The sequence below is a fragment of the Microbacterium sp. NPDC078428 genome (assembly GCF_044542535.1).
Lineage (GTDB): Bacteria > Actinomycetota > Actinomycetes > Actinomycetales > Microbacteriaceae > Microbacterium > Microbacterium limosum.
Genome location: NZ_JBITUP010000007.1, coordinates 1 through 57671 on the forward strand (window position 1 = coordinate 1; position 57671 = coordinate 57671).

General features: G+C 72.1%; 41 protein-coding genes (1 of these 41 running past the window's edge). 13 read left to right on the plus strand and 28 right to left on the minus strand.

The window, feature by feature from the left end; translation table 11 throughout:
• Positions 1-133: 133 nt before the first annotated feature.
• From ACIGCK_RS12525 to ACIGCK_RS12595, 15 genes are all read right to left on the minus strand, one after another.
• The gene (locus ACIGCK_RS12525; RefSeq protein WP_396666482.1) at positions 134-1750 is read right to left on the minus strand and encodes a S8 family serine peptidase; all 1617 of its coding nucleotides are present in this window, start codon (positions 1748-1750) and stop codon (positions 134-136) included.
• Positions 1751-1771: 21 nt separating this feature from the next.
• Positions 1772-2824, minus strand: coding sequence for a hypothetical protein (locus tag ACIGCK_RS12530; protein ID WP_396666484.1), 1053 nt, complete (start codon positions 2822-2824; stop codon positions 1772-1774).
• Positions 2825-2889: 65 nt separating this feature from the next.
• Entirely contained in the window at positions 2890-3318 is a 429-nt protein-coding gene (locus ACIGCK_RS12535) for a hypothetical protein (RefSeq protein WP_396666486.1), read from the minus strand.
• Positions 3315-4760, minus strand: a complete 1446-nt coding sequence (locus ACIGCK_RS12540; RefSeq protein WP_396666488.1) for a DUF5684 domain-containing protein — start codon at positions 4758-4760, stop codon at positions 3315-3317. The genes ACIGCK_RS12535 and ACIGCK_RS12540 overlap by 4 nt, the downstream gene beginning before the upstream one ends.
• Positions 4757-7234, minus strand: a complete 2478-nt coding sequence (locus ACIGCK_RS12545; protein ID WP_396666489.1) for a transglutaminase domain-containing protein — start codon at positions 7232-7234, stop codon at positions 4757-4759. Before ACIGCK_RS12545 ends, ACIGCK_RS12540 begins: the two co-directional genes overlap by 4 nt.
• The gene (locus tag ACIGCK_RS12550) at positions 7231-8574 is read right to left on the minus strand and encodes a DUF58 domain-containing protein (RefSeq protein WP_330170447.1); all 1344 of its coding nucleotides are present in this window, start codon (positions 8572-8574) and stop codon (positions 7231-7233) included. The genes ACIGCK_RS12545 and ACIGCK_RS12550 overlap by 4 nt, the downstream gene beginning before the upstream one ends.
• Positions 8571-9536, minus strand: a complete 966-nt coding sequence (locus tag ACIGCK_RS12555; protein WP_330170448.1) for a MoxR family ATPase — start codon at positions 9534-9536, stop codon at positions 8571-8573. Before ACIGCK_RS12555 ends, ACIGCK_RS12550 begins: the two co-directional genes overlap by 4 nt.
• Before the next feature lie 64 nt (positions 9537-9600).
• Positions 9601-15576, minus strand: a complete 5976-nt coding sequence (locus tag ACIGCK_RS12560) for an Ig-like domain-containing protein (RefSeq protein ID WP_396666490.1) — start codon at positions 15574-15576, stop codon at positions 9601-9603.
• Positions 15573-16712 (minus strand): protein kinase, encoded by a 1140-nt coding sequence (locus tag ACIGCK_RS12565; RefSeq protein WP_396666492.1) that lies wholly within the window; start codon positions 16710-16712, stop codon positions 15573-15575. The genes ACIGCK_RS12560 and ACIGCK_RS12565 overlap by 4 nt, the downstream gene beginning before the upstream one ends.
• 167 nt (positions 16713-16879) lie before the next feature.
• On the minus strand, positions 16880-17554 hold the full coding sequence (locus ACIGCK_RS12570) for a spermidine/putrescine ABC transporter substrate-binding protein (RefSeq protein ID WP_396666494.1): 675 nt from the start codon (positions 17552-17554) through the stop codon (positions 16880-16882).
• 51 nt (positions 17555-17605) lie between these two features.
• Complete coding sequence (locus tag ACIGCK_RS12575; RefSeq protein WP_396666496.1) at positions 17606-18100, minus strand: hypothetical protein; 495 nt, start codon at positions 18098-18100, stop codon at positions 17606-17608.
• Positions 18101-18116: 16 nt separating this feature from the next.
• Positions 18117-19121 (minus strand): ABC transporter, encoded by a 1005-nt coding sequence (locus ACIGCK_RS12580; RefSeq protein ID WP_396666498.1) that lies wholly within the window; start codon positions 19119-19121, stop codon positions 18117-18119.
• Between the two features lie 98 nt (positions 19122-19219).
• A complete protein-coding gene (locus ACIGCK_RS12585; protein WP_396666500.1) occupies positions 19220-19885 on the minus strand; it encodes a hypothetical protein in 666 nt (221 codons plus the stop codon).
• Positions 19886-20012: 127 nt separating this feature from the next.
• On the minus strand, positions 20013-23885 hold the full coding sequence (locus ACIGCK_RS12590) for a DNA-directed RNA polymerase subunit beta' (RefSeq protein ID WP_396666502.1): 3873 nt from the start codon (positions 23883-23885) through the stop codon (positions 20013-20015).
• Positions 23886-23932: 47 nt separating this feature from the next.
• Positions 23933-27427 (minus strand): DNA-directed RNA polymerase subunit beta, encoded by a 3495-nt coding sequence (locus tag ACIGCK_RS12595; RefSeq protein WP_396666504.1) that lies wholly within the window; start codon positions 27425-27427, stop codon positions 23933-23935.
• 306 nt (positions 27428-27733) lie between these two features.
• Between ACIGCK_RS12595 and ACIGCK_RS12600 the strand changes: the two genes are divergently transcribed.
• The gene (locus ACIGCK_RS12600) at positions 27734-30379 is read left to right on the plus strand and encodes an ATP-binding protein (RefSeq protein WP_396666506.1); all 2646 of its coding nucleotides are present in this window, start codon (positions 27734-27736) and stop codon (positions 30377-30379) included.
• Positions 30380-30385: 6 nt separating this feature from the next.
• Here the strand turns inward: ACIGCK_RS12600 and ACIGCK_RS12605 are convergent, their stop codons facing one another.
• On the minus strand, positions 30386-31975 hold the full coding sequence (locus ACIGCK_RS12605) for a 5-oxoprolinase/urea amidolyase family protein (RefSeq protein ID WP_396666508.1): 1590 nt from the start codon (positions 31973-31975) through the stop codon (positions 30386-30388).
• Complete coding sequence (locus ACIGCK_RS12610) at positions 31969-32724, minus strand: LamB/YcsF family protein (protein ID WP_396666510.1); 756 nt, start codon at positions 32722-32724, stop codon at positions 31969-31971. Before ACIGCK_RS12610 ends, ACIGCK_RS12605 begins: the two co-directional genes overlap by 7 nt.
• Positions 32725-32765: 41 nt before the next feature.
• Here ACIGCK_RS12610 and ACIGCK_RS12615 point away from each other — a divergent pair, with 41 nt between their 5' ends.
• From ACIGCK_RS12615 to ACIGCK_RS12625, 3 genes are all read left to right on the plus strand, one after another.
• On the plus strand, positions 32766-33632 hold the full coding sequence (locus ACIGCK_RS12615) for a fused MFS/spermidine synthase (RefSeq protein ID WP_330170460.1): 867 nt from the start codon (positions 32766-32768) through the stop codon (positions 33630-33632).
• A 94-nt stretch (positions 33633-33726) separates the two neighbouring features.
• Positions 33727-34254, plus strand: a complete 528-nt coding sequence (locus ACIGCK_RS12620) for a hypothetical protein (RefSeq protein WP_330170461.1) — start codon at positions 33727-33729, stop codon at positions 34252-34254.
• Between the two features lie 34 nt (positions 34255-34288).
• Positions 34289-34777 carry a SprT-like domain-containing protein gene (locus ACIGCK_RS12625; RefSeq protein ID WP_330170462.1) on the plus strand — a complete coding sequence of 163 codons (489 nt, stop codon included), beginning with the start codon at positions 34289-34291 and terminating at the stop codon, positions 34775-34777.
• A 36-nt stretch (positions 34778-34813) separates the two neighbouring features.
• Here ACIGCK_RS12625 and ACIGCK_RS12630 read toward each other — a convergent pair whose 3' ends face one another.
• Positions 34814-35452, minus strand: coding sequence for a 2-phosphosulfolactate phosphatase (locus ACIGCK_RS12630; protein ID WP_396666513.1), 639 nt, complete (start codon positions 35450-35452; stop codon positions 34814-34816).
• Between the two features lie 67 nt (positions 35453-35519).
• Between ACIGCK_RS12630 and ACIGCK_RS12635 the strand changes: the two genes are divergently transcribed.
• Positions 35520-36026, plus strand: coding sequence for a hypothetical protein (locus ACIGCK_RS12635; RefSeq protein WP_396666515.1), 507 nt, complete (start codon positions 35520-35522; stop codon positions 36024-36026).
• Positions 36027-36083: 57 nt separating this feature from the next.
• Here the strand turns inward: ACIGCK_RS12635 and ACIGCK_RS12640 are convergent, their stop codons facing one another.
• Positions 36084-37055: a diacylglycerol/lipid kinase family protein gene (locus tag ACIGCK_RS12640; RefSeq protein ID WP_396666516.1), complete on the minus strand. Its 972-nt coding sequence runs from the start codon at positions 37053-37055 to the stop codon at positions 36084-36086.
• 149 nt (positions 37056-37204) lie between these two features.
• Here ACIGCK_RS12640 and ACIGCK_RS12645 point away from each other — a divergent pair, with 149 nt between their 5' ends.
• Positions 37205-38659: a DUF6421 family protein gene (locus ACIGCK_RS12645; protein ID WP_396666518.1), complete on the plus strand. Its 1455-nt coding sequence runs from the start codon at positions 37205-37207 to the stop codon at positions 38657-38659.
• A gap of 45 nt (positions 38660-38704) precedes the next feature.
• A complete protein-coding gene (locus ACIGCK_RS12650; protein ID WP_396666519.1) occupies positions 38705-39772 on the plus strand; it encodes a threonine aldolase family protein in 1068 nt (355 codons plus the stop codon).
• 8 nt (positions 39773-39780) lie between these two features.
• Here the strand turns inward: ACIGCK_RS12650 and ACIGCK_RS12655 are convergent, their stop codons facing one another.
• The 6 genes from ACIGCK_RS12655 to ACIGCK_RS12680 all read right to left on the minus strand — a co-directional run bounded on the left by ACIGCK_RS12655 (position 39781) and on the right by ACIGCK_RS12680 (position 46503).
• Entirely contained in the window at positions 39781-42090 is a 2310-nt protein-coding gene (locus tag ACIGCK_RS12655) for an FdhF/YdeP family oxidoreductase (RefSeq protein ID WP_396666520.1), read from the minus strand.
• Between the two features lie 132 nt (positions 42091-42222).
• Complete coding sequence (gene fmdA, locus ACIGCK_RS12660) at positions 42223-43482, minus strand: formamidase (protein ID WP_396666521.1); 1260 nt, start codon at positions 43480-43482, stop codon at positions 42223-42225.
• A gap of 35 nt (positions 43483-43517) precedes the next feature.
• Positions 43518-43808, minus strand: a complete 291-nt coding sequence (locus ACIGCK_RS12665) for an FmdB family zinc ribbon protein (RefSeq protein WP_396666523.1) — start codon at positions 43806-43808, stop codon at positions 43518-43520.
• A gap of 25 nt (positions 43809-43833) precedes the next feature.
• Positions 43834-44466 carry an AmiS/UreI family transporter gene (locus tag ACIGCK_RS12670; RefSeq protein ID WP_396666524.1) on the minus strand — a complete coding sequence of 211 codons (633 nt, stop codon included), beginning with the start codon at positions 44464-44466 and terminating at the stop codon, positions 43834-43836.
• A gap of 538 nt (positions 44467-45004) precedes the next feature.
• Complete coding sequence (locus ACIGCK_RS12675) at positions 45005-45838, minus strand: helix-turn-helix domain-containing protein (protein WP_396666526.1); 834 nt, start codon at positions 45836-45838, stop codon at positions 45005-45007.
• 20 nt (positions 45839-45858) lie between these two features.
• Positions 45859-46503: an NUDIX hydrolase family protein gene (locus tag ACIGCK_RS12680; RefSeq protein WP_330170472.1), complete on the minus strand. Its 645-nt coding sequence runs from the start codon at positions 46501-46503 to the stop codon at positions 45859-45861.
• A 110-nt stretch (positions 46504-46613) separates the two neighbouring features.
• Between ACIGCK_RS12680 and ACIGCK_RS12685 the strand changes: the two genes are divergently transcribed.
• From ACIGCK_RS12685 to ACIGCK_RS12710, 6 genes are all read left to right on the plus strand, one after another.
• Positions 46614-47273 carry an alpha/beta hydrolase gene (locus ACIGCK_RS12685; protein WP_396666528.1) on the plus strand — a complete coding sequence of 220 codons (660 nt, stop codon included), beginning with the start codon at positions 46614-46616 and terminating at the stop codon, positions 47271-47273.
• A 203-nt stretch (positions 47274-47476) separates the two neighbouring features.
• Positions 47477-52228 (plus strand): ATP-dependent helicase, encoded by a 4752-nt coding sequence (locus ACIGCK_RS12690; protein ID WP_396666530.1) that lies wholly within the window; start codon positions 47477-47479, stop codon positions 52226-52228.
• Positions 52221-53030, plus strand: coding sequence for a DNA-formamidopyrimidine glycosylase family protein (locus ACIGCK_RS12695; RefSeq protein WP_396666532.1), 810 nt, complete (start codon positions 52221-52223; stop codon positions 53028-53030). The genes ACIGCK_RS12690 and ACIGCK_RS12695 overlap by 8 nt, the downstream gene beginning before the upstream one ends.
• A gap of 175 nt (positions 53031-53205) precedes the next feature.
• Complete coding sequence (locus ACIGCK_RS12700) at positions 53206-53613, plus strand: transferase (RefSeq protein ID WP_396666533.1); 408 nt, start codon at positions 53206-53208, stop codon at positions 53611-53613.
• A gap of 49 nt (positions 53614-53662) precedes the next feature.
• The gene (locus tag ACIGCK_RS12705; RefSeq protein WP_330170477.1) at positions 53663-54394 is read left to right on the plus strand and encodes a LysR substrate-binding domain-containing protein; all 732 of its coding nucleotides are present in this window, start codon (positions 53663-53665) and stop codon (positions 54392-54394) included.
• Between the two features lie 76 nt (positions 54395-54470).
• Positions 54471-55220 carry a GMP synthase gene (locus ACIGCK_RS12710; RefSeq protein WP_396666534.1) on the plus strand — a complete coding sequence of 250 codons (750 nt, stop codon included), beginning with the start codon at positions 54471-54473 and terminating at the stop codon, positions 55218-55220.
• Between the two features lie 12 nt (positions 55221-55232).
• Here the strand turns inward: ACIGCK_RS12710 and ACIGCK_RS12715 are convergent, their stop codons facing one another.
• The 3 genes from ACIGCK_RS12715 to treZ all read right to left on the minus strand — a co-directional run.
• Positions 55233-56057 (minus strand): tryptophan-rich sensory protein, encoded by an 825-nt coding sequence (locus ACIGCK_RS12715; protein WP_396666535.1) that lies wholly within the window; start codon positions 56055-56057, stop codon positions 55233-55235.
• Positions 56058-56112: 55 nt separating this feature from the next.
• Positions 56113-57159: a 2-oxoglutarate and iron-dependent oxygenase domain-containing protein gene (locus tag ACIGCK_RS12720; protein ID WP_330170480.1), complete on the minus strand. Its 1047-nt coding sequence runs from the start codon at positions 57157-57159 to the stop codon at positions 56113-56115.
• 160 nt (positions 57160-57319) lie between these two features.
• Positions 57320-57671: the end of a malto-oligosyltrehalose trehalohydrolase gene (treZ, locus tag ACIGCK_RS12725; RefSeq protein WP_396666536.1), read on the minus strand. The gene runs 1379 nt beyond the window's last position; 352 of the gene's 1731 nt are visible here — the last part of the coding sequence; its start codon lies beyond the right edge, outside the window — the gene reads right to left on this strand; the stop codon is at positions 57320-57322.

The following is a 57671-nucleotide window of genomic DNA, read 5'->3' on the forward strand; positions in this document are numbered from 1 at the left end:
CGTCAAACTCCGCCGCGCCAGCTAACCCGTTTCGCGGGCATTCTCAGATGAGGCACCGAACAACTTTCGCGGGCACCTTGACTTGAGGCACTCCGACGGATGCCGCGTCGACGGGCACACTCACGGCATCCGGTCAGCGAGGCGCGCGCCGCCACGCGCCCGCCGCGGCGAGCAGCAGCCCCGCCCCGGCCAGAAGCGCGCCCAGCGACAGCAGGCCGGGGGCCGTGCCCTCGCCGCCCGAGCTCGCCAGCGACGCCGGCCCCGCGGGAGCCGGAGACCCCGCGACTTCGAAGGCCACCCACGCCCGCACCGTCCCGTCCGCGTTCGTCAGCGCGAGCCGGTGCGCCCCGGGCGCGAGCGACGTCGGCACGCGTACCGATGCTCCGCCCTCGGCGTTCGTCCAGAGCCAGCCGCCCCACACCGGCTCGGAGAAGAACCAGGCCCCGAGCCACGTGTGCGCGGGCAGCCCCGACAGGGTCAGCGTGCCACCGGCCTCCGCGACGGCGGGCGTCGCGACGAGGCCGCCCTCGGTGGCGGACGTGAGCGCGTCCGCCGCAGGGCCGACAGACGGCGTCTGCGGAGCGGCGGGCCGACCCGTGGCGACCGAGAGGGATGCCGCGGGGCCGGCGATCCCGTCGGCGTTGCGAGCGGCCACCTCGACCGCGAACGTCGACTCGGCGGGGAGCCCCTCGATCCGCAGAGAGGTCTCGTCGCCCTCCAGTGTCCAGTCCTCGGCCACGTCGGGATCGGTCCCGCGCAGCGTGACGACGATGTCCGTCGCGCCGGGCACCGGCTCCCACTCGAGGTCGACGGCATCCGACCCGGCCTGCGCCGTGAGCCCGTCGACGGCGCCGGCGGGCAGGTACGACAGGATGGCCGCCGCATCCAGCAGCCCCGCACCGACGATGTCCTCGTACGCCACGCCGGCATCCTCGAGCGGGTTCTCCATCTCGCGCGCCGTCCGTGCGGCGAGCTCATCCAGGTCGGCGGCCGAGGCGCCCGGGGCGTACTCCCGCGCGAGCGCGAAGACGGCGGCCGCGGCAGGAGCGGCGGCGGAGGTGCCGAAGAAGCGGTACTCGGGGCCGTCGGGGCCGACGTCCGGCGATCCGAAGAAGCTCGTGCGCGCGCCGTCCACCGCCGTGAACACCGGTCCGGGCACCATCGCCGGTTCGGGAAGAGGAGCCGACGGGGCGACCACCATGGGGTCGACGAGCTCGAACAGGAGGCGCCCGGGGCCGAGGGAGCTGAACACCTCGGGTCGCTGCGGCGTCTCCCAGTACGCCGCGCCGACCGCGGTCGCGTAGCCGTCGGCCTCATGCCCGTAGGCCACAGGCCCCACGGTGTCGGGGCCATCGCTGCGGTCGTACTCCCGCTCCAGCATGCGCTCCGCCCCGCCGATCACGCCGAACCACACCTCCGGCGTCGCGCCGTCCGCGCGCGTGCGGGCCAGGACGAACTGGTACGAACCGCCCTCCAGCGGAGCGGAGACCGAGAGCCACGACGTGGGCACGAAGGTGTTCAGGAGCGTCGACTCCGCCACGAACTCCGGCTCGGCGTCGTCGGTGTAGAGCTGCAGCACGAGATCGTTCTCGACCTCGTAGATGACCTCGCCCCACCCGAGCACGACCGAGGGGCTGGCCCCGTCAGAGAAGACGACCCTGTCGCCGGCGTCCTCTCCCATCCCGGGGTCGAAGTCCAGGCAGTCGACGACCTCCGCATCCTCGACCTCCACCCAGTCGGGGCACTCCATGCCGCGATAGGCCTCGGTGCGTCAGCCGCTGATCGGCAGACCCTCGCTCGCGGTCCCCTCGGCGCCGACGGCGGTGGCGTTGCCGACGGAGGTGAGATAGTGCACGCCCTGCTGCTGGACCCGGTCGATGGCCCACGACAGTGTGCCCGGCTGGAAGACCGGCTCGCCGTAGAACGAGATGTCGTCGACGATGATGTCGGCGCCCGCGTCCGCGAGGTCGAGGATCGCCTGGGCCATCGTCAGCTCGCTCGTGCCGGCCGCGGCGAACATGAGCCGCGCCCCCGGCGCGATCCCGTGGACGAGCTGCGCCATGGCCCGCCCCTCGTCACTGCCCTCGGCGTCGCCGAGCACCTCGACGTCTTCCTCGTAGCCGCACGGATTTCCCGCGCCGGGCAGCATGCCGAGGAGCACATCGTCCTCGGGCGACGTCGGCTCGTCCCTGGCTCCGTACGAATCGGAGATGATGCCGACGGTCACTCCCGACCCGTCGACCTCGAAGAGCGATCGGGCGAGGTCGGCGGAGAGCGGGGCATCGGACTCGCTCGGGATCGCCCGGCAGGAGTCCGGATCGACCTCGGGCGCCGCGGGACGCGGGCCCTGGCCGAGGACGGATCCCGCGAGGGGGCGCAGATCGACGGTGATCCCCCGCACCCCGGATTGGGCGGCGATGGCCTCGAGGGCTTCGGGCGCGGCATACGCCGCAATGGATGCCGCGAAGGCGAAGGTGCGCTCTATCCGCGCCACGGCGGCGAGGGCATCACGCTGGGCTGCGGTGGGAACAGCGTCGTACTGGACGGTGATGGCGAGACGGCCTTCCTCGTCCCACTGCATGCTCCCGGGTCCGGACGCGGGCATTCCCAGTCCCGCGGCAAGCAGCTGCGGGTCGCTCCCGACCTCGCGCGCCTCCCGCACGATCTGCTCCGCGAGCGTGAGCGTCTGCGGCACGGATGCGGCGTCCTCCTCAGCGGCAGCTGGAGCCACGACACCGACCCCCACGACGGCGGGAACCGCCACCGCCGCGATCGCCAACATCGACCATCCCGCCCACCGGCGCCCAATCATGCGTGCACCCACGCCAACACACGCTAGGGCGCCGGCTCCGGCCTCCGCCCACTCAGGGGGTGACGCTCACCCTTTCTTCACCCTCCGACCAGGACCAGCGCGAGAAGGCCCGCGCTCACCAGGACGATGCCCGACATGCCGAGCCCCAGCCGCACGAGTCGCCGGCGACCGCGCACCCGCACGGCGCGGGCGATGGCGATCGCATCCACCGGCTCCTGCCGTGCGCGACCGGTGGGCCACCGCCCCGTCATCCCCTCCGGGCGCCCCTCGAACGCCGCAGCGGCGGGGGAACGAGGGAGGTCGGCGACCGGCTCGACGGCCCCCGCCACCGGTACGCGTGCGCGACGGCCGTCCCCCGCGCCGTCGGCGCGGGGGCGGACACCGCCCCCCGGGATGCCCCGCGCCCGCGAACGGATCGTGTCCGACATCGACTCGGCCTCGTCCGCCTCGTCCGCCTCGTCCGCCTCGTCCGCATCAGGCTCGCCGGGCGCCCGCACGCGCGTCACAATCCTTCGCGTCGGAGCCCGAACTCGGCATCGCCGAGCAGGAAGCGGTGGGTGACCTCCTGCGACTCACCCGGAGGGACCTCGACCTCGTCCCCGTCCTGAGCGAGGAGGATCACTCCGTTCGTCGAGTAGAGGTCCGTGATCGACCAGACCTCGCCGTGCAGTTCGAGGCGCGCGTGCGTCTTCGACACGGTCCGGGTCTCGTCTGCCAGCGGAACCAGCTGTGCGCCGGGATGATCGGGGTCCTCCTGGGGGCGGCGGCCGAGGACGACCAGCTCGGACGTGAGGCGGACCGGGGCGCCCTGCGGCGTGAGGAGGCTCCACACCGCGCGGCGCCGCGACGCGACGACCGTCTCGTCGAAGACGGACTCGTCGGGGATCTCGGGCGCCGCGTGCTGCGCCGAGACGGATGCGCGCGCGGCGCGCGGCCCGCTCAGGACGGGCGCGCCCTGCACGGCCGACACCTCGGCGGAGCTGTGGGAATCGGTGTCGGAGGACGCGCCGAACTCCGCCGCGTCCGGGCCCCGCCTCGCGTCGATGGGCGCCGCGAGGGGCGACCACGGGTCACCGCTCGTCGACGGAGGGGGCTGTGGCACCTCCCGCACGGGCGGTGCCTGCGGTGCCGCGACGGCGGGGCGCGCGTCGCCGTCGCCGCCGGGGACGGCGCGGATCGGGGCGGCGGGCGGAAGCGCCGGCGGCACGGCCGGACCCTGAGCGGGGAACGTCTGCGTGAACGGTGCTCGCCCGGTGAATCCGGAGCCCGTCTGCTCGGCCGCCGCGGCGGCGTCGGCCTGCGCGCGGCGCATGGTCGAGCGGAAGGCGTGGGCGGGCTCCGACGGCTCGAGCGGTGGCGCCCGGTCGGGAAGCGGCGGAACCGGGGGAACGACCGAAGGATAGCCCGATACGGTCGGCGCCGGCGGCCGGGGAGGCAGTTCGGGGCCCCCGGCCGGTCCGTGACGACCGAAGACGGAAGCGCTGCTCGCGGATGCGGGACCCGTGTACGCGGGCGCCACCCTCCCCTCGAGGTCCAGGCCGGGGTTGGCGTGCCGCAGGGGACCGCTCCCGACGCCGGGCTCGTCCCCCAGCCACCGCGCCGGGCCCCATCCGACGACGGTCGCCCAGACCGGGAAGGCGAGGACGCCGAGCACGGTCATGCCGGCGCCGAACCCGAACGACCGGTTCACCCGCCAGAGAGCCATCGCGAGGACGACCAGGAACGGAACCTGGCCGAGGACGGGCACGAGGGCGAGCAGGGCGAACCATCCCGAGAAGCCGCCGACCTGCAGAACGACGGCGACATTGAGCAGAGGCACCCACGCCGTCCAGGGGTCCTCGCCCACCTTTGCGAACACCGCCTGCAGCGCGAGGCTCGACCACACGTAGACGAGGATGCCGGCGCCCAGCCAGCCGAGGATCAGCAGGAGTGCTGCGGAATCGTTCATGATGTGCGCGAGCCCCCGTGAGGGTGCCGCGTCCTCCTCCCCTGTCGGCGGCCGTCGCGGGAACGCGCGACCGGTTCCACCGGAGCGACCGCGCGAGCGAACGACCTCAACGATACGACTGCACGGAGCCTTCGCCACAGAGTGGCTTCGGCGGCGAAGGCGTGACGCTCGGCATCCACGATGTCCCAGAAGCGCGCCGCCTCGTCGGGCGTGGTCCGCTCACCCGAGAACACCGCGCGATCGGCCCGCTCCGCGAGGGTGGGGGAACCCGCCGTCGCGTAGAGCTCCGCCGTCTCGGCCCGGGTGCGGCGCCCCGGCGCGGGAAGTCCCGCGTCTACGGCGGAATCGACGAACTCGTCCCAGCCCGCCACGATCGCCGCGCCGGGCGGCGCCCGCCGTCGTCCCCGTCTCCTCAGGACCTTCGCGAGTGCGACGAGGAGGAACGGCCCGGCGACGAGCAGCACGACCAGCAGCCCGATCGCAGCGGTCCGCACGACGCCCCACAGCGGCGTCAGATCGACCCCCGCATCGTCGGCGTCGGGGTCGCGGACCACGGTGTCGGTCAGCCCCGCGTCGGGGGGTGCGACCTCTTCGGGCGTCTCCGGCAGCACCACCGTCGGGTTCTCGGGGTCGCGCTGTCTGCTCAGATCGGCGGTCGGCTCGACCCGGTGCTGCGGCGTGACATCGACCGGGATCCACGTCGCATCGGACGCTTGCACCTCGACCCACGCCCTCAGGTCAGACCCGCGGCAGACGCCGCCTTCGCAGAAGGGCGTCCCGTCGCCGGGATCGCTCAGGTGCGTCCCCACGACGATCCGGGCGGGGAACCCCAGTTCTCCGGCCATGAGCGCCACGGCGACCGCGAACTGCTCGTCGTCGCCGACGGCGGCCACCAGGGACTCCCCGGGCCGCGAGGCGGCGCCCTCCCTCTGCAGCAGGGCCCGGAAGAGCGCGTCGATCCTGCTCAGGGAGTGGCCCGCCGCGCTGGGGAGGAACGAGGCTCCGCCCAGCTCGGAGAGCCACGCGGGGGGCACCGCGGCGTCGATCGCGACGGAGTGGCTGAGGTAGCCGCGCTCGCGCAACAGATCGACGAGGGCGACCAGAGCGGCCCCGCCCTCCCCCTCGACGTGCTGCTGCATCCACCTGATCAGGGATTCCGGCGCCGCCACCGAGGGCGCCAGGCCCGGGGAGACCACGTGCGCGAGCGGGGGCGTCGCGGGAACGACGGAGTCGATCCGGTAGGCGTCTCCCGGCTCGAGCGAGCCGCCCGCCACCTGCACGGCGGATGAGGCGCCGGGGCTGTAGTAGAAGCCGTCGCCGAGCGCCGTGGCGCGCGGGCCGTCGAACGCCACGGCGGAGGTCCGTCCGATCGTCGGCAGCCAGATCCCCTCGAGGCCGTCGATCCGCACCTGCGCGGCGACGGCCTCCCCGGCGCCGGCGTCCACGCGGTCGGGGACCCGCACGAAGGCCGCGGACGCCTCCGTCCCTGCGCTCGTGTACTGCACGCCGTCGTAGTGGGAGAGGGTCGCGATGCGCACCCTCTCCGGCTCCCCCCGCAGAGCGGCGACCGTGAACAGCTCCTCGTCGTATGCGGAGTCCGCGAAGAACGCCCGATACTCCGCGAGCGGGCTGATCGCCCGGGACAGCGCCAGGTCGGGCCCGACGCCGGAGCGGAGGACCGTCCGCTCCGCCCCCGCGGCGAGCGCGGGCGTGACCGCGGCCGCGACGATCACGGAGCCCACGATCATCACGGCGCCGAGCCCCATCCGCCGGGTGTCGGAGGCCGATCGCGACCGAGTGAGGCGCACCCCGCTGCCCGCTGCCGCACGACGCAGCGCGCGCGCCCGCTCGTCGTAGTGCTGCCACGCCAGCCACAACAGGCTGGCGATGAGGCCCGCCGCCCCCACCACCGTCTCGCGCGGCGCGGCCAGGGTGATCGGCCCCCACTCCCACGGCGCGCTCGAGACCGTGCGCCCGAACAGCAGACCGAAGGAGACCATCGCCAACCCGATGACGACGGCGAAGGCGGATGCCGGGGCGTGGCGCCAGGCGAAGAGCAGCGCGGCGCAGACGCCCACGAGGAAGACGATCAGGGCGGGCACGAGCAGGTTGCGGTACTGCCCCGCCGGCAGCTCGACCGTCAGCAGGTCCTTCCAGGCCGTGACCGTCCCCGTCACGACGTCCCGCAGGCCCAGGCCCCAGTCCGCCGGAGAGCCCAGGCGGGACGGCACGGCCAGCGGAACGCCGAGCACGAGGACCGCAGTGCCCGTCGCGAGCGTCGTGAGCCACCCGGGCCATCGCGCGGCCCATGCGCCGATGGCGATCGCGGCGCCCGTGGCGGATGCCACCCCGACGAGCAGGAGGAACGCGGGGCTGCGGTACACGGGCCATGCGGCGACCGCCGCGAGTACGGTGAGCACCGCGACGTAGAGCGACCCCGCGACGATCCGCGGGCGTGCGACGGTCCGGTTCATGCCGCACCCCTCAGCATCAGGCTCGCGAGGTCGTCGAGCACCCCGATGGTGAGGACGCCCATGCCGCCGGGTGTCTGCACGCGCGGATGCGCCCGCTCGTCGCATCGGATCACGAGCACCGCCGTGTCGGCGGGGAAGGCCAGCGCCGCGCGCCGCAGACGCGACGGGGTCACCTGCGAACCGCACACGATGATCGCGATCGACAGCGTCGTCTTCGTCTCGGCCGTCAGCCGGCACACGCCTTCTACGGGCATCGTCTCCTCGAGCGTGCGCACGGCGCAGAAGCCGTCGAGGAGCGCGCGGGGGGATGCCGCAGTCAGGTCCCTCACCGCCTGAAGCCTTCCGCGCACGGCGCGCGGGATCTCGGCACCGATCACGACGTCGAGGTCGCGGCCGTCGCGGATGGCACGCGTGCCCAGCGACGCCGCCGCGCTGACGGCGAGCTCGAACTCGTCCGCGTCGGCGAACTCGGCGGCGGCCAGGCCGAGCACGATAGCCATCCGCGAGCGTCGGGACTCCTCGAACTGGCGGACCATGAGCTGTCCGGTCTTCGCGGTGGACTTCCAGTGGATCTGGCGTCGCGTGTCACCCGGGGCGTACTCGCGGATCGCGTGGAACGACATGTCGGCCTCGACCAAGCGCCGCGTCGGATTGCCTTCGAGATCTCGGATGAGCCCCGCGCTCGTCGAGGGCACCGAGACCGTGCGGGGGTGGACGTAGAGGCGGTGCACGTCGTCCCAGGCGTGCTCCCGCCGGACCAGCCCGATGGGGTCGCTGCGCACCGTGGTCGGCGGGCCGACCGTGATGATCCCGCGGCGCTCGGCCGGGAGGGTCAACGGCTGCGCGACGACGTGGTCGGCGCGCAGGAGGGGCACCCCCAGCTCGACGAGACCGTCGCCGACCGGAAGGTCCAGGCGTCCCGGCAGCTGTGTCGACCGGCCGCGGTTCCGGATGCGGATCTCGCCCCCGACGACCCCTCCCGCGACGACGCGTTCGTGATCGAGGAAGACCTCCACGTCGTAGGCCCGCGCGCCGAAGAGGAACGGAAGCGCGAGGGCCAGCATGACCGCCGAGGCGATCCCGGCCACGATCCATTCCACCCACCCGAGGATCGCGCCGGTCACGAGGCCGGCGCTGCCGGCGGCGATCACGAGCCAGCCGGCGGGAGTCACGGATTCCGCCGCGCGCTCGGCCAGCGTCATCCCCCGCTCCCGCGCGGCACGCCATACCCGGGCCGCCCCCGCGACGAGCGCGACGGTGCGCCCGCTCCGCGCCGCGGTGGTCAGGCGGGTATGCGACGCCGACGCGGTCCCCGTGCGCCCCGGCTCGGTGCTGCTCATATCGGTTCCCGCTGCGTGGGGGGCGGCACGTCGAGCAGTACCTGCCCGACGATCGCCTCGGGGGTTACCCCGTCGAACTCGGCCTCGGGATGGAGGATGAGTCGGTGGGAGAGCACCGCGACCGCGAGCGCCTTGACGTCGTCGGGGGTCGCGTACGTGCGTCCGCGCGAGGCCGCACGGGCCTTCGAGGCATGGGTGAGGGCCAATGCACCGCGGATGCTCACCCCGAGCCGCACCTGGTCCGCGTTGCGCGTGGCGTCCACGAGCCGCGCGACGTAGTCGAGGACGAGCGCGCTGACGTAGACCTCCCGCGCGAGATCCTGCATGCCCACGAGCGCCTGGGGCGCGATGACGGGTGAGAGCTCGGCGGTCGGCACGGCCGCTCCGTCGAGGATCCGGACCGTCGCGGCGTGGTCGGGATAGCCGAGGGACGTGCGGAGGAGGAAGCGGTCGAGCTGCGCCTCGGGGAGGCGGTAGGTGCCCGCCTGCTCCACCGGGTTCTGGGTCGCGATCACGAGGAACGGCACGCCCACGGGCCGGCTGACCCCGTCGACGGTCACCCTCCCCTCCTCCATGACCTCGAGCAGGGCGGACTGCGTCTTCGGGCTGGCCCGGTTGATCTCGTCGGCGAGGACGATGTTCGCGAAGACGGGGCCCGCGTGGAACTCGAACGATCCGTTCTTCTGGTCGTAGACGGTGATGCCCGTGATGTCGCCCGGGAGGAGGTCCGGCGTGAACTGGATGCGCGTGTTCGTGCCCTGCACCGTCTGCGCCAGCGCCCGCGCCAGCGAGGTCTTCCCCGTTCCCGGAACGTCTTCGAGCAGCACATGACCGTCGCTGAGCATCGCGGTCAGGACGAGCTCGATCACGTGGCGCTTGCCGAGCACCGCACGCTCGACGTTGTCGGTGAGCTGGTCGAAGGTCTGGGCGAACCAGGTCGCCTGCTCCTGTGCGAGGGTCATCGTGGAGTGTCCTTCGGGTCGTCGGATCGAAGTCGTGCGGGCCGGCGCGGCTGCGGCGAGGTCATCACGGGGCCTCCCCGTCGGCCGGCGGCACGGGGTCCGGCGGGGGCAGATTCGGCGAGCAGGCCGATCCGAACGCACCCGTGGCCGGCTGCAGCCCCCATCCCTGAGCGGCCCAGTCTGCCGTGACCCGGATGCCCTCGACGGAGACGGCCCCCACGGGCACGATCCCCGTGCCCGCATCGAACGGGAGGACGGCGCCGGAGGCGTCCCGGAACACCGCCCCGCCGCGGTCGAAGACGATCGACGCGCGGCCGCCTGCGGGATCGTTGGACGAATCACCCCGGAGGGCGAGGGGCTGTCCGCCCTCGCACACGTCCACGCGCCATCGGGCCCAGACCTGGTAGGGGGCGCTCCCCTCGCGGGGCAGCGCGAGCGCCCAGTCGGTCGCGGTGCCCCACTGCCGGTGCACGTAGCGCACGCGGATGCCGGGGTTGCGGTCGAAGACGCTCGAGGGCGGCCCGCCCTGGATCTCGACGGAGTTGTTGCGCGGGGGCTGCTCGGCGGATGCCGGCGCGTCGCGGATGATCCACGACGCGCCCTCCTGCGACACCTCGGGGGTGGGCGAGACGACGTACGTCCATCCCTCGGGCGGCCGCCCGCTCTGCAGCGCGCGCACCGTCGCGGAGGCGTTCGCCTCTCCGAACACGCGTTCACCCACCCGGGACTGCACGCACACCGTGTAGCCGTACTCCTCGCCGTCGGCCACGGGCCCGAACTCGGCCACGGACCCCTGCGCCTGCGGCACGCATCGCTGGCCGGCGGCGACGATCCCGTAGACCAGGCGCGACCCGTCGCCCCCGCTGCCGGCGGATGCCTCGGCGCGGATCCGCGAGGTCCCGTCCCCGAGGGAGGTCGCCGCGAGAGTCAGCGCGACATCCCTCGGGGCGCCGACGCCGTTGCCGAAGATCGTCAGGGACGGCCCCGTGGTCTCCCCTGGCAGACCCGGGGGCACCGCGAACCGGGAGTGCGGTGTCACGACGACCGGGGAGGCGGTGTTGGAGCCCACGCGGTAGGAGGCGACATCGATGGTCTCCCGGCCGCGCGGGACGTCGACCCGCAGCGTCTCGCCGGACTCGCTGGCGATCTCCAGCCACCCCGTGTCGGCAGAGTCGACCCCCTCGATTCCGAGCGCGACGACGCCGCCCTCGCCCCCGGTCACGACCGGCTGCGCCGTGACGCGCCCGGGAGGCCCGGGCGGATCGTACGCCCAGGCCACCGTGCGTACGACACCGCGAGACTCGCCGACCGCGTTGGTCGAGGTCACCTCGTATCCGCGCTCCTCGCCGTTGGGAGCGGGGATCGGACCGCATACACCGAGCGGATCGCACGTCGCCACGACGGATCCGCCCGTGCGCACCGTGAACCCGGTCAGCGCGGGGTAGGCGGAGCGGGCCTCCCCCGGGTCGACCCGGAGGGTGAGGGTGCCGTCGCCGTAGCCGGTCTGCACGACCCCGCCGGGCGCACGGGGGAACCCCTGCAGATCCAGCAGCAGCGAGCCGTCCCGCTCGCCCGCCGTGACGCGACCCTGCGCGTCGCGCAGGGAGAAGACGGCCGGGCAGGTCGCGCCGGCCGCATCCGCCGTCCAGCGCGCGATGACGGCGCGCGGCGAGGCGACCTCGAAGGTGACGCCGGTGCACGCGCCCGCGGCACGGACCCCGACCAGCTCCATCGGGGTGCGCGGCAGCGGGTTCACCTCGCCGGCGGCCGCGACGACGTCGATCGTGCAGGACGTTCCCGCCGCCTGCGAGCACACCTGCGCGACGGCGCCGGCGCGCGGCAGCAGACTCGGCGCGGGCCCCACCCGCAGCAGCAGCCGGGCGGGGGCCACGCCCGCGTGGCTCGTGATCGAGATCTCGACGGCCTCCTGGACACCGGGAACCGCGTCGTCGCGGCCCGTCACGGTCAGGACGCCCCCCTCGTCCATGACCTCGAAGGCGGCGCCCGCATAGGCGACGCCGTACGCGACGCCGTCCCAGTCCTCGGTACCCTGCCAGGTGGTCAGCGAACGCAGGTCGAACGTCGTGCTCTCGCCCGGTGCGAGCGTCAGCGAGCCCGTGCGCAGCGCCGGCTGCGGCGCCGCCGCGCGGATCGTCACGGGCAGGGAGAGATAGGTCCACTCCTGCGCCCCGCCGACCCGCACCGGCACCTCGCACGCGTCCATCCACGGCGCGCCGTACCCGGCGTCGTAGCGCAGCCGCGTCCCCGACTCGAGTGCGCACGCGCTGCCCGGCCGGGCTCCGGACGCGCTCACCGCCTCCGAGACCTCCAGCCCGGCACCGCGTGGCACCGCGATCACCCTCGTGAGGTCGACCGCGCCCGACTCCCCCTCCATGACCTCCCATGCCGGGGCGGAGCTGCGCACGGCCGGAACGAGGTCGGCTTCGCCGGGGATGCGCAGGAATCCGAAGGTCGAGACGGGCCCGTCTGCGGCGTCGCCCGACAGCTCGAAGGCGACGACGCGGCTCTCTTCGGGGAGAGCTCCCGCGAGGCGGTTCCCGGTGACCCGCACCCCTTCGGGGTCGCCCCACAGACTCAGGGAGAGATCGGCGACGTCGCCGCCGATCCAGGAGGCCTTGCCGGAGACGACGTCGACCCCGCTCGGGAAGTCGTCACGGCTCTCGACGGTCAGGGTGGTGTCGGCGACGGTGGGGTAGTTCGGCACCGCCTCCCGAACGACCCGCACCACGATGCGCCCGCGCGCCGTGTTCCCGGAGTCGCTCTCGACGTCGTAGAGGAAGGACAGCGTTCCCCGGGCGTCTCCCGCCGCCACGAGCACCGACGTGTCGTCGAGCTCGTGGATCAGCTCCCGCTGCCGCGCATACTCCGGATTCGCGCTTCCGTCGTCGAGGGTCGCCGACACGTCCGGCTGGATCCCGGTGAGGCGGAGGATGCCGCGCGAGGGATCGACGTCGTTGTCGAGAGGGCTGATCCGCACCGTGTTGCCCTCGCCCGCCTGCACGTGCACATAGTCGGTGAACGTGACGGGTGCGGGGTCGGTCTGCGCATCGAGCACACCGATGCGCACCGTACCCGTGCCGGTGGATCCGAGGCCGTCGACGACGCGGTAGCGGAAGGACACCTGGCCGCGATGGCCGGGGACCGAGGAGTAGACGATCGATGTGCCATCCGGCGACACCGTCGCAGACCCGGATGCCGGCTGCGAGACGACCTGATCGAGGAGCACGGCATCGCCGTCCGGATCGACGCCGAACCCGTCGAAGGCGATCGTCGTCGTCTGACCGGACACGACGCGTCCCTCCAGCGTCGCGGGGACGGGGGCGCGGTTGGCGTCCTCCGGCATCACACGGACGCGCACGCTCGCCGTGTCGGCCAGCGCCGGCGACGCGGCCGAGTACACCCCGTACTCGACCGTGTACTCTCCCGGGTCCGGGGGCGCGAGGTATCGCAGGGTCGAGCCCGAACCGAACGCGAGCGCGTCGGGGGTGCTCGAGACCACCTGCGCGGGGTTCAGGTTCACGGCCGATCCGGAGGGCGCGACATCGTTGTCGAGCACGGGGATGTCGACCTGGGCACCCGCGCGCACGACCACCGTGTCATCGACCGCGATCGGGGCGAGCTCCGGCGCCGGCGGAAGGAGGTACACGGTCGCCTCGCCCGCCACCTGGGCCCCGTCATCCGCCGTGCCGTCGCCGACGGTGTACGAGACCGTGCCCAGCAGGCCCGCCTCGCCCGATGCCGTGGCACCCGAGACGCGAAGGAAGTTCTGCCCCACCGCGTCCACGCTCAGGCTCGAGCCCGGCGCCGCGCGGGCGCGTACGTCACTGAGCAGCAGCACGCGGCGGGTGGGGTTGGACACGGCGGCGAAGACGTCGACGGTCGCGTCCTCGCGGGGATGCACGAACGCGACGACGGGAGCGGTCGTCAGCTGCGCCGGGGCGTCCTCGGCGACGAGGGTGATGCGCACCGTCGCGGTGGCCTCCCGCGCACCGTCGCTCACGGTGTAGGCGAGTCGGTAGGTGCCCGGCCCGGCGGCGGAGAAGTCGAAGACGGTGCCGCCCGGCGAGACCACGGCGGTCGCCGCCGCGTCATCGAGCACGCGCACGGCCGTCAGCTCGACCCGGCCCGCGGTTCCGACGACGTGGGGGCCGACGTCCACGGTCACCGCGTTCGCGCCGCTGTCGACGAGCGCGAACGAGTCGGCGGCGAGACCCGGCTGCTCCGACACGCGCATGCTCAGCGGCCGACTGCTCACGGCGCCGAGCGCATCCGCCACCGTCACGACGAGATCGACCGTCCCCGCCGCGCCCGTGCCGTCGTCGGCGTGCTGGTACACGACCTCGCCCGCCGGGGTCGACGCGACGACCCCGACGCCCGAGGGGTTGGTCACGGAGAGCAGGAGGAGGGGATCGCCCTCGGGGTCGACCCATCCCGTCAGGACCGGGACGGACACGGTGCCGCCGGCGGCCACCTCGGGTGCGGGCCACTCGTGCAGGCACTCGGGGACGCCGCACCACTGCGGCGCGGAGTTGGCCCCCGCCGGGACGATCGTGAGCGTCACCGTCGCGGGCTCCGAGAACATGCCCTCGGATGCCGTGCCGTCGGTGACCCGGTAGGCGAGCGTCGCCGTGCCGCTCGCCCCGGGCGCGGCACGCACGGCCAGTCGCTGACCGTTGTCGGTGATCGTCACCTCCCCGAACCCGGGGTCCAGGCCCGTGACCGACGCGGGATCGATGCTCAGCACGTCCTCGTTGGGATCGTGGTCGTTCAGCAGAACCGGCACGGCGGAGAGCGCCCCTTGCCGCAGACCGAACGCGTCGGCCTCGGCGACGGGGGGCCGGGGGTCCAGCACAACGGCGGCCTGTTCGAGGCTGTCGTCCGCGGTCGGGTCCTGCCGATCGTCGAGAGTCCAGTCCTGGCTGGTCGGCACGAGCCGGCCGCCGGGAACCTCCCACACCCAGCCCGAGCGCGTCTCGTTGAGGGCGGCGGTGCCCCCCGAGACGAGGAAGACGGGACGACGCTGATCGCCGAGGTCCCGCCCCGCGAAGTCGAGGGCGTTCTCCCCGGCCGCCGACGACCACAGCGTGCCGCCGCCCGTCTCCGGCAGCCACGCGGCGTAGGTCACGCCGGCCACGGTGACGGGCCGGGCGGGCGTGCCCCGCACCTCGTCCACCCCGCCGGCGACGATCTCCGGCTGCGCTGCGCCCACCTCCCACCGAAGCAGCCTGCTCTGGTCGGCGATGTAGACCGCGTCGTCGACGGACGACGGAACGCTCACGACCGCGGTGGCGTCCACATCGGTCGTGGCGCCCGCATCCGCGCCCCGCTGCCACGCGCCGCCGCTGGAGCGGTCGAGCAGGAACCACGCACCGGATGCCGCGGTGAGCGCCGGGTCCTCCGCGTCCGCATCGAGCGGATCCCGCCCTCGGGCCTGCCCCGCCGCGATGTCGTACCGCAGCACCTCCCCCCGCTCCGCCGAGTACGCGTAGAGCATCCCCCCGTCGTCCACGGCGATGGCGGCTGCCGTGTAGTCGGGGGCGTCTCCGCCGTCGGGGGCGACCTGGGCGGGCGAGGGATCGCCGAGGGCGCCGGTCCACACCGCGCCGGTATCGGTGCGGTACGCGACGAAATCGCCGGCCACCGCGACATCCGTCGTTCCCGCCGGCGTGGCCGGAGACTCCCGCAGGACGTCGTCGACGACATCGGCGGGCTGCGCTTCGTCGAGCCGGGTCACCCGGCCGAAGCTCTCGGAGAACAGGAAGGCACCGGCGGGCGATTGCGCGAGCGCGCTCGGATTGCCCACGTTGCGCACGGTGTCGAGCTCACCCACCGCCGTGTTGACGCGGGCGTAGCGGCGCCCGTCGCCCGTCTGCAGCGCCCACAGCGACGTCTCGGCCGGCGGGACCTCGCGGGCATCCAGACCCGGCCAGACCACCGACACCCCCACGACCACCCCGAGCACGGCGATCACCGACAGCCCGGTGATCAGCGCCCGCCGCCCGCGCGGCACGGGCGTCACCAGGCCCCCGATCCCACGAGCGCGCCGACGATCCCCGCCAGCACCCCGAAGGCGAGCACCGCGAGTCCGCCGACCAGCCACGGCCACATCGGCCGCCGCGGCTCGATCGAGCGGGAGATGTCCTCGTCCTCGTCACGTGCCAGGGCGGCGATGCCCACGCGGGCGGGAGCGCGCCGCGTGCTCTCCTGGGCCACCTGCGAGCGCACCGGACCGCGCAGCGCCACGTCGGCGAAGTCGATCTGGGGGGCCGGCGGGGTCCAGTCCTCCGCCACGATCTCGAGCGGTGTCGCGGCCAGGCCCAGCTCCGTCTGCACGGCGCGCAGCGCCTCGGCCATGTCGAGCGCATGCGGGTAGCGGCGACGGGGATCCCGGCTCATCGCCGTGGCCAGCACCTGCTGCAGCGACTCGGGCACGTCACGACGCCCGAGCGTGCGATACGTGCCGCGCGTGATACGGCGACGCAGATGCTCCCTCGTGTTCTGGCCGCGCTCGAGGCGTTCGAAGGGGCTGTGGCCGGCCAGCAGGGAGTACACCGTCGCCCCGAGGCCCCACACCTCGCTCGCGACCGTGCCCGAGGTCTGTTCCGTGACGACCTCCGGAGCGCTCCACGGCACGCTCATCGCGAGAACCTGCTCGGCCCGGCCCCGCGCGAGCGAGGACGAGATGCCGAAGTCGGCCAGCACGGGCGCGCCGAAGCTCGTCACCAGGATGTTGCTCGGTTTCACGTCGCGGTGGATGAGGCCGGCGCGGTGGGCCGATTCGAGGGCGCTGGCCATCTTGACGCCGATGGTGAGGACCTCCGCCACCGGCATCCTCTCGACGCGATAGCGCTGCGCCAGCGAGTCGGGGCAGTACTCCATGACGATGTACGGTCTACCCTCGGCCGAGATGCCGGCCTGATAGACGGTGACGATCGAGGGATGCGCCGACAGGTGCGCCAGCACGTCGGCCTCGGCGTTGAACATCCGCAGCAGGTCGGAGTCCTGCACGTCGCTCGGCAGCACCTTGACGGCGACGAACCGTCGCGGCATGTCCTGCGCATAGAGGAAGACGTCGGCGAAACCGCCCGACCCGAGAGGGCGGACGTAGGTCAGCCCGGGCAGCAGCGGAGGCGACGACGGCAGACGCTTGCCCATGTCGATCCCCCCAGAACGCGCCCGCGGCGGCGCATGACATGCCCTCAGGCGCCGCCGCCCCCCTGACAGCAATCGGCGCGTCCCCCGCCGACGGCGAGGAGTGCAGTCATGGTAACAAAGCCGGATGCGAGGCGGGCGTCGCCGCGGAAGACCGTGGATGCGTGGGCTCAGCGCTCCGCGTCCAGGCCGCCCAGGCGCGGCTCGCCCGGGTCGAAGGGGGCGTCGAGCGACTGCGAGAGCTCGGACAGGAGGGCGTCCACCTGCGGTTCGACGAACTCCGTCACGGCGCTCTGCACCCGGAGCCGGTGATGGAGCAGGATCGCGCACACCTCTCGTCCGACGAGGTTCGCGTAGTCGTCGGCGAGACCGACCTCCTGCCGGAGGGCGGCCTTCGCCTCCGCGCTGAGGGGCGGCAGGGCGGGCACCGCGGCATCCATCTCCTGGGCCAGACCCGAGATCGTGAAGAGGAACGGCGCGCCGGGGGTCGGGTCGGGATCCAGCGGCAGGCCCTCGTACTCGGGCTCGAGGCCCTCCATGGGGCGGTAGCTGCGTGCGCGGTTGCGGGCCGCCTGCTGGTCGAGCTCCGCCTGCAGCATCGGCAGATTCTGCGCCGTGTACGTGGCCACGGCGTGGTCGACGATCGTCTTGATGCGGGTCGACAGTCCGTGCTGCACGCCGTGCGGGACGTCGGCGCCGAGACCGGCCGCCGACAGGATGGGCGAGCCGAAACAGCGACGACAGGGCGCCGTGCGTCCGCGGTGGGTCGCCGGCTCCCACCGGGGAAGCCAACGCAGCCAGGCATCCACCGCCTGGCCGACCTGCGTCTCGAGGGAGCGCTCCACCCCTCTACGGTAGCCCGCACGCGTGCGTGCTCGAGGGATCCGCGCGGAATCCTATTCGTCGCGCTCCCATGGCCATCGCGGCACACCGGGTCCGGAGCGGGCGGCGACCGCGGCTCCGGCCCCCGCGAGCGCGCCCGCGATGACGATGACCGCCGCCACCCATGACACCGCCAGGCTCGCCCCGATGCCCAGGGCACGGAGCGGATCGGTCCCCGTCACGGTGGCACCGACGGCTACGCCCACGCAATAGGAGGCGGCCGCCACGAGACCCGTCAGCACGGCGGACCCGGCTCCCGCCCTGCCGCGCGGGAGCGCCCACGCGGTCACCGCCGCGAACCCGGCCACGGCGAGGATGGCGCCCAGGATGCCGGGGGCCTGGCCGAGCCCCGGTTCGGCGATGACGGCCTCACCCGTCAGCAGCGAGACCATGCCCAGCGCGAAGACGAGGAGCGCGAAGAACCCGGCCGTCGCGAAGGCGAGGATCGCGCGTTCCCGACCGCGACGACCGGGGTCCGCTCCTGCGGGGCCCCGGTCGTCGTCGGTCATGGGCTTGTACCGAACCCTAGGAGCGGACCAGCTGCGGGCCGGCTTCGAGCGTGCGCTCGTACTCCCGCTGGGCCGTCTCGTTGAGCTCGCGAACGCGGCGACCGCGGGCGGCGATCCATGCGCCGTACCAGATCGTGAGCTCACGCCCGATGACGAAGGCGGCGAAGGCGAGCGGCGCGACCACCTGGGCCTCGATGAGCTCGGCCCCCTCCGTGCGCGTGAGCTGCCAGAACGGAGCCTGGAACAGCTGACCGACCAGGTGAGCACCGTACGCGACGAAGCCCAGGAGAAGGCCCCAGATCACCCAGTGACCCCACCGGCCCGTGTTGATGATCGCGCCCAGCAGCCAGAAGCCGAGGAAGAACACCACGGTGGCGGTCCACAGCCACCACGACTGGAGCGCCGAGAGGGCGCCGTCGACGAGGGTGAAGAGCGTGTAAGTGCCATCCAGCAGCCCGAAGGCGAGCGCGCACGCGAGGTACAGCGCCGCGAAGCTGAGGGCGGCCAGCAGACCGATGAGACCGGCCGCGGCACGGTTGCCGCGGGCTCGGGGCGGCTCGGGGGCCTGCACGAAGATGTGCTGCGGCCCGCCGAAAGCGGCGCCCGCGACGGGCTCGGCCCCGGACGCGGGTTCGGAGGCGGTGACGGGGGCGTGCTCGGAGGAGCGCGCCGGTGCGTCGGAGGCGAGCGCGTCGGTCGGCGCGTCGGACCGCGCGGACGCGGCCTCGATGTAGGAGAGGTCGCCCGATCGCCCCGTGTCGCCCGCGTCGGAGGGGCGGTCGGCGGCGGGCGGCGTGTAGCTCGAACCGGGGACGCCGGCGGAGCGGTGCTCGGATGCCGCGGCATCCGTCCCGTCGGCGCGCGCGGCGCGCGCGTCGGTCGTCGAGCCCTCGTCGGAAGAGGAGCCCCGCTGCGCGGCTTCGGCGTCGGCGAGGCCCTGATTGGCGCGGACCACCACGTCGTCATCGGTGGGTCGCGGCTCCTCGACGGGGTCGCCGGGAGCTCTGCCTGCGTCGCTCATGGGTGCACTCCTCACACGGGGGCTGTCCCCGCTCGCGTCAGGCTACCCCGGGGGCGCGCCGGCGTCCGTCAGGCATGCCGGGTGCGTGTCACAGCCGATCACGGCCAGATGCGGGACTCGATGGCATCCTGCGGCACCGGCGGCCCGGGAAGGGTGCGCACCGTCGCAAGCCAGAGGTCGCCGCGCACGACGTGCTCCTCCGCTCGGTCATCCTCTCCGGCGGGCTTGGCGCACGCCACCCCGTCGGTGACCTGCTGGCACTCGAAGCCCGCCCCGCCGAGCACCCCCGCCACCGTCGTGGCGGCCACCGGGGCGACGCGCGACAGCGTCACCGTGGCGGCCCCCGACGCATCCGTCCATGCGCACGAGACGAGCACGCTCGCGCCCAGCGCGTCGGCGAGGTCGGTCACCGCCGTCTGCGGCGCAGTCGCCCCCTCTTGGAGGGCGAGGCCGGCCGAAGAGGTCAGCTGCTGCCAGTTCGAGGGCGGGTAGAGCTCTTCGCACGTGCCGGGAGGGCCGGCGCGCCCGACCTCGATCGCCTCTCCCGCACCGCCCGATTCCTCTCCTGCGGCGGGGGACTCCGGAGGCACCGACACGGTGGGGGCGGGACCCGGCCCGAGCGTCCCCGCGACCGCGCTCTGCGCCCACGCGACCACGACGGGCGTCATCGGATACGCCAGCCAGGCCAGGCCCGCGACGACCGCGAAGGCGATGAGCCCGATGGGCCAGGCCAGCCACAGGCTCCGCCCACCGATCCGCGCCATTCCTCCACCTCCGACAAGCCCGTCCGCGCAGAACCATATCCCGCGTCGCGCCGGCCGCCGCGAGCCATGCCGTGCAACGCCGAAGGGCCCCGCACGGATGCGGGGCCCTTCGGGTGAAGCGGGTGGATCAGTTGTAGGTGCCGGGCGTGAAGTCGTCCGTCGAGAAGCTGTCGAAATCGACGAACCCGAGGTCGGCCTCGGAGTACACGCCGTCCGACGCGAACACCCGGTTAGGGTACCGCTCCGACTTCGCCTCCTCCGTGGCCTCGACCACGACGTTGCGATACTTCGCCAGACCCGTACCGGCCGGGATCAGCTTTCCGATGATCACGTTCTCCTTCAGGCCGACCAGCGGATCGCTCCTGCCCTCCATGGCGGCCTGCGTGAGCACGCGGGTCGTCTCCTGGAAGGACGCGGCCGACAGCCACGACTCGGTCGCGAGCGACGCCTTCGTGATGCCCATCAGCTCCGGGCGACCGGACGCGGGGCGCTTGCCCTCGGCGACCGCCTGGCGGTTGATGTCGATGAAGCGACGCGAGTCGACCAGCTCACCGGGCAGCAGGGTCGTGTCGCCGTGGTCGACGACCGTGACCTTGCGCAGCATCTGGCGCACGATGACCTCGATGTGCTTGTCGTGGATCGGCACACCCTGCGAGCGGTACACGCCCTGCACGCCGCCGACGAGGAACTTCTGCACCTCGCGGGCACCCTGCACGCGCATGATGTCCTTCGGGTCGAGCGTTCCGACCTGCACCGGGTCGCCCACCTCGACGTGCTGACCGTCCTCGACGAGGAGGGTCGCACGCTTGAGGACCGGGTACACCCTGGGCTCGTCGCCGTCGTCGGGAGTGATGATGACCTTGCGGGTCTTCTCCGTCTCGTCGATCGTGACGCGACCGGCGACCTCTGCGATGGGCGACGCACCCTTGGGGGTACGGGCCTCGAAGAGCTCCTGCACGCGGGGCAGACCCTGCGTGATGTCGTCGGCCGAGGCCGAGCCACCGGTGTGGAAGGTGCGCATCGTCAGCTGCGTGCCGGGCTCACCGATCGACTGGGCCGCGATGATGCCGACGGCCTCGCCGATGTCGACGAGCTTTCCGGTCGCGAGCGAGCGTCCGTAGCACTTGGCGCAGACGCCGACCGCCGAGTCGCAGGTGAGCACGGAGCGCACCTTGATCGAGGTCACTCCGGCGCCCACGAGGCGGTCGATCAGCACGTCGCCGACGTCGGAGCCGGCATCCGCGAGAACCTCACCCTTGGCGTCGACCACGTCGGCCGCCAGGGTACGGGCGAACACCGAGTTCTCGACGTTCTTGTCCTTGATCAGCTCGCCGTCGGCACCCTCGGCCGCGATGACGTACTCGAGGCCCTTGCCGGTGCCGCAGTCCGTCTCGCGGATGATGACGTCCTGCGAGACGTCCACCAGGCGACGGGTCAGGTAGCCCGAGTCGGCGGTACGCAAGGCGGTGTCGGCGAGACCCTTGCGGGTACCGTGCGTGGCGATGAAGTACTCCGCCACCGACAGCCCCTCGCGGTACGAGGAGATGATCGGACGCGGGATGATCTCGCCCTTGGGGTTGTTCACCAGGCCTCGCATACCCGCGATGTTCCGGATCTGCAGCCAGTTGCCACGAGCGCCCGAGGACACCATGCGGTTGATGGTGTTGTCGACCGGGAAGTTCTCGCGCATCGCGACCTGCACCTCGTCGGTGGCCTTGGTCCAGATGTCGATGAGCTCCTTGCGGCGCGCACCGTCGTCGATGAAGCCCATCTCGAAGTCGTCCTGGACCTTCGCGGCGGCGGCCTCGTACTTCGAGACGATCTCGGCCTTGTTCGGAGGCGTCAGGATGTCGGACAGCGCCACGGTGACACCCGAACGGGTGGCCCAGTAGAAGCCGGCGTCCTTGATGCGGTCGAGCGTGGCCGCGACCTCGCCGGGGTACTCCTCGGCGAGCTTGTTGACGATCTGCGACAGCTTGCCCTTGTCGGCCTGCTCCCGCACGAAGGGGTAACCCTTGGGCAGCGCGTCGTTGAAGATCGCCTGACCGAGGGATGCCTCGACGAGACCGTGGCGGTCGTAGTCCTCGGGGGCCTCGCCCTCCAGGAACGACAGCCCCTGGATGCGGATGCGCGCCTTGGCCTGCAGGTCGAGGGTTCCCTCCTCGCGAGCCATGATCGCCTCGGAGACCGAGCCGAACACACGACCCTCGCCCGCGGCGCCCTCCTTGATCGTCGTGAGGTGGTGCAGACCGATGATCATGTCCTGCGAGGGCAGGGTCACCGGGCGGCCGTCCGACGGCTTCAGGATGTTGTTCGACGCCAGCATGAGCAGGCGGGCCTCGGCCTGAGCCTCGACCGACAGCGGAAGGTGCACAGCCATCTGGTCGCCGTCGAAGTCCGCGTTGAAGGCGGCGCAGACCAGCGGGTGGAGCTGGATGGCCTTGCCCTCGACGAGCTGCGGCTCGAACGCCTGGATGCCCAGGCGGTGCAGGGTGGGTGCACGGTTGAGCAGCACGGGGCGCTCGCGGATGATCTCCTCGAGCACGTCCCAGACCTCGGGACGCGTGCGCTCGACGGCGCGCTTGGCGGCCTTGATGTTCTGCGAGTGACCGAGGTCGATGAGGCGCTTGATCACGAACGGCTTGAACAGCTCGAGCGCCATCTGCTTGGGCAGACCGCACTGGTGCAGCTGCAGCTGCGGACCGACGACGATGACCGAACGGCCCGAGTAGTCGACGCGCTTGCCGAGCAGGTTCTGGCGGAACCGTCCCTGCTTGCCCTTGAGCATGTCGGAGAGCGACTTCAGCGCGCGGTTTCCGGTGCCCGTCACGGGGCGGCCGCGGCGGCCGTTGTCGAACAGCGCGTCGACGGCCTCCTGCAGCATCCGCTTCTCGTTGTTGACGATGATCTCGGGAGCACCGAGGTCGATCAGGCGACGGAGGCGGTTGTTGCGGTTGATCACGCGGCGGTACAGGTCGTTCAGGTCGCTCGTGGCGAACCGGCCGCCGTCGAGCTGGACCATCGGGCGCAGCTCGGGCGGGATGACCGGAACGACGTCGAGCACCATCGCGGCGGGGCTCATGCCCGTCGAGAGGAACGAGTTGACGACCTTGAGGCGCTTGATCGCACGGATCTTGCGTTGCCCGCGGCCCTCGGCGATCTGCAGGTGCAGCGCCTCGGCCTCGGCGGCCAGGTCGAAGTCCTGCAGGCGCTTCTGGATCGCCTCGGCGCCCATGTGCGCCTCGAAGTAGAGGCTGAAGCGGTCCTGCAGCTCCTGGAAGACGTCGTCCTCGGGCTTGAGGTCGCCGACCTTGAGGCCCCGGAAGTCCTCCCACACGCGCTCCAGGCGAGCGATCTGCTCGTCGAAGCCCTTGCGGGTCTGCGCCATCTCCTTCTCGGCGGCGTCCTTGACCTTCTTCTTCTGGTCGGCCTTGGCGCCCTCTGCCTCGAGCGAGGCGAGCTCCTCCTCCAGCGTGCGGAGGCGGGCGGCGATGCGCGAGTCGCGCTGGTCGCCGAGCGTCTTCAGCTCGAGACGCAGCTCGTTCTCCAGCTGTGGCATGTCGGCGTGACGAGCATCCTCGTCGACCGAGATGACCATGTACGCGGCGAAGTAGATGACCTTCTCGAGGTCCTTCGGAGCCATGTCGAGCAGGTACCCGAGGCGCGAGGGCACGCCCTTGAAGTACCAGATGTGGGTAACGGGCGCGGCGAGCTCGATGTGGCCCATGCGCTCGCGGCGGACGGAGGACTTGGTGACCTCCACGCCGCAGCGCTCGCAGACGATGCCCTTGAAGCGCACGCGCTTGTACTTGCCGCACGAGCACTCCCAGTCACGGCTGGGTCCGAAGATCTGCTCGCCGAAGAGGCCGTCCTTCTCGGGCTTGAGCGTGCGGTAGTTGATGGTCTCGGGCTTCTTGACCTCGCCGTAAGACCAACGACGGATGTCGTCGGCGGTGGCCAGGCCGATGCGAAGCTCATCGAATGTTGTTGCGTCGAGCACTAGTTCTCCTGTGCGTCTGAAGAGTCGAATTCGTTATCGGGCCTGGCTCAGATCTCGTCGATCGACGAGGACTCGAACCGGGAGGAGATGTTGATGCCGAGCTCCTCGGCGGCGCGGAAGGCGTCGTCGTCGGTGTCTCGGAGGTTGACCGCCGTGCCGTCGGCCGAGAGCACCTCGACGTTCAGGCAGAGCGACTGCATCTCCTTGATGAGCACCTTGAAGGACTCGGGGATGCCGGGCTCCTGGATGTTCTCGCCCTTGACGATCGCCTCGTACACCTTGACGCGGCCGAGGATGTCGTCGGACTTGATCGTGAGGAGCTCCTGCAGCGCGTACGCGGCACCGTAGGCCTCGAGCGCCCACACCTCCATCTCACCGAAGCGCTGGCCGCCGAACTGCGCCTTACCACCCAGCGGCTGCTGCGTGATCATCGAGTACGGGCCCGTCGAGCGTGCGTGGATCTTGTCGTCGACGAGGTGGTGCAGCTTCAGGATGTACATGTAGCCGACCGAGACGGGGTCGGGGAACGGCTCGCCCGAGCGCCCGTCGAACAAGCGCGTCTTGCCGGAGGAGTCGATGAGGCGGTCGCCGTCGCGGGTGGGGAGGGTCGAGTCGAGCAGACCCCGGATCTCCTCCTCGCGCGCGCCGTCGAAGACGGGCGTGGCGACCTTGGTGCCGGGGGCTGCCTCACGGGCCTCCTCGGGCAGCAGCTGCGCCCACTCCGGGTTCCCCTCGACCTTCCAGCCCTGCTTCGCGATCCACCCGAGGTGGGTCTCGAGCACCTGGCCGAAGTTCATCCGGCCCGGGATGCCGAGCGGGTTGAGCACGACATCGACCGGCGTGCCGTCGGGGAGGAAGGGCATGTCCTCGACCGGGAGGATCTTCGCGATGACACCCTTGTTGCCGTGGCGGCCGGCGAGCTTGTCGCCCTCGGTGATCTTGCGCTTCTGGGCGATGTAGACCACGACGCGGCGGTTGACGCCCGAGCCGAGCTCGTCGTCGCCGTCCTCGGCGTTGAACTCCTTGACCGCGATGATCGTGCCCTGCTCACCGTGGGGCACCTTCAGCGACGTGTCGCGGACCTCGCGGCTCTTCTCGTTGAAGATCGCGCGCAGCAGTCGCTCCTCGGCCGAGAGCTCGGTCTCGCCCTTGGGCGTGACCTTGCCGACCAGGATGTCGCCGGGGCGGACCTCGGCGCCGATGCGGATGATGCCGCGCTCGTCGAGGTCCTTCAGCAGGTCGGGGCTGACGTTGGGGAGGTCACGGGTGATCTCCTCCTTGCCGAGCTTGGTGTCGCGCGCGTCGACCTCGTACTCCTCGATGTGGATCGAGGAGAGGGTGTCGTCCTTCACCAGGTCCTGGTTGAGGATGATCGCGTCCTCGAAGTTGTGACCCTCCCACGGCATGAACGCCACGAGGAGGTTCTTGCCGAGGGCCAGCTCGCCGTTCTCGGTGGCGGGACCGTCGGCGATGACCTCGCCGACCTCGACCCGCTCGCCGGCGCTCACGACGACGCGCTGGTTGTAGGAGGTGCCCTGGTTGGAGCGGTCGAACTTGCGCAGGTAGTAGTCCTGCGTCCCGCCCTCGTCGAGCTGCACGGTCACGACGTCGGCGGAGACCTCCATCACGACGCCGGCCTTCTGCGCCGTGATGACGTCGCCGGCGTCGACGGCCGCGTAGCCCTCCATACCGGTGCCCACGAACGGCGAGTCGCTGCGCAGCAGCGGCACGGCCTGACGCTGCATGTTGGCGCCCATGAGCGCGCGCTGCGCGTCGTCGTGCTCGAGGAAGGGCACGAGCGAGGTCGCGACCGACACCATCTGGCGCGGCGAGACATCCATGTACCCGATCTCCTCGGGGTGGAAGAGGTCGACCTCGCCGCCCTTGCCGCGGCGGGCGAGGACGCGCTCCTCGACGAAGTGGCCGTCGGCCTTCAGGGGCGCGTTGGCCTGGGCGACGATGAAGTCGTTCTCCTCGCTGGCGGTGAGGTAGTCGATGTCGTCGGTGACGCGGCCGTCGACCACGCGACGGTACGGCGTCTCGATGAAGCCGAACGCGTTGATCCGGGCGAACGAGGCGAGCGAGCCGATCAGACCGATGTTCGGGCCTTCCGGCGTCTCGATCGGGCACATGCGGCCGTAGTGCGACGGGTGGACGTCGCGGACCTCGACGCCGGCGCGCTCACGGGACAGACCGCCGGGCCCGAGCGCCGAGAGGCGGCGCTTGTGGGTCAGGCCCGCGAGCGGGTTGTTCTGGTCCATGAACTGCGACAGCTGGCTCGTTCCGAAGAACTCCTTGATCGCGGCGACGACGGGGCGCACGTTGATCAGGGTCTGGGGCGTGATGGCCTCGATGTCCTGCGTCGTCATGCGCTCGCGCACGACGCGCTCCATGCGCGAGAGACCCGTGCGGACCTGGTTCTGGATGAGCTCTCCGACGGCGCGGATGCGGCGGTTGCCGAAGTTGTCGATGTCGTCGACGTCGAGGCGGATCTCGGCGGTCTTGCCGCTGCGGATCCCCTCGAAGGTCGCGTCTCCGCGGTGCAGACGGACGAGGTACTTGATCGTCGCGACGATGTCGTCGACGGTGAGCACCGAGTCCGACAGGGCCGTGTCGAGACCGAGCTTCTGGTTGATCTTGTACCGACCGACCTTGGCCAGGTCGTAGCGCTTCGGGTTGAAGTAGAAGTTGTCCAGCAGCGCGCGGGCGGCCTCGGCGGCGACCTGCTCGCCCGGACGGAGCTTGCGGTAGATGTCGCGGAGCGCGTCTTCCTTCGTCAGGATCGTGTCCTTCGACAGCGTCTCCTCGATCGAGTCGAAGCCGGCGAACTCGTTCAGGATGTCTTCGCTGGTCAGGCCCAGCGCCTTGAGGAAGACGGTCACCGACTGCTTGCGCTTGCGGTCGATGCGCACGCCGACCTGGTCGCGCTTGTCGACCTCGAACTCGAGCCACGCGCCGCGGCTCGGGATGATGCGCGCCGAGACGATGTCCTTGTCACTCGTCTTGTCGGGCGTCTTGTCGAAGTACACACCGGGCGAGCGCACGAGCTGCGAGACGACGACGCGCTCGGTGCCGTTGATGATGAACGTGCCCTTGTCGGTCTGGAGCGGGAAGTCGCCCATGAAGACCGTCTGCGTCTTGATCTCACCGGTCTGGTGGTTCATGAACTCGGCCTCGACGTACAGCGGCGCGGCGTAGGTCTTGCCCCGCTCCTTGCACTCCTCGATCGAGTACTTCTCGGGCTCGAGGTAGGGGTTCGTGAACGACAGCTGCATCGTCTCCGAGAGGTCCTCGATCGGCGAGATCTCCTCGAAGATCTCCTCGAGTCCGCTCTTGAGTGCGATGTCGGTGCGACCGGCGGCCTGCGCCTCGGCCAGGCGCGTCTGCCACGCCTCGTTGCCGACGAGCCAGTCGAACGACTCGGTCTGCAGTGCCAGAAGGTCGGGGACCGTCAGCGTGTCGGAGATCTTGGCGAACGAGAGACGCGAAGCTCCGCGTCCGTTCTTGGTGGGGGTGGTGGATGCGTTGCGCGCAGCAGCCAAGGGGATAACCTCCATGGGCCCGGTGAGGGGCCGCTAGATTCCTTGTCGTGGGTGGATTGCTCGTCTTTCCCCGATATCCTGTCGCCGCACGCCGCTCACGCGGGGGGCGCACAGAACCAGCCGACCACCATATGAAGGCAGGGGGAACCTAGGAGCGCAAACAGCCACTATACGTCGATTGCCGCGCTGTGTCCAGCGTGATCCTTGACGGGTTTTCGTTCCTACGGTATAAACGCGCCCGGGCTCGCCCACCCCCGAGTCCTCCGTCTCTGGACGCGAGGGCCCCTCGGGGCCACAATGAACCGCATGACCGCGGGGAACGGTGCACCGACGCGTGCGATCCGCACACCGGACCAGCGGCTTCGGATCTTCGTCTCCTCGACGCTGCGCGAACTCGAAGCCGAGCGCCGGGCTGCGCGCGCGGCCATCGAGGGGCTGCGCCTGGCCCCCGTGATGTTCGAGCTCGGGGCGCGTCCGCATCCGCCGCGCGACCTCTACCGCGCCTATCTCGAGCAGAGCGACGTCTTCGTCGGCGTCTACGGCGACCGGTACGGCTGGGTCGCGCCGGGTGAGGAGATCTCCGGCCTCGAGGACGAATACCGGCTGACCCCCCGTTCCATGCCGAAGCTCATATACATCCGCGAGAGCGACAGCCGCGAGGCCCGACTGGTCGAGCTCATCGACCGCATCCGCGACGACGACACCGCCTCCTACAAGTCCTTCTCCCATCCCGACGAGCTGGCGGAGCTGATCGAGGCCGATCTCGCGACGCTGCTGGCCGAGCGCTTCGACGCCTCGCGCATCGCGCCCGCCGCCTCCGAGGACGGCGCGATGGCGCGCGTCCCCGCGCCCTACACCCGGCTCATCGGTCGAGACCGCGCGGTGTCCGAGGTGCTGGATCTGCTGACGTCGGGCGAGTGCCGCCTCGTCACGCTGCTCGGCCCGGGCGGCATCGGCAAGAGCCGCCTCGCCATCGCCGTCGCGGATGCCGCGGCCGAGCGGTTCCCGGACGGCACCGTCTTCGTGATGCTCGAGAACGTCCTGGAGCCGGACCTGCTCCTGCCCACGATCGGCTATGCCCTCGGCATCCGGGACACCGCCGAGGTGCCACTGGAGTCCCGGCTCCGCCTCGCCCTCGAGGGGCGCCGGCTCCTGCTGGTGCTCGACAACTTCGAGCAGCTCGTCAGCGCCGCGCCCCTGCTCGTCACGCTGTACTCGATCGCGCCCGACGCGGTGTTCCTCGTCACCAGCCGCACGATCTTGCGCATCCGCGGCGAGCGCGTCTACGACGTCCCTCCCCTGCCCACCCACGACGCCGCGTCGCCGGGGTCGGTGAGCCGTGCGCTCGCCTCCCCCGCCGTGGAGCTGTTCACCGAGCGGGCGCGCGCCGTGAAGCCCGACTTCGAGGTGACGGCCGCCAACGGCGCCGCGGTGGCCGGCATCTGCCGCATCCTGCAGGGCCTGCCGCTCGCTATCGAGCTCGCGGCGGCCCGCATGCGGCTGCTCACCCCCGCATCGATCCTCACGCGGCTCGACGCACAGCTTCCCGTGCTGGTGGGGGCCTCGCGCGACCTCCCCGAACGGCACCGGACGCTGCGCTCGACCATCGAGTGGTCGACCAGCCTCCTGCGCGACCCGGAGCGCGACCTGCTGCACGACCTCGGGGTGTTCTCCTACGGGTTCACCCTCGACTCCGTCGAGACCCTCGGAGCCGGGCGCGCGTGGGCCGGGGCCGAGATGGACGCCCTGGCCGCGCTGGTGGACTCCTCGCTGGTCGACCAGCAGGACATCGACGGCGTCGCGGTCTTCTCCCTGCTCTCGACCGTCCGGGAGTACGCCGTGGGGCGACTGCGCGCCCGGGGCGAGGAGGACCTCATGAGGGCCGCCCACGCCCGCCTGTACGCCGATCTCGCCCTGCGCGAGGCCCCGCGGCTCGGCGGGCCCGAGCAGCGCAGCGCCGTGGCCCGGCTGAACCTCGAGCGGAGCAACCTGCGCAGCGGCGTCCGGCACCTGATCGTCATGGGCGACACCGCCACCGCGGCCGAGGTCGCGTGGCGCCTGTATCTGTACTGGTGGATCGGCGGCTACCTCTCCGAGCTGTCGGTGTGGATGCAAGAGCTGCTGGAGCACGACGGCGACCTCTCGCCCTACACCCGTGCGGTCGCCCGCTTCTACGTGCTGTGGAAGCAGATGTTCGGCACCCAGACGCCCGCCGCGATCGACGGGTTCTGCGAGGTGTCGGAACTCTTCGCGCAGGCGGGCGAGGCGATGGGGTCGTCGATGGCGCTCGCCGCCGCGGGGCTGGCCCAGGTCACGGCCGGCGACGACGATCTCGACCTCGCCGCGGAGCGCCTGTGGCGGGGCGCCGAGGGCTTCCGGACCGCGGGGGCGCGATGGGGCGAGGTCCTCATCCTCGTCGCGCTGGGACGCCTCGAGTGGGGCCGCAAGCGCGACTCCGACGCGCTCGCGATGTTCCGGCGTGCACTCGATGCCTCGGTCGCAGGCGGGGACGAGTTCACCGCGACGATCGCGACGCACCACCTCGCCCGTGCGCTGCTTCGCGCTGGCAACGTGGCCGAGGCACGCCGCGTGTACGTCGCGGGGATGTCCGTCTCCGTCGCGCTATCGCACGACGAGGGCATCGCCTACGCGCTGGAGGGGCTCTGCAGCATCGCCGCGCTGTCGGGTGACGTCGAGCGGGCCGGCGTGCTCGCGGGAGCCGCGGCGGCGATCCGCAAGCGGACGGGGCAGTACGACGCTCCCGCCTTCGTCTTCCACACCCACGATCTCGCCGCGATCGAGCACGGCCCCCACGCCGCGGCGCTGCAGGCGGCGATCGACCGCGGACGCGAGTACGGCGCCCTCGAGGCGGCCGAGTACGCCCTGGCCGGCGTGCCGGACACGGAAGCCGCGGCGACGATCAGCGCGTGGCGTGCCGAGGCACGCACCTGACGCCGGTCAGGGCGCCCGCCGCGCGTGCCGGAAGCGCAGGAGCGTGCCCGGCCGCGCCTGCCCGACGGCGTCGAGGGATGCCGCGGCGACGACCGTGATGACCGGGTATCCGCCCGTGACCGGTCCGTCGGCGAGGAGGACGGTGGGCTGTCCCGACGGCGGCACCTGGATGGCGCCGGGCACCATCGGCTCGCTCGGCAGCTCCCCGCGGCGGAGGCGCTCGATCGGAGGACCCTCGAGCCGGATGCCGACACGATCGGCCTCGGCGCCCACGCGCCAGGATGCGTCGAAGAGCACTCGCAGCGCGTCGGGGGAGAACCAGTCGGCGCGCGGCCCCTCCGCGAGCTCGATCTCGAGGATGTCGGGCGGCACGCTCCACGGCACCACGTCGACAGGCGGCACGGGGCCCGCGGCATCCTCGCCCGCCTCGAGCGCATCGCCCGCCGCGAGGGGCGGCAGCCCGATCCCCGCGAGTCGATCGGTCGCCCGCGACCCCGCGACGACGGGCGCCCGGATGCCGCCCCGCACCGCCGCGTACGCGCGGGCGCCGTGCTGCGCCCAGCCCAGGCGCAGCTCGGTCCCCGCCGGCCAGAGCAGGGCGCGCTGCGCGTCGACGGCCACCCCGTCGATCGTGACGGCGGGCGCCGCGCCGGTGATCGCGATCCACTGGTCCGAGCGGGCGCGGGCCCGGAATCCGCCGAGGGTGATCTCGATGCCCGCGGCGGTTTCGCGATTGCCGACCAGCCGGTTCCCCAGGCGCAGCGCCGCGCGGTCGAGCGCACCGGAGACGGCCACGCCGACCGCCGCGTGGCCGGGACGCCCCAGATCCTGCACGGTCGCCAGCAGCCCCGGTTCGAGGACCTCGATGCCCCCCGCGCCCCGGTCCGCGGGGGGCATCGAGGCCGCGGCCGTGGCCGAGCGCGCGCGACCGGGTCGCCACGTGACCCGCGTGCCGGGAGCGAGCAGTGCGGGCCTTTCCCGGGCGGGGTCGAACAGCACCGCGCCGGTCGTGCCGATCAGGCGCCAGCCGCCGGGGGTGGCCCGGGGGTAGGCGCCGGTGAACTCGCCCGCGAGACCCACGGCGCCCGGCGGCACACGGGTGCGCGGCGCCTCGAGGCGGGGCACGTCGAAGGACCAGTCGGGCGCGACGAGGTAGGCGAAGCCCGGCGCGAAGCCGCCGAAGGCGACGGTCCACGCGGCGCCCGCGTGCCGCGCGGCGAGCGCCTCGGCGCCCATCCCCAGCATCCGCGCGGTCTCGTCGAGGTCGGGCCCGTCGTACACGATGGGAAGCTCGACGCCGACGGCCGGTCCCGGTGACGCGGAGCCCCCTTCGTCGTGCGCGGCGCGGATCCATGCCCGCGCCGAGGCGACGGGGAGCACCCCGGGGTCGAACTGCACCAGCACGGTGCGCGCCGCGGGCACGACGTCGACGACGCCGTGGGGCGCCGACCCCGCGAGCGCCTCGCGCAGCGCCGTCGCCTCCGCAAGCCCGGCGACCTCGGCGAGCACGGCGCGGTCCCCCATCGGCAGCAGCCGGAGCACGGGCGCCCCGCCGGCGGCGCCCGCCGCACCGCGACCGGCGGCGGGGCTCACCACGGCGCGCGCACCTCGACCCCCGCGGCATCCAGCGCCGCCCTCACGGCACGGGCCATCTCGACCGCGGCGGGCGTGTCGCCATGAAGGCACAGGGATGCCGCGCCGGCGACGACCTCGCCGCCGTCCTCCGCCTCGACGACGCCGTCGAGGGCGAGCCTGACGGCGCGCCGCGCGACGAGGGCGGGGTCGTGCAGAAGGTCGCCCCGCTGTCCGCGCGGCACGAGGGTGCCGTCGGGGCGATAGCCGCGATCCAGGAACGCCTCGCGGACGAAGGGGAGCCCGGCACGCTCGGCCGCCCGCGCGATGGCGCCGTCGAGCCCGAGGATCGGCAGCGGGCGGCCCACGCTGTCCGAGAGCTCGGCGACGACCGCCGCGACGGCATCCGCCTGGCCCGCATCGACCGTGACGGCGTGGTAGAGCGCGCCGTGCGGCTTGACGTAGCGGATGTCGGCGCCCGCGCTCCGCAGCGCCGCGAGCTGACCCGCGACGCTCGCACGCAGCTCTCCGGGCGGCAGGGACACGGGCCGCCGGCCGAAGCCGGGCCGGTCGGGGTAGGACGGGTGCGCACCGACGGCGACACCGCGCTCGCAGGCGCGCCGCGCGGCATCCGCCATCGAGCGGTCGTCGCCCGCGTGTCCGCCGCACGCGATGCTCGCGCTCGAGACGACCTCGAACATCGCCGCGTCGTCGGCCGTGGCGACGCCGTCGACGGTCTCGCCCAGGTCGGCGTTGAGATCGATGACGGCCACGCCCCCACGCTAGCCCCGGGGCTGTCGGTACGGTGGTGCACATGGCCAGAACCCGCCGGGGCGATGCCGCCGAGCCGCCCCAGGCGCGCCTGGGCGACGGGACCCTGGCGCGCATCGTGCCCTCGCCGTACACCTCGGGGCACGAACTCGAGGTCGACGGCACACCCCAGTCGCACGTCGATCTCGACGACCCCACCCACCTGCACTTCGAGTACATCGGGCGGATGGCCGCCGTGATCGACCGGCTGCGGATGCCGGGGCAGCCGCTCACCGCGGTGCACCTGGGCGCGGGCGCCATGACGCTGCCGCGCTACATCGCACACACCCGCCCCGGGTCCCGGCAGCAGGTGATCGAGCTGGAGCAGCCCCTCATCGACCTCGTGCGGGAGCACCTCCCCCTTCCCGCGGGGGCCTCGATCCGCACCCGCATCGGCGACGCGCGCACCGTGCTGGGCAACCTGCCCGCGGGCCTTCGCGGCCAGGTGGACCTCCTCGTCTCCGACGTGTTCGCGGGATCGCAGACCCCCGCCCACCTGACCTCGGCGGAGTTCTACGACGCCGCGCTGGCGCTCCTCGCCGACGACGGCGTGCTCCTGGTCAACGTCGCCGACGGCGCCGGGCTGCGCTTCGCCCGAGGACAGGTGGCGACCGTGCGGGGCGCCCTCCCGCACGTCATCGTGCTCGCGGAGGTGCAGGTGCTGAAGGGGCGCCGTTTCGGGAACCTCGTGATCGCGGCGTCGTCGTCGCCGCTGCCCACCGAGTGGCTGCCGCGACTCATGGCGGCGGGACCCCACCCCGCCAAGGTGGCCGCGGGGGCGGAGCTCGACGCGTTCGTCGCGGGGGCGCGCGTCGTGCACGATGCGGATGCCGAGGCATCCCCGCGCCCGTCCTCGTCGCTGTTCCGATGATCGCGGCGCGCCAGGCACGGGGACGCACGGTCCTCGTTGCAGACTGTCAGGGCACGCCGGCCGGTTCGGGTCCGGGGCGAGTGAGGAGGTCACGGTGAGCTACATCCACGGGTACGATCCCGAGACCCTTCGCGAGATCATCGATCCCGCCGAATGCCTGGCACGCCTCGACGAGCTCGGAGACAAGCGCAGTCTGCCCTCCCTCCTGGAGCGGGTCTGGCTGCTGAAGGTGCTCGAGCGGCTCGACGACGCGCTCGTCGTCTCGGAGGAGTCCGTCCGCGTGGCCCGCATGGCCGGCACCCGCAAGGACCTCCTGCGAGCGCGCATCCTCCACGCGACGGTGCTGCAGCGCCGCGGCGCGTTCGCCGCCGCGGCTCACGAGCTCGACACGTGCGCCGAGGAGGCCGAGGGCCAGGGATGGGCCTCGATCGCCGCCTTCGCGGCCCAGCACCGGGGCAAGGTCCACTACGAGGCCGGCGCGTTCGATCTCGCCCGCCGCGACTTCAAACGGGCTCTCTTCCTGCGGCAGGAGTCGGGAGCCTCCGACGCAGAGCTGGAATCGACGCTGCTCGCGGTGGATGCCGCCGACCGACGCCGCACCCGCGACGTCGTCGCCAGCTGACCCGCGTGTCGTAGGCACGCTCTACCCTCACGCCATGTCCGATCTGCAGCGCGTGCGCGTGTGGGCCGAAGCCCTCATCGCGCTCCACCTCGACGAGACGTGGTCGTTCGCTTTCGACAACGCCAAGCGCCGCGCCGGCCTGTGCGACTACACGCGACACCGCATCAGCGTGTCCCGGTACCTCACGGCGCGGTACGACGACGAGACGAACCACCAGACGCTGCTGCACGAGGTGGCGCACGCCCTCGCGGGCCCCGCCGCGGGGCACGGTCGCACGTGGAAGCGCATCGCGCGCGAACTGGGCTACACCGGGGGCACGACGCATCACGGCGAGACGGCCACCGAGCTCGCTCCGTGGGTGGGCACCTGTCCGGCGGGCCACCTCGCCTACCGGCACCGGCGCCCGACGCGACCCGCCTCCTGCGCGCAGTGCGCGCGCCGCTTCGACGAGCGCCACCTCTTCGTCTGGCAGCGCCGCGAGATCACCCCCGCCGAGAGGCTCGCCGCCCTGACGCCCCGCTGACCGGCGCCGTCTCGCCGTCGCGGCGGCCCCGCCGGCTCAGAGCGGCCGGAATCCGCCGTCGCGGAGCACGGGCACGACGCCGGCGCTGTCGTGGACGGCGGCGCCCGCGACCGCGTCGCGCTCGCCTCGTGCGGCCATTGCGCGACCCGATCCGCTCGCCGTGAGCAGGTGCCGCACGGCTCCGCGCAGCGCCCGGAAGCCCTCCGCCGCGACGGCCGCGTCGGGAGAGGTGTGGTCGATACCGAGGTCGCCGAGCGCCGCCACGACGGCCCCGGCCCCGAGCTGGTCCTCGACCGCCGGGTGCACGAGGCCCGCGGCATCCGGCGCGACGAGCTCGCCCGCGACGATGATCGCGACGCTCGTGCGGCCCGCGCGGCGGGTCTGCTCGGCGAGGACGGCCTCCGCGACCGCCCGGGCGTTCACCAGGCCGGCCGCGAGGACGATCGCGTCGGGCCCTGCGACGCGCGCGATCTCGCCGACGACGGGGTCGAGGCGATCGAGCAGGATCTCCTCGCCGGCCGCGGCGGCCTCGACCGCCCTCGTCGAGGAGTCGAGCACGTCGACGACGACGACGACGTCGGACGGCGCGAGGCGGGCCAGGCCCGCGGGGCCCCACTCGAGACGCACCTGGTACGTCGACTGGTCGTGTGGGCGGGGCGCGAGGCTCGAGGTCACCCCGAGAGCCTACGGCGACGCCACGGAGGCGGACAATCCGAGCCGACGCGGATGAGAGACTGCGGGCATGCGCATTCTGCTCAAGCACGTGATCGACTGCGATGCGGATGCCGCGTGGCGCGCCCTGCACTCGCCCGCCGCCGTGGCGGAGCTGTACGGTCCGCTCCTCACGATGCGCCCCCTGGCTCCGACCCCGCTGCCGACGCGGTGGGAACCGGGCACCGACGCCGCCGTCCAGCTGGAGGTGGCGGGACTACCCGCCGGCCGGCAGTTCCTCCACCTCAGCGACCGGACGGCGACCGAGCGGGACGGGCATGTGCGCATCCTCCGCGACAGCGGCATCCCGCTGACGGGGCCTCTCGCCGCGCTGGATGTGTGGGACCACCAGATGGCGGTCTCCCCCGCGCCCGGCGACCCCGCACGCACCCTCTGGCGCGAGCGTCTCGTGATCGGAGGGGCCGCGGCGCCCGTCCTGTGGCCCGGGCTGTGGGCCCTCTGGCAGTGGCGTGCGGCCCGCATCCGCGGGCTCGCCCCCTCGTGGGCCTACGACCCGCCCGAGCCCGACGCCGGCTGAGCGGACGCAGCCCCGCAGGTCCGGCATCCGGCGCCTCCCGAGCATGACGTCTCCCGCTCAGCGGTAGACCTCGAGCGACCCCGGCAGCATCTCCACGCGCACGGAGAGCCGGGGCCCCTCGCCGCCCGTCCGGGCCGTCGCGACGGTCTCGACCTCGCCGTCGTGCACGAAGGGCGGGATGCCGCGGGCGGCGCCCGCGCGGAGCGCGATCTCGATGCGCGGGGTCAGGATGCGCTCGATGTCGGTGGCGCGCGGCATGAGCCGCAGCGCCCGGAGCACCGACACCGTGCGGCGCCCGAAGGCGAGCGACGCCATCGCCCGCACGCGCGGGCCCCGGGCGTGCACGATCCGCACATCGAGCACGTCATCGTCGACGAGCCAGCGCTGCATCGTCGCGATGCGCTCGGGCGAGTTGCGGCCCACCCCCACGAACACCGACCACACCCGCATCCGCCGCCCGTCGATCTCGACCTCCAGCGGGTCGGCGCGGCGCAGCACCCGCACGGCCGCGACGACGCCGGCGACCCACTTCCCGAGGCGACCGCGCAGCCGGTCGCGCTGCGCGACGAAGTCGGGATAGATGCCGAGGGCGCCCGTGTTGAGCACCGTCATCTCGCCCTCACCCGCGTCGAGGACCGCGACGCCGACCCGCACACCGCGCCCGGCGACGAACGCGTCGAGCGCCGCGTCGGGGGTGTCGATGCCGAGGGCCCGCGCGAAGTGGTTGAAGGTGCCGCCAGGCAGCACGAGCAGGGGCAGCCCGGCATCGCGGGCCGCCTGCGCCGTCGAGGCCACCGACCCGTCGCCGCCGAGGACGCCAAGCACGCGGGGCGGCTCGGCTCCGGCGAGCGCGGCCGCGAGCACGCCGCCGGGGGTGTCGTCGCCGGTGAGCGCGTGGATGCGCGCGGCGGGCAGGCGCTCGCGGATGCCCGGAAGCGGGTCGGCGCGCACGACGGCGGTTCCGGCCGATCGGTTGGTGAGCAAGAGCACGCCCGCACCGTCGGGGGACGTGGGAAGGTCGATGCTCATTGCAGCGACCATACCCTCACGAGACGGAGCCCATGGTGGGCGGGCGGGAATCCACCGCGCGATGTATTCCGGCGGAGGCGGTCGTACGCTGATGCCATCGCGCCCGCCGGCGGGGTGGGCGCCCGAGCCTCGACGAAAAGGAGGTTCCCATGTCCGTCAGCCCGACGCACCCCACCCCCGGTGCCCTGAAGGCGATCGTCGGCGAACCCGAGGTCGTCGAGGACTCCGCGCCGGATGCCGCGGCCGTCGCCCTCGCGGCGGGCGTCGAGCGCTCGGAGAGCTGGCTCGGACTGCGGGAGGCCGTCTCGGCCCTGCAGGGCCTGCAGGCGCCGGACGGGTCGGTACCGGACCCCCGCGATCACGATGTCGCGCGCGCCCACGCGACGCGCATCCGCGCCGCGATCGCCGAGCTCGCTCCCCGGTTCCCGCATGACGCGTCCTATCTCGCGGCATGCGGAGCGGATCTGCGACGCTGGGCCGAGGGGGGCTTCGGGGTGCCCGACTTCCTGGACGCCCTCGTCGCCTTCCACCCCGAGCGGCACCGCATCGACGGGCTCCGCCACCTCGTGGTCTTCCCGATGTACACCCAGAACGGCTCGCGCGAGCGGCTGCTGGAGGCCGTGCTCGTCGAGACGATCTGGCCCGAGGCGATCGCCGCGCTCGAGGCCGGGGACTACGGCAACCGGCTGTTCGTCTCGCTGCGGCTCGTGGACTTCACGGCGGGGTACGACACCGACTCCGCCGTGCTGTTCCCCGAGACGGTGGCTGTGCGCGAGGTGCCGGAGTTCACGTCGGGGGCGATCTTCCAGGACAGGGAGGCCGCCCGGTACCGGCGGGTGGTCGCGGCGGCGGCCGAGGTGACGAAGCTGGCGATGCCGGCCGATGCGCAACGGATGCTGGATGACCAGCACCTCGCCGAGCAGACCTTCGTGATGTGGGACCTCATCCACGACCGCACCCACATGCGGGGCGACCTGCCCTTCGACCCGTTCATGATCAAGCAGCGGATGCCGTACTTCCTCTACTCGCTCGAGGAGCTGCGGTGCGACCTGACGGCGTATCGTGAGTGCGTGGGCATCGAGCGGCGCCTGAGCGCTCACGCGGAGCGCTCGGACCTCGAGGAGAAGACGCGGGAGAAAGCGCGGCTCGTGCAGTACGCCGTCGTGTTCGACCGCATCTTCCGCTTCGCCCTCACGGGGTCCCGCGTGCGCAACTACGACGGGCTCGGCGGCCAGCTGCTGTTCGCGTGGCTGCACCAGCGTGGCGTGCTGCACTGGACGGATACGGCCCTCCGCGTCGACTGGGACGAGGCGCCCGCCGCGGTCGTCGCCCTCGGCGACGCGATCGACGAGCTCTACTGGCGCTCGATCGACCGACCGAAGGTCGCTCACTGGCTCGCGGCGTACGAGCTCATCCGGAGCGTTCTCGCCCCTCATCCGGCGTCGGCGTGGGCCCCGGGCCTGCCGCCCGCGGTGCTCGCAGGCCCGCCGAGGGGCTACACCGACGCCGTGCTCGACGACGAGTTCCCACTGTCGATGTTCTACGAGGCCCTCGAGCACAAGCTGCGCCCCGTGATCGCCTCGACGCGCGGCATCCGGGCCTGAAACCCGCCCCGCGATCCGCGCGCGGCTGCCTCGTAGGCTGTGGGGGTGACCCCCCTCCACGACGGCGCCGTGCGCGGATTCGCCTCCGACAACTACTCCGGCATCCACCCCGAGGTGCTCGCCGCCATCGCCGCGGCCAACGACGGGCACGAGGTCGCCTACGGCGAGGACGCCTACTCCCGGCGGCTGCAGGAGGTGTTGCGGGGGCACTTCGGCGACGACGCCCTGGCGTTCCCCGTCTTCAACGGCACGGGCGCGAACGTCGTCGGGCTGCAGTCGATGCTGCCGCGGTGGGGTGCCGTCGTCACCGCTTCCACGGCGCACATCAACGTCGACGAGGGCGGGGCGCCCGAGCGGGTCGCGGGGATCAAGCTGCTGGCGGTACCGACGGATGACGGGAAGCTCACCCCCGAGCTGATCGATCGCGAGGCGTGGGGGTGGGGCGACGAGCACCGCGCCCAGCCGCTGGTCGTGTCGATCACGCAGTCGACCGAGCTCGGCACGGTCTACACCCCCGCGGAGGTGCGCGCGATCGCCGACCACGCTCACGAGCGGGGCATGCGCCTGCACATGGACGGCGCACGGCTGTCGAACGCCGCGGCATCCCTCGGCGTTCCGCTGCGCGCGCTCACCACCGACGCCGGCGTCGACGTGCTGAGCTACGGCGGCACGAAGAACGGCGCGATGATCGCCGAGGCGATCGTCGTGCTCGACCGGGCGGCGTCGGAGGGGCTGCGCTACCTGCGCAAGCTCGACATGCAGCTGTCGTCGAAGATGCGGTTCGTCTCGGCCCAGCTGCTGGCCCTCATGGAAGGCGACCTGTGGCTGCGCAATGCGACGCACTCGAACACGATGGCGGCGAGACTTCGCGCGGCGGTCGAGGCGGGCACCGCCGACGGCTCGATACGCGGGGTCGTCTTCACCCAGCCGACACAGGCGAACGCGCTCTTCGCGACGCTGCCCCCGGGGGTCGCCGACCGGCTTCGCGAAAGCTTCCGCTTCTACGACTGGGACAGGCGGACGAACGAGGTGCGCTGGGTGTGCTCGTTCGACACCACCGAAGGCGACGTCGACGCCTTCGCCGCGGAGCTCGCCCGCGAGACCACGTCTTAGCACACGAGTCATCCCGGAACGAGACGCTCTGTGTGCGGCTCGATCCTGATCACCACCGACTTCGACACCGGGGTGTTGCTGCCCTCGGCGGTGCTCTCCAGCGGAACCAGAACATTCGCCTCGGGGAAGTAGGCGGCAGCACACCCCGGTGCCGTGGGATATGCGACGGCGCGGAGTCCACGGAGCTCGCGGTCCGCATCGCCGGGGAATTCGCTGAACACATCCACCTGCTGGCCGTCGACCAACCCCAGCGCGCTCAGGTCATCACGGTTGACGAGAATCACGGCGCGACCGTTCTCGATCCCTCGGTAGCGATCATTCAAGCCATAGATCGTGGTGTTGAACTGGTCATGGGACCGGATCGTCTGCAAGAGCAGACGACCAGGCGGACATTCCACGTGTTCGAGTTCATTGACCGTGATCATCGCCTTGCGGGTCGCCGTCGGGAAGGTCCGGGAGTCGCGCGGCCCATGGGCGAGGACGAAACCGCCCGGCTGCCGGACTCGCTGGTTATAGCCCTCGCAGCCTGGTACGACTCGAGCGATGTGTTCCCGGATGGTGTCATAGTCTCGCTCGAATGCCGCCCAGTCGACGGGGATCGTATCGCCGAGAACCTCGCGTGCCAGCCGCGAGACGATGGCGACCTCTGAGAGAAGGCCGGGAGCGATCGGTTCGACTTGGCCGCGTGAGGGACGGACTGCGCAGACGGTGTCCTCGACCGATACGAACTGTTCGCCGCTGTCCTGTCGGTCGATTTCGCTACGCCCCAACGTCGGCAGAATGAGCGCCTCCTCGCCGACGACCGTGTGTGATCGATTGAGCTTGGTCGACACCTGCACCGTCAGCGCCGTGCGGGTCATCGCTTCCTCGGCCGTCGCCGAATCCGAGACCGCAGCAGCCAGGTTGCCGCCCATCGCGAACCAGACCTTGACCCGCCCGTCGCGCATCGCCCGGATCGCCTGCACGCTGTCGCACCCGTGCTCGCGCGGAGGGGAGAAACCGAACTCGGCTTCGAGTGCGTCGAGGAACGCGTCGGGCATCTTCTCCCAGACGCCCATCGTGCGATCACCCTGCACGTTGCTGTGACCGCGGATCGGCGATGCGCCGGCGCCCGGTCTGCCGATGTTGCCGCGCAGCAGCAACAGGTTCATGATCTCCTTGATCGTGGAAACTGCCTTCTTGTGCTGGGTGAGGCCCATCGCCCAGGTGATGATCACGTTGTCCGCGGCCATGTACCTGGCCGCAAGCTCATCGATCTCGGCAGCGGTCAGTCCGGTTGCCTCCAGGACGGCCGACTCATCGAGGTCGTCGAGGTGGCGTTCGAACTCATCGAGCCCTTGACAGTGGCGGTCCAGGAAAGCGCGGTCGAGTACCGTTCCCGGCGCCGCCTTCTCTGCGGCGAAGACACGCCTCGACACCGCCTGCATCAGCGCCATGTCACCGCCGAGGCGGATCTGCAGGTACTGGTCGGCAAGGTGCGTGCCCTTGCCGACGATCCCCCGCACGGTCTGCGGGTTCTTGTAGCGCAGGAGCCCGGCCTCCCGCAGCGGATTGATGGCCACGATCGAGGCGCCGGCTCGCTTGGCATCCTCCAGTGCGGTCAGCATGCGCGGATGATTCGTACCCGGGTTCTGCCCCATGATGATGATCAGGTCGGCCTTCTCGAAGTCGTCGTAGCCGATCGTCGCTTTCCCGACCCCGATCGCCTCCTCCATGGCCAGTCCGCTCGACTCGTGGCACATGTTCGAACAGTCCGGAAGGTTGTTGGTGCCGAAGGCGCGCGCGAACAGCTGGTACACGAATGCGGTCTCGTTCGAGGCGCGTCCGCTGGTGTAGAACGCCGCTTCGTTCGGCGATGACAGGGCGTTCAGCCGATCGGCGATCACCGTGAACGCGGCATCCCAGCTGATCGGCCGATAGTGTGCGTCACCTTTCGCCTTGTAGACCGGCTCAACCAGCCGGCCTTGCTGACCCAGCCAGTACTCGCTCTCGGCACGCAGCTGAAGAATCGAATGCGATGCCCAGAACTGGGTCGGCACGGCGAGCGGCGTCGCCTCCCAGGTGACCGCTTTGGCGCCGTTCTCGCAGAATTCAGCGACCTTGCGGTGGTCGGGATCCGGCCACGCGCAGCTCATGCAGTCGAAGCCATCCTTCTGGTTCATCTTGGTGAGGAGCTTGACCGTCCGTCCCACGCCCATGCCGGTGAGCGCCGGAACGACCGAGTGGGTGACACCAGGGATGCCCGCCGCCCATTTCATCGGAGCGGTCACGCGGATGCGGTCGCCGGTGTCCTCGCCACCTCGTGTCGTGCCTGCCATGTTGTCCGTCCTCCCCCGCCTACGAACACCAGAGTTTCGCTTCCGCGAGCGGCGCGTCAGCCGAAGAGTGACGCGCCGCTCGCGTGCGCGGTGGTGACAGGAGCGCTCCCCGTGCGCGCCTGTCGGTGTGTGTCAGGTTCTGTTCGCCGAGCGCGGGGCCCCGATCCCCGGGTCGATCTGCGTCGGTCCCGCGGACGAGGGCCGAACGTCGAAGTCGAAGATCGAGGTCGGCAGGTACACCGTCGAGCACGAGTTGGGAATATCCACCACGCCCGAGAGCCTGCCTTCGATGGGTGCGGCGCCCAGGAGCAGATAGGCCTGTTCGGGGCTGTATCCGAACTTCGTGAGGTAGTCGATCGCGTGCAGGCACGCGCGCTGGTAAGACAGGTGAGAGTCGAGGTACCGCTGCTCGCCGTCCAGGGTCACCGAGGTCCCCGAGAATGCGAGCCATTCGCTGAACCGCGGGTCGACGTTGCCGGGCATGAAGATGGCGTTCTCCTGCACCCCGTAGGTATCCATTCCTCCCCGGATGATGTCGACTCGCAGGTCGATGAACCCGCCCATCTCGATTGCGCCACAGAAGGTGATCTCCCCGTCGCCCTGCGAGAAGTGGAGGTCGCCGAGAGACAGGTTCGCGCCATCGACGAACACCGGGTAGAAGATCCGCGTGCCCTTGGACAGGTTCTTGATGTCTTGGTTGCCGCCGTTCTCGCGCGGCGGCGCGGTACGGGCAGCCTCACCGGCGACGCGATCGAAGTCGGATGCGGGCACTCCACCGAGTACCGCTTCTCGGGGTTCCGGAGGCAGCGCCAGCGGAGGCACGCGGTCCGGGTCGGTGGCGATCAGGTCCCGCTCACGCTTGTTCCACTTCGCAAGCAGCTCGGCGGAGGGCGCGGTTCCCATGAGCCCTGGGTGGATGAGTCCGGTGAAAGAGACGCCCGGGATGTGCCGCGAGGTCGCCGTCTGACCGGAGAAGTCCCAGATCGCCTTGTACGCGTCGGGGAACTGATCGACCAGGAAGCCCCCACCGTTGTTCCGGGAGAAGATCCCCGTGTATCCCCACCCCTGTCCCGCGAGCGGGCCGGAATCCTCCTGCGGGATGGGGCCGACGTCGAGGATGTCGACGACGAGCAGGTCGCCCGGTTTCGCGCCCTCCACGGCGAACGGTCCGCTCAACTTGTGCACGGTCAGCAGCGGAGCATTGAGGATGTCGTCCGCTGAGTCGTCGTTGACGATGGCGCCGTCGAACCACTCTCGGCAGTCGACGCGGAACGAGTCCCCCGGCTTGACCGTGGCCACCGGCGGGATCTCCGGATGCCACCTGTTGTGGCCGATTTTCTCCTGGTCCTCGAACTTCTTCGTCGAGTCCAGCGGGAAGATGACGTCAGGCATTGCTTTCTCCTTGTCTGGTGATCCGCCGGGGTCGCCTACGGCCTCGGAAGCTTGCGATGCAGCGGGTTGGAGGTGTATCCACCTCCCGAACGACGGGGGGCGCCGGGGAGACCGCCGCGGACCACCTCCGGCTCGTGCGCGCTGCGCGCGCTGCGGTCGATGAGACCGTATGCGGAGCTGCCTGCGGCGCTCAGGTGCGGTGCACTCGGAAGCCGCACCGCAGGCTGCGCGCACTGCGGGCACACGGCGTTCGCCGGGACGTCGGCCATGCTGTGTCGCTCTTCGAAGACGTCGCCCTCACGACAGCGAAAGGTGTACGTGGGCATGTGGCTCCTTCATCCGGGAGATGATCTATCTGGTCGCGTCGCCCGCGCGGACACTGTCGGCGTCTGCGCTGGATCTGCTCCGCCCGAGGATGAGCGCGACGATCAGGGCGAGCACGCCGAGCGCTGCCACCACGCCCCCGAGGAGCGCGTCGGTCTGGAAGTAGCCCGAGAGAATGAACAATGCCGGAATGGTGCCCGTGAGGAACGACACGAAGATCGTGAACCACCCGGTGGCCTTCTGGATGTCCGATCTGCCGAGTGCGAGGAGGAGGAAGAACATGAACCACAGCACGGCCCAGACCAGCCAGATGGCGCCGAAGACCGGGTCTCCGACCGCTACGAACTGCAGGATCCCCACGACGACCGCGACGATCACGACGAACAGCGAGAACCATCCCAGTCCTTCTCCGCTCACGCCTGTCCATTGGATGATCCCGACGTACAGATAGGTGAACCCGAAGAGATAGAGGCCGAAGGCACCGAAGACGACGGCGGGATTACCGGCCCCCTGCAGCAGGATCAGCGTCGGGAAGACCACCTGCATGCCGCCCACGAAGAAGTTCAGGATCGCCGCAGACCTGCCGGGAATGACCCCGATGAGCATGAGCCCGTTGATGAACAGCACGGCGCCGACATAGAGAAGTCCGACGTTCGCCATGGGCTCCACCTCGCGATCGAGAGCACATCAGCGACGACGAAAACGCAGCAGCAGACGCCCATCGTGCGCGCACGCTGCGTACGGTCAGCCCCAGACCAATTCGTTCGACTCTGAACAGCTCGGCAATGGATTTTCACGTTATGGGGCCGTTGGTGCCCAAGCTAGTGGGCGCCCGAGTGCGCGTCAATAGACCGAGGTGGCGGCCGGAGAACCGAGCTGTAGTGCCCAGCCAGGTTGTTTGAGATCCGGCTAGCGCGAAGCCGGTGCCAGCCGGCCGGACGTCGACAAGCGTGCGCCGTCAGCGAAGGGCGCCGGCGCTGGCGAGGGCGAGGCGCACGAGGGCGCCGCGTGGAAGGCGCTGAGGCCCGGCATGGGGAAGTACTCCGCGACAGTGAAGGGCGTGGGCGGGCTGCGGGACGGCGCGCGGCTGTCGAGACGGGCACCGCCGACGGCTCGACCGGCTGCGCGAGAGCTTCCGCTTCTACGACTGGGACAGGCGGACGAACGAGGTGCGCTGGGTGTGCTCGTTCGACGGCGTTCAGCCCGCGCGGGGCCGCCCCGTCAGCACGCTCGAGAGCGTCGGCCGCCAGTGTCTCGAGACGTACTCGACGGCCTCGTCCACGCCGAGCGAGCGGGTGGAGTTGCCCACGCGCACCCACAGGTCGGTGGAGCCGCCGTCCCTGGACTGCACGAGGAAGACGGGCTTCGGCGAGGGCGGGCAGTTGACGGCGCAGACGACGGTGCCGTCAACTGCGGCGAACTGGATGTGCGGGAGCGTCGCGGCGTTTCGCCCGAGCAGGGTGGAGAGCAGGTCGCGCAGCCACAGCTCGAACCGGTCGTGGTCGGGAGTGCGCAGCGTCGCGAGATCGCGCTCGAGCCCGACCGGCTGGCCGGCATCGTCCGCCCCGATCACGAGAACTCCGCCGCGCGAGTTGAGGAACGCCGCGATCGTCTTGGCGATCGCGAGCTCCATACGCGGGTCCTTCTTGTCCTCGCGCACGTTCCAGCGCGCGGTCTCCTTGAACTCGACGACGTCGGACTCGCCCGCCGCGATCACGGCGGAGACGTCGACATCGCCGTGCGCGGGGCGCACCGCGGCCGCGATCGCGGCGGTGGCGAACGCGATCGCGACGGTCGAACCGAGGGTGACCAGGATCGTCGTCGGCATCCACAGGCGCTGCCCGTACAGCAGCCATCCGGAGAGGAACAGCCCCACGCTCACGCCCAGCAGCGCCACGATCGTCATGGTCGTCAGGCTCAGCCGCAGGCGGCGCCCGAAGATGCGCCGCATCGCCCACGCGACGAGGTACGACACCGCGAGAACGATCGGCAGCGCGACCGCGAAGTCCACCAGGAGGGGGCTCTGCGCCATCCTCATCACCTCCGCCGCGGTCAGCGAAGGGCGCCGACGCTGGCGAGGGCGAGGCGCACGAGGGTGCCGCGACCGCCCTCCATCTCCCCCGCGAGCGTGTCGGAGCAGGCCTCCTCGGGCGACATCCACGTGACCTCGAGGGCGTCCTGCCGCGGCTCGCACGTGCCGGTCACGGGCACGACGAAGGCGAGCGAGACGGCGTGCTGCCGGTCGTCGTGGAAGGCGCCGAGGCCCGGCATGGGGAAGTACTCCGCGACCGTGAAAGGCGTGGGCTGCGGGGGCAGCAGGGGGAAGGCCATCGGCCCGAGGTCGTTCTCGAGGTGACGGAACAGCGCGTCCCGCACCGTCTCGCCGTACCGCACGCGGCCGCTCACGATCGTGCGGGTGATCTCACCCACGGGCGTCGCGCGCAGCAGGATCCCGACCTCGGTCACGGCGCCCACCCCGTCGGTGCGGACGGGTACGGCCTCGACGTAGAGCATCGGCATCCGCCGCCGGGCCTCGGCCAGCTCGACGTCGCTCAGCCAGCCGGGGTTGCTCGCGCTGTCCGCGGCCGGTGAGCCGAAGCCCGCGCCCATGCCGCCGAGCGGGTCGCGCGGCGTGCCGGGACGGTCGTTCTCGTCGTCGCGCTCGTTCGGATCGGGGTCGGGGGTGCGGACCGGCATGCCTCCTGTATACCGCAGGGCGGGCCCCGATCCGGGTGCGGTGATCGGCTCGCCCGCGATCGCCGACGCGACGCGCCGGGTTGTCGGCGGGGTTTGCGAGGATGAGGGGCATGCCGCCGGAAATCCCCCTCCCCCTCGATGCCGACGCCGTGCTGTGGTCCTCGACCGATCCCGCCGCGCCGGTGCTCGTGCTGCTGCACGGATACGGATCCGACGAGAACGACCTCTTCGGGCTCGTGCCGCATCTGCCCGACGGGTACCGCGTCGCCGCCGTGCGGGCGCCGCTGAGCCCGCCCTGGCCAGCCCCCGGCCACTCGTGGTACCCCATCGAGGGCCTCGGCGGACGCGACCCGGAGGGGATCACCCGCGGCGCGGCCGCCTTCCTCGCGTGGCTCGACGCGCACGTGGATGCCGGGGCATCCGTGGGCCTGCTCGGCTTCTCCCAGGGGGCCGCCGTCTCCCTCCAGGCGATGCGACTCCGGCCCGAGCGCTTCGCCTTCGTCGTCGCGCTCTCGGGTTACGCGGCGCCGGGCGCGCTGCCCGGCGACGAGGCGCTCGCAGAGCGGCGTCCGCCCGTCTTCTGGGGCCGCGGCACCCACGACGACGTCATCCCGGAGGCGCTCATCGTGCACACGACGGACTGGCTCCCGGGTCACAGCGAGCTCTCGGGGCGCGTGTACACCGGTTTGACCCACAGCGTCTCGGAGCAGGAGCTCGCCGACGTGCACGCGTTCCTCGTCGCGCAGCGGCCCGCCGAGCCCGCGGGTTAGCGGGTTCCCCCTCCTCCCGCGCTCCCCGCTACGCCCCGGTCCACCGCTCACCTGTCACATCCGGCTCCTCGGGGGGCCGGCGGGGAGCCGTTCTCGACGGGCGAGCGGGGGGTCACCTCCGGTGACGCGCTGCACACCCGCGCCGGGAGCGCGATCGGGCAACCCCCGGCCCGATGTCGCAGACCGGGTCCATGATGGAGTCGATGAGCGACGTGCTCGAGCGATTCGGCCCCGCCACCCAGGAGTGGTTCCGCGGGGCCTTCGCCGCGCCCACCTCCGCGCAGGCCGGCGCCTGGGATGCGATCTCCGCCGGCAGGCACGCCCTCGTCGTCGCCCCGACCGGTTCGGGCAAGACGCTCTCGGCGTTCCTGTGGGCGATCGACCGCGTCTTCCGCGAGAAACCGCTGAGCGCCCCCGCCAAGGAGCCCGTGCGCGGGCGGCGCGCGCCCCGCGGCGAGACCCCGCGGACGAGCATCCTCTACATCTCGCCGCTCAAGGCACTCGGCGTCGATGTCGAGCGCAACCTCCGCTCCCCGCTCGTGGGGATCGGCCAGGCCGCGCGACGGCTCGGCATCGCACTCCCCGACGTCACCGTCGGGGTGCGCTCGGGAGACACCCCCTCGAACGAGCGTCGCCGGCTCGTGCAGGATCCCCCCGACATCCTCATCACGACCCCGGAGTCGCTCTACCTCATGCTCACGAGCCAGGCGGGGCAGACGCTCGAGAGCGTCCACACCGTCATCGTCGACGAGGTGCACGCCGTCGCCGCGACCAAGCGCGGCGCCCACCTCGCCGTGAGTCTCGAGCGGCTCGACGCCACGCTCGAGCGCCCGGCCCAGCGCATCGGCCTCTCGGCCACGGTGCGGCCCATCGACGAGGTCGCGCGGTTCCTCGGCGGCTCCGCTCCCGTGGACATCGTGGCACCGCCGGCGAGCAAGGCGTTCGACCTCCGGGTCGTCGTCCCGGTCGAAGACATGCTCAACCCGCCACCGCCCCCCTCACGCGCGGGGGATGGGGCGGGCGCCGAGGCGGGCGAGGACGACGCATCATCCGCCGACGACGAATCCGGCACGTGGTACACCGCCGACAGCCGACTGCGGCCCGAGAGCACGGAGATGACGGGGTCGGTGTGGCCCCATGTCGAGGAGGCGATCGTCGACCGCATCCTCGAGAACAGGTCGACGATCGTGTTCTCCAACTCCCGCCGGCTCGCGGAGCGGCTCACGGGCAGGCTCAACGAGATCTACGCCGAACGCCTCGGCATCGAGCCGTCCGAGAGCACCGGAGGGGGGCACACGGCCGCGGATGCCGAGGCCCCGCCCGTCCTCGCGCGCGCTCACCACGGTTCGGTGTCGAAGGAGCAGCGTGCGCAGGTGGAGGAGGAGCTCAAAGCCGGACGCCTGCGCTGCGTCGTCGCGACGAGCAGTCTCGAGCTCGGCATCGACATGGGTGCCGTCGACCTCGTCATCCAGGTGGAGGCCCCGCCGTCGGCGGCGAGCGGCCTGCAACGGGTCGGACGCGCCGGGCACCAGGTGGGCGAGGTCAGCCGCGCCTTCCTCTTCCCCAAGCACCGCGCCGACGTGCTGCACACCGCCATCACGACGGAGCGCATGCTCGCCGGTCGCATCGAGGCCATCACGATCCCCCAGAACCCGCTCGACATCCTCGCCCAGCAGACCGTCGCGGCGGTGGCGCTCGGCGAGCTGCCCGTCGAGGACTGGTACGAGCAGGTTCGCCGCAGCGCGCCGTTCCGTACCCTGCCGCGATCGGCGTTCGAGGCGACGCTGGATCTGCTGGCGGGGCGCTACCCGTCCGACGAGTTCGCCGAGCTGCGCCCGCGCATCGTGTGGGACCGGGACGCCGGCACCATCACGGGCCGGCCCGGAGCGCAGCGGCTCGCGGTCACCAGCGGCGGCACGATCCCCGACCGGGGCCTGTTCGGCGTCTTCGTGGCGGGCGAGACGCGCAACGCCCGCGTGGGCGAGCTCGACGAGGAGATGGTCTACGAGTCCCGCGTGAACGACGTCTTCACACTCGGCACGACGAGCTGGCGGATCGTGGAGATCACCCACGATCGCGTCAACGTCGTCCCCGCCTTCGGACAGCCGGGGAAGCTGCCGTTCTGGCACGGCGACGGCCTCGGACGCCCCGCGGAGCTCGGCGAGGCGCTCGGCCGGCTCTCCCGCGAGCTGACGGCGTCGGACCCGGCGAAGGCGCGGGCGAGGCTGCGCGACGCGGGTCTCGACGATCTCGCCGTCGGCAACCTGCTGTCCTACCTGAGCGAGCAGAAGGAGGCCACGGGCAGCGTCCCGACCGATCGCACCCTCACGGTCGAGCGCTCCCGCGACGAGGTGGGCGACTGGCGGATCATCCTTCATTCCCCGTACGGCATGAGCGTGCACTCGCCGTGGGCGCTCGCCGTGAACGCGCGCATCCGCGAGCGGCTGGGCGTCGAGGGCTCGGCCGTCGCGAGCGACGACGGCGTCATCGCTCGCATCCCCGACGCCGCATCCGATCCGCCGGGGGCCGAGCTGTTCGTCTTCGATCCCGACGAGCTGGAGCAGGTCGTCACCGACGAGGTGGGCGGCTCGGCGCTCTTCGCGTCGAGGTTCCGCGAGTGCGCCGCGCGGGCATTGCTGATGCCCCGGGTGAACCCGAATAGGCGCAGCCCGCTCTGGCAGCAGCGTCAGCGCTCCGCCCAGTTGCTCGAGGTCGCCAAGCGCCACCCCACCTTCCCGATCATCCTCGAGACGCTCCGGGAGGTGCTGCAGGACGTCTACGACGTCCCGGCCCTGCTGCGTCTGCTCCGGGGCATCGGCGAGCGGCGGATCCGACTCGTGGAGACGACGACGACGCAGCCGTCGCCGTTCGCCCGCGACCTGCTCTTCGGATACGTCGGCGCGTTCATGTACGAGGGGGATTCCCCGCTCGCCGAACGCCGCGCGGCCGCGCTCTCGGTCGACCCGGCGCTGCTGTCCGAGCTGCTCGGCAAGGTCGAGATGCGGGAGCTGCTCGATCCCGATGTCATCGCCCAGTTCGAACGGGAGGCGCAGCGCCTCGATCCCGACCGCCGGGTGCGGGGCGTCGAGGGCGTCGCCGACCTCCTGCGCCTCCTCGGCCCCCTGGACGCCGCCGAGGTCGCGCAGCGGCTGCAGGCGGGCGACGCTCCCACGGCCCCCGCCGACGACGACCCCGCCACCCCCGCAGCGCCCGCGCCCGCCGCGACCGTGGCCGAGGCAGCCGCCCACCTCGACGCGCTCGTCCAGGCGCGCCGGGCGATCCCCGTCAGCATCGCGGGCTCGACGCGCACCGCCGCGATCGAGGACGCGGGGCGCCTGCGCGACGCCCTCGGCGCGGCGCTGCCCGTGGGGCTTCCGCTCGCATTCCTCGAGCCCGTCGCCGATCCGCTCGCCGATCTCGTCGCGCGGTACGCCCGCACGCACGGCCCCTTCACGGCGGATGCCGTCGCCGGGCGGCTCGGCGTGGGGGTCGCGGTCGCGCGGCAGACGCTCCAGCGTCTCGAGTCGCAGGGGCGCGTCGCCGGCGGCTTCTTCCTGCCGGCCACCGCCGACACGCGCGACGAGACGGAATGGTGCGATGCGGAGGTGCTGCGGCGGCTGCGCATGCGCTCGCTCGCGGCGATCCGCGGCTCGGTCGAGCCCGTGCCGCCCGAGTCGTTCGCGAGGTTCCTGCCGTCCTGGCAGCACGTCACCCGCCCCCTCGAGGGCATCGACGGCGTGGCCGCGGTGATCGAGCAGCTCGCGGGCGTCCCCGCTCCCGCGAGCGCCTGGGAGACGCTCATCCTCCCCTCGCGGGTCTCCGACTACACCCCGGCCATGCTCGACGAGCTGACGGCGACGGGCGAGGTCGTGTGGTCGGGGCACGGGTCGCTCCCGGGCCGCGACGGGTGGATCGCGCTGCACCCCGCGGACGCCGCGCCGTTCACGCTCCCCGACCCCGACGCCGAGGTCGCGCCCGACTCCCTCGAGCACGCCCTGCGCGAGGCGCTCTCCAACGGCGGCGCATGGTTCGCCGCCCAGCTGCGTCAGGCCGTCGACGCCCCGAACGATCAGTCCGTCATCGAGGCGCTGTGGAACCTCACGTGGGCGGGTATCGTCACCAACGACACCTTCGCGCCGGTCCGCTCGCTGCTCGGCGGGGGGTCGCAGGCGCACCGCTCGGCGCGTCGCACGCCCCGCTCGCGCATGTTCCGGGGCACGAGCATGCCGCGACCGGCGGCGCCCCCGCGCCCCACGGCCGTCGGCGGGCGCTGGTCGCTGCTCCCCGAGCGCGAGACGGATGCCGCCGCCCGGGCGACCGCGACGGCATCCCTCCTGCTCGACCGCTACGGAGTCGTGACCCGCGGATCGGTGCAGACGGAGGGCGTCTCCGGTGGCTTCGCGCAGGTGTACCGCATCCTCGCCGGCTTCGAGCAGGCCGGGCACTGCCGCCGCGGATACCTGATCGAGAAGCTCGGGGCGGCGCAGTTCGCGTCGTCGCCGACGATCGACCGGCTGCGCGAGTTCGCCTCGCTGCCCGACCCCGCACCGCGACGCGCGGTCACGCTGGCCGCGACAGACCCCGCCAATCCCTACGGCGCCGCGCTGTCGTGGCCGACGATCGAAGGCGTCACGCATCGCCCGGGCCGCAAGGCGGGGGGACTCGTCGTGATCGTCGACGGGAGCATCGTCCTCTATCTGGAGCGCGGCGGGAAGAGCGCGCTCGTCTTCGACGACGACGACGATGCGCTCGCGTCGGCCGCCGCCGACCTCGCGCGCACCGCCCGCGCGCGGCGACTCGACACGCTCACGATCGAGCAGGTCAACGGCGACTTCGTCTACGGCACGGGCCTCGGCGTCGCGCTGCGCGCCGCCGGGTTCGTCGAGTCCCCGCGCGGGCTGACCCTGCGCAAGGTCACGGCCGGCGAGGCCGCGCGGGAGGCGGAACGTGCCTGAGGGCGACACCGTCTACCGCACCGCCCACCACCTCCACTCCGTTCTGGCGGGCAGCGAGATCGTGCGCTTCGACATCCGCGTGCCCGGCAGCGCGACCGCCGACCTCAGCGGACAGCGGGTGCGGGAGGTCGTGCCCCGGGGCAAGCACATCCTGCACCGGATCGGAGATCACACGCTGCACTCGCATCTGAAGATGGAGGGGGCGTGGCACATCTACCGGCCCGGTACTCGTTGGCGCGCCCCCGCCCATGCCGCCCGCGCGATCGTCGCGACCGCCCAGTGGGAGACCGTCGGCTTCGACCTCGCCATGGTCGAGGTCCTCCCCACGCGCGACGAGGCGCGGCTCGTCGGCCACCTGGGCCCCGACCCGCTCTCGGATGACTGGGACGCGCGGGAGGCGGCGCGGCGACTGAACGTCGACACCCGCCCGGTGCACGTCGCCCTCCTGGACCAGCGCAACGTCGCGGGCTTCGGGAACGAGTACGCCAACGAGCTGCTGTTCGTGCGCGGCATCCACCCCGAGACGCCCGCCACGGCGGTGGACGCCCTCGCCCTGGTCGAGCTGGGTGCGCGGATGATCCGGCAGAACCTGCCGGGCCCGGGGCGCACGTTCACCGGCGATTCCCGCGCGGGACGCGGCACGTGGGTGTACGGGCGGGAGCGGCGGGCCTGCCGCCGGTGCGGCACGACGGTGCGGGCCACGACCCTCGGCGCATCGCCCACGAGCCAGCGCAACGTCTTCTGGTGCCCGCGCTGCCAGCCCGCGGTCCGGGACGACCCGGCCACGGCCGCGCGATCATAGGCGCCGCCCGCCACCGGCGCAACGGGAGGATGCAGCGCCAGACGCCCGAGAAGAATGGGCAATCCGGGAGGCAGGCGGCGACGAATGCCTCGTGAAAGCCGATGCGGGGAATGAGGCGGACCCTCCGTCCGTTGTCTCCAGTACTCGACTCCGACCGGAGCCGCGGGAGGAAGAATTGGGCAAGAACTACGTCGACATCGAACGCGACAACGGCGAGACCCTGCGCTACCGCAAGCACGTGAACGGGCGCGGGCTGATCGCCCACGGCGCGAAAGTGCACGCGAGCGCATTCGTCGAAACCGGGTCGTACGTCGAACCGGGAGCGCAGGTCGCCGCGGGCGCGCGGATCCTGCGCGGCGCGTGGGTAGAATCCGACGCATTCGTCGGGCACGACGCGCTCGTGGAGGAGCACGCCCACATCGGGCGCGGCGCCGCCATCGGCCCCGGAGCGCGCATCGGCGTCCGCACCCACGTGGGCGACCACGCGCGCGTGGCGAGCGGCGCCCTCATCGGAGACGACGAGACGATCGCCGACGGACAGGCCGTCGCCACGGATCGCCGCGGCCTCTGGCTCGCTGCCTGAAGGGCCGATCGCGCGGCATGAGCCGCACGTGCGACGGTAGCCTGGGCGGATGACGAGGGGTTCCGGCCGAAGGGCGCGCCGACCCGCGCGGCCGATCGAGCGCGGCAGCCGGAAGCCTCCGCCGAAGGCGCCTTCACCCTCGCGACCGGCCACCGCTCGGGAGCCGGGGTCGGTCGGCGACCGCACGGGCGTCTTCCGCCTGGGGGTCGTGCCCGGCACGACGCCGGGGACCTGGATCTCCCGCTGGCGCGAACGCCTGCCGGGCGTCGAGCTGCAGCTCGTGCCCGTCGAGGCGCGCGAGGCGCGCGAGATCCTCGACGCACGATCCGCCGACGCCGTCCTGGCGCGCCTGCCTCTGCAGGCGGACGGACTCCACGTCATCAGGCTCTACGACGAGGTGCCCGTCGTCGTGTTCGACAAGGCTTCGCATCTCGCGGCCGCCGACGAGCTTCGAGCGATCGACCTCGAGGGTCAGGTGCGTATCGTGCCGGCCGACGACGTCCTTCCGGGACTGGAGCTGCCCGGCACGGTGGCCCCGTCGTTCCCCTCCCTCGCGACCACCGCCGACGCGATCGAAACGGTGGCGGCGGGGGTGGGCATCGTCGTCGTTCCGCAGTCGCTGGCCCGTCTGCACCACCGCCGGGACACCGATTACCGCCCCCTGGCCGACGGACCGGTCTCCACTGTCGCGCTCGCCTGGATCGCGGAGCAGACGACCCCGGATGTCGAGGCTTTCGTCGGCATCGTGCGCGGGCGCACCGCCCGATCCTCGCGCGCGTGAGGACATGCACCCGGGGAGTCCGCCCGCGCCCCGCTCGACGGTCGGCCCCGAATCCGATCGTCCTAGAATCGAGCGCATGACCACCACCGACGCGGGCGGGCGGCCCCTTCTCTACGTGTGCGTGCGCCCGCAGTCCGGCGCCGCCGAGGCCGAATACCGCTCCTTCCGCGAGGCCACGCACCGGGACGAGACGGTCCTCCACGCGCACGACCTGGTGCGGCATCCGCTTCCCCCAGACGCCTTCGACCGCTACGCCGGCTTCCTCATCGGCGGCAGCCCGTTCAACGTGGCGGACCCGGAGTCGACCAAGACCGATGTGCAGCGGCGACTCGAGGCGGACCTGGAGGGGATCGCGCGGCGCGCGGCGGGCGCGGAGACGCACGCGATCTTCACGTGCTACGGGATCGGGATCGTCTCCCGCGTGCTGGGCGGAGAGGTCACTCGCGGGTTCCCCGAGGACACCGGACCCGCGACCGTCGAACTCACCGACGCCGGCGCGTCCGACCCCGTGCTGGGCGGCCTGCCCCGGCGCTTCACGGCGCTGACTGCCCACAAGGAGGGCACCGGCCAGGCACCCCCCGGGGCCTCGCTCCTGGCGCGCAACGAGGCGTGCCCCGTGCAGGCCTACCGCGTGGGTCGCACGCTCTACGCGACCCAGTTCCATCCCGAGCCGACGGCGGCGGCGTTCATCGAGCGGATGGGCGTCTACCGCAACGACGGCTACTTCGACGCCGCCCGCTTCGACGAGATCGCGGGGCGCGTGCGGGCTGCTGCCCTGAGCGAGCCGCCCCGCATCCTGCGCGCCTTCGCCGACCTCGTCGGTTGACGGGCGCCCCGCTCAATCTCCCTGCGGCTTGAGCAGACGCAGACCCGCGACAGCCACCGGAATCACGACCACGACCGCGGCGACGATGATCGCGGCGATGCCGATCGGCTCGCTGCGCGGCTGATCGAGCAGCCGCCCCGCGGCGAGCCACACGGCTCCCCATCCGATGGCGAGACCGGGCGTCACGCGCCACCCGCTCGCCCATGCGATCCCGAGGCCGAGGGTGCCGAGGACGACGAGGACCGCGACCCCCCACGCGTGGGCGTGGTCCTCCCACGAGGTCGGCCCCACCTCGGTCAGCCACGCCGCGACGTTGGCGGCCGACGCCACGGTGACCCACCCGAGATGCAGGCCGGTCACGCCGTCCAGCAGCACGGCGTCGGCGGCGCCGTCGCCCGGCACTCGGGTCGCGACCGCCCGCTGGAAGGTGACGCACAGCGCCGCGAGCAGCAGGAAGATCACGATCACCGTCGCCCAGATCGGCAACAGCTGCGCCGCCACGAGCCAGAGACCGTTGAGGACGATCGTCAGGGCGACCCACCAGCCCAGGGCGCGCTGGCGCTCGGATGCGCGCTGCGACGGGAGCGCCTGCCAGACCACGTACGCCACGAGCCCTGCGTAGATGATCGACCAGATCGAGAACGCCGGGCCGGCCGGCGCGAGGTATGTCGCATCGGAATCCAGCGCGCCCCCCTGGGAGTTCTCGACCGCGGTCCCGCCGAGCCCGCCCACCCCCACGAGGACGGCGACGAGCGTGAAAACCAGCGACGAGATCACGGCGATCTGGCGCAGCAGATCGCGGGCACGCAGGGCCTGGTCGTGCGATCGGACGCTCATGCCCACACGATACGGGGCACGGGCGTCCGATCGCGCGGGCTTGACAGCCTCCCGGCTAGGCCCGCTGGCTGGCGAGAACGCGCGCCGACTCGCGTGCCGCGTTCTCGTTCTTCTTCCCCGCTCGCGATCCGGCCAGCTTGGCGGAGATGTGCTCGCCGACGGTGATCGGCTCGTACAGGTCGGGGTGATCGGCGTCGACGCAGGAGGGCAGCGTACGGATCATCGCGTCGGTGTTGCCGTCGTGGAAGAAGGCTGCCGACCGCCGGCGCTTGATCGTGCCGTCGATGACCGGCGGCTTCACGCGGTGCAGCGTCGACATCCACCGCTCGTTCGTCCAGCGCGCCGTGACGTCGCCGAGGTTGATGAGCAGTGCGTCATCCGCCGGTTCCACGTCGTTCCACGATCCGTCGGCCCCGAGCACCTGGAGACCCCGCACCTGGTCCGCCCACAGGATCGTGACGATCCCGTAGTCGGTGTGCTCGCCCATGCCCATGAGCTCCCCGTCGAGGCGCACGTCGGTGCCGGGCGGCAGCGCGTAGTTGTTCATGCGCATGACATCGAGCGAGTGATCGGTGACCCGCTCGAAGAAGTCGGCGGGAAGACCGAGCGCGTCGGCGAAGATGCGGGTCATCGTGCGCGCGACCCGCCCCGCCTCGGCGAAGTAGGCCTGCACCTGTCCCTCGAAGCCGTCGACGTCGGGCCAGAGGTTGTCGGCGTAATCCGGCTGGGGCAGCTCGGCGACGTGCGGATAGTCGGCGGCGCCCGCCCCGACGTTGAAGGCTTCGAAGAAGTCGTTCATGCGGGTGGCCGATTCCACTCCGAGCGAGAGCGACAGCGACTCCGACTTGGGCGGGCTGTAGCCGCGGTTGACCCGCGGCGGCGTGCGGTACGACTTCTTCTGCTCCAGTTCGAGCGCGAAGAACCGGTCCATCGCGTCGGTGAGCCCGTCGATCACGGCGGCGGGGATGCCGTGGCCCGTGATCTGGATGAATCCGACCGTGCGGCATGCGTCGTCGATCTGCCGGGCGACCTCCGCCCGCTCCGCAGGCGTGCCGTTCGTCACATAGGGAGTGATGTCGACCAGGGGAACATGGAATGTCATTGCGACTCCTTGGATCGGGAGCCGCCCGAGAGGGCAGCCCGCGCTGAGGTGGGGTAGCCGCTTCACGTCTTTCCAGTCACCCGCGGCGGGAGTCCCGCGTCGGGCTTTCGCGTACGGTGAGCGTCGCCGGAGACGTTACCCCGCCGACGTTTCGCCCGGGTTACGCGAGGCGGGGCCCGACGATCGCCGCCGACTCCGGCGCGATCGTCGCGGTGTCCGCCTCGCGCGAGACGCCCGCGGCATCCGTCGCCAGCAGCACGACGGCGTCCTCGCGAACCGGCTGAACGGCCGGCCGGTCGCTCAGGTTCACGAGCACCGACAGCGCGCCGCGGTCGAGGCGGAAGACCCCCTCGGCGGGCGTCGACGCGGCCACCGAGGCGAAGGACGGGTCCGTCGCCTCCGGACGGGCCCGGCGCAGCGCCGCCAGGTCGCGGTGCAGGGCCAGCATGCGGGCGTGATCCCCGCGGCCCGGCTCGCTCCAGTCCAGCTTGGAGCGCTCGAACGTCTGGGGA

What these genes read in the sequence shown, in the direction of transcription:
- ACIGCK_RS12635 (WP_396666515.1), top strand. Translation starts at nt 35,520, where the DNA reads ATGCGCATTCTGCTCAAGCACGTGATCGACTGCGATGCGGATGCCGCG.
- ACIGCK_RS12555 (WP_330170448.1), bottom strand. Translation starts at nt 9,536, where the DNA reads ATGACCCTCGCACAGGAGCAGGCGACCTGGTTCGCCCAGACCTTCGAC.
- ACIGCK_RS12525 (WP_396666482.1), bottom strand. Translation starts at nt 1,750, where the DNA reads ATGGAGTGCCCCGACTGGGTGGAGGTCGAGGATGCGGAGGTCGTCGAC.
- ACIGCK_RS12705 (WP_330170477.1), top strand. Translation starts at nt 53,663, where the DNA reads ATGACGAGGGGTTCCGGCCGAAGGGCGCGCCGACCCGCGCGGCCGATC.
- ACIGCK_RS12575 (WP_396666496.1), bottom strand. Translation starts at nt 18,100, where the DNA reads ATGACCGACGACGACCGGGGCCCCGCAGGAGCGGACCCCGGTCGTCGC.
- ACIGCK_RS12670 (WP_396666524.1), bottom strand. Translation starts at nt 44,466, where the DNA reads ATGGCGAACGTCGGACTTCTCTATGTCGGCGCCGTGCTGTTCATCAAC.
- ACIGCK_RS12545 (WP_396666489.1), bottom strand. Translation starts at nt 7,234, where the DNA reads ATGAACCGGACCGTCGCACGCCCGCGGATCGTCGCGGGGTCGCTCTAC.
- ACIGCK_RS12625 (WP_330170462.1), top strand. Translation starts at nt 34,289, where the DNA reads ATGTCCGATCTGCAGCGCGTGCGCGTGTGGGCCGAAGCCCTCATCGCG.
- ACIGCK_RS12615 (WP_330170460.1), top strand. Translation starts at nt 32,766, where the DNA reads ATGGCCAGAACCCGCCGGGGCGATGCCGCCGAGCCGCCCCAGGCGCGC.
- ACIGCK_RS12690 (WP_396666530.1), top strand. Translation starts at nt 47,477, where the DNA reads ATGAGCGACGTGCTCGAGCGATTCGGCCCCGCCACCCAGGAGTGGTTC.
- ACIGCK_RS12550 (WP_330170447.1), bottom strand. Translation starts at nt 8,574, where the DNA reads ATGAGCAGCACCGAGCCGGGGCGCACGGGGACCGCGTCGGCGTCGCAT.
- fmdA (WP_396666521.1), bottom strand. Translation starts at nt 43,482, where the DNA reads ATGCCTGACGTCATCTTCCCGCTGGACTCGACGAAGAAGTTCGAGGAC.
- ACIGCK_RS12585 (WP_396666500.1), bottom strand. Translation starts at nt 19,885, where the DNA reads ATGGCGCGGATCGGTGGGCGGAGCCTGTGGCTGGCCTGGCCCATCGGG.
- ACIGCK_RS12540 (WP_396666488.1), bottom strand. Translation starts at nt 4,760, where the DNA reads ATGAACGATTCCGCAGCACTCCTGCTGATCCTCGGCTGGCTGGGCGCC.
- ACIGCK_RS12580 (WP_396666498.1), bottom strand. Translation starts at nt 19,121, where the DNA reads ATGAGCGACGCAGGCAGAGCTCCCGGCGACCCCGTCGAGGAGCCGCGA.
- ACIGCK_RS12680 (WP_330170472.1), bottom strand. Translation starts at nt 46,503, where the DNA reads ATGCCGGTCCGCACCCCCGACCCCGATCCGAACGAGCGCGACGACGAG.
- ACIGCK_RS12655 (WP_396666520.1), bottom strand. Translation starts at nt 42,090, where the DNA reads ATGGCAGGCACGACACGAGGTGGCGAGGACACCGGCGACCGCATCCGC.
- ACIGCK_RS12710 (WP_396666534.1), top strand. Translation starts at nt 54,471, where the DNA reads ATGACCACCACCGACGCGGGCGGGCGGCCCCTTCTCTACGTGTGCGTG.
- ACIGCK_RS12565 (WP_396666492.1), bottom strand. Translation starts at nt 16,712, where the DNA reads ATGGGCAAGCGTCTGCCGTCGTCGCCTCCGCTGCTGCCCGGGCTGACC.
- ACIGCK_RS12665 (WP_396666523.1), bottom strand. Translation starts at nt 43,808, where the DNA reads ATGCCCACGTACACCTTTCGCTGTCGTGAGGGCGACGTCTTCGAAGAG.
- ACIGCK_RS12640 (WP_396666516.1), bottom strand. Translation starts at nt 37,055, where the DNA reads ATGAGCATCGACCTTCCCACGTCCCCCGACGGTGCGGGCGTGCTCTTG.
- ACIGCK_RS12645 (WP_396666518.1), top strand. Translation starts at nt 37,205, where the DNA reads ATGTCCGTCAGCCCGACGCACCCCACCCCCGGTGCCCTGAAGGCGATC.
- ACIGCK_RS12685 (WP_396666528.1), top strand. Translation starts at nt 46,614, where the DNA reads ATGCCGCCGGAAATCCCCCTCCCCCTCGATGCCGACGCCGTGCTGTGG.
- ACIGCK_RS12715 (WP_396666535.1), bottom strand. Translation starts at nt 56,057, where the DNA reads ATGAGCGTCCGATCGCACGACCAGGCCCTGCGTGCCCGCGATCTGCTG.
- ACIGCK_RS12600 (WP_396666506.1), top strand. Translation starts at nt 27,734, where the DNA reads ATGACCGCGGGGAACGGTGCACCGACGCGTGCGATCCGCACACCGGAC.
- ACIGCK_RS12675 (WP_396666526.1), bottom strand. Translation starts at nt 45,838, where the DNA reads ATGGCGCAGAGCCCCCTCCTGGTGGACTTCGCGGTCGCGCTGCCGATC.
- ACIGCK_RS12720 (WP_330170480.1), bottom strand. Translation starts at nt 57,159, where the DNA reads ATGACATTCCATGTTCCCCTGGTCGACATCACTCCCTATGTGACGAAC.